Raw genomic sequence first — 57,671 nt, forward strand, 5'->3', positions numbered from 1 at the left:
ATGGCCGCCGATTCCGGCGACCAGGGCTACCGCTACGTCCGGTCCGCGTTAGCGGAACCGGACTGGCGGCGGCTCCCCGGCTGGCGCGAGGTGACCGAGGCCGAGTGGCGCAGCGCCACGTGGCAGCGGGCGCACAGCGTCAAGAACGCCGGGCAGCTGCGCACCGTCCTCGGCGGCCTGCTGACCGACCGGTTCTACGCCGACCTCGCCGCCGACCAGACCCGGTACGCGACGATGGCGATGCTGATCCCGCCGCAGATGCTGAACACGATGGTCCCGGGCGCGCCGCCGGACGACGAGTCCTTCCTGGCCGACCCGGTCCGCCGCTACCTGCTGCCGGTGGCCTCGGACCGGGACCCGGACTGGCCGAGCCACCCGCACGCCGAGCGCGACTCGCTGCACGAGGCGGACATGTGGGTGGTGGAGGGCCTGACCCGCCGGTACCCGACCAAGGCGCTGGCCGAGCTGGTGTCCACCTGCCCGCAGTACTGCGGGCACTGCACCCGTATGGACCTGGTCGGTGCCTCCACGCCGCAGGTGGCGAAGACCAAGCTGGCGCTGCGGTCGGCGGACCGCCAGGAGGCGATGCTGGACTACCTCAAGCGCACGCCGAGCGTGCGGGACGTGGTGGTCTCCGGCGGCGACGTCGCGAACGTGCCCTGGCCCCGGCTGGAGTCGTTCCTGTTCCGGCTGCTGGAGGTGGAGTCGGTGCGCGACATCCGGCTGGCCACCAAGGCGGTGGTCGGCCTGCCACAGCACTGGCTCCAACCGGAGGTGCTGGCCGGCATGGCACGGGTGGCGGGCGTCGCGGCCGCGCGGTCGGTCAACCTCGCCGTGCACACCCACGCCAACCATGCGGCGTCGGTGACGCCGCTGGTCGCGGCGGCGGCGCGGGCGCTACTCGACGCCGGTGTGCGGGACGTGCGCAATCAGGGAGTCCTGATGCGCGGGGTGAACGCGACCGGCGCGGAGCTGCTGGATCTGTGCTTCGCGTTGCAGGACGAGGCGAACATCCTGCCGTACTACTTCTACATGTGCGACATGGTCCCCAACGCGGAGCACTGGCGGGTCTCAGTGGCCTGCGCCCAGGAGCTTCAGGACTCGATCATGGGCTGGCTGCCCGGGTACGCCACGCCGAGGATTGTGTGTGACGTGCCCTTCGTCGGTAAGCGTTGGGTGCACATGGTCGGCGAGTACGACCGCGAGATGGGTGTCTCGCGGTGGGACAAGAAGTACCCCATCGACGACGACGCCGCTGAGCGAGGCGGCGTCTACTACGACCCGATCCACTCCCTCCCGGAGTCCGGCCGCCGACGATGGTCGGAAAGCTATCCCTCCGACTGAGCGGCGAATGGCTTGCCGCTCAGCATGACGCTGTGGCCGCGGAACTCCGCGACCACGGCGCCGTCGTCCCGCCGGGTGACGGTCACGTCGTAGAGCCCGGTACGACCCTGCCGGGACCGCTCCACGGCCTCGGCGGCCAGCAGGTCGCCGGGCCGGACCGCCTGCAGGAAGGTCACCTGCGCGGCCTGCGCGACGGTGACCGGGCCATAGGAGTTGCACGCGTAGGCGAACGCCGAGTCGGCAAGGAGGAACACGTAGCCGCCGTGCCCGATGCCGTGGCAGTTCACCATGTCGTCGGCGACCTGCATGGTGAGCACGGCACGGCCCGGTTCGACCTCCTCCAGAGCGATGCCGAGCGCCTTGCAGGTCAGGTCTCTGGCATGCATCGCCTCGGCGTGCGCGAGTACCACGTCGTCGTCTCCTGTCGGATGTCGCTGAGCAGTCTGAGCCGTCATATCCGCGAGTCCAGCCGCAACGTCTCGGCGTTGCGATCGACCTCGACCAGTTCCGCGGCCCATAACCGCAGCCTGAGCCCGAGCCTGATCAGGGTCCCGGCCAAGACCCGGTCCGGGACGGCCGGCCGCAGCGACTCCAACGCGCGGCTCAGCTCGGCCGCGAGCAATCCGTCGTTGAACGGCCGGTCGAGCAGGACCCTGCCTTGGTCGAAGCCGCCGCCCAGGGCGACCTCGCACAGGATCAGCGCCTGCGCGAACCGTTCGCGGCCGCGTTCCTCGGCTCCGCTGCGCACCAGCACGTCGGCGTAGCCGAGCAGGACGATCGCGTACGCCAAAGGTTCGCGGCCCGAGGACAGAGTCCGCAGCGCGCGCTCCAGAGCGGCACCGGCTTCCCTGAGCCGGGACTGCCGGGCCCGCAGCGCGCCCAGGCCGAACGCGGCGGCGCAGGCGAGCCCGCCGGAGTCGGACGCGAGCAGCTCGGTAGCCCGGGTCAGATGGATGTCGGCCTGGCCCCACTGCAACGGGTCGGCCAGCAGGGCGGTGCCGAGCTGCGCGTGCGCCTCGCCCAGCACCCGCGGATCGCCCAGGGACACGGCCGCCTCCAGCCCGACCGCGCACACCTGCGCCGGGACGGCCGGGTCGGAGGCGTAGGCCGCCGCCGCGAGCCGCCAGGCCGACTCCCCGTCGCCGGTGTCGACGACCCAGCGCGCCACCGCCGGCAGGCTCGGGGCCTCGGCCGCCAGGAACCCGGACGGGTCGTCGCCGCGGAACGGCAGCCAGTCGTCCGGGCCGGTGGAGGCGGGCCAGTCCCGCTCCGGCGCCATCAGGTTCGCGCAGGCCTCGTACGCCTGCAGGTACCAGCGGACGATCCGGCCCTGGACCACCTCCCGGTCCGGGAGCGTCGCGCCGCACTGCCGGGCGTATCGCAGGACCATGTCATGGAACCAGTAGCGGTCCGAGCCGGTCTCCACCACCAGGTTGGCCGAGATCAGCTGGTCCAGCAGCTGCCGGGCGCGCACCGCCGAAACGCCGGCCACCGCCGCCGCCAGCTGCAGGCAGGCCGACGCCCCGGGCAGCAGGCCGAGCTGGCCGAACAGCCGCATCGCGGCCGGGTCGAGGCCGGCGTGCGCCTCGGCCAGCGCGGCGCGCACGGTGCGCGCGTCGTCGGCCACCGACAGCACGTCCACGCCCTCGGCCAGCTCGTCGGCGAAGGAGACCAGCGACTGCCGCGACCGGGACGCCAGGGTCGCCCCGGCGATCCGGATCGCCAGGGGCCAGCCGCCGCACAGCCGGACCACCTCGTCCGCGCCCTCGCCGCTGAGCCGGTCCGCGCCGACGATCGCGCGCATCAGCTGGGACGCGGCGGCCGGGGCCAGCGGCTCGACGGTCAGGGTGCGCACCGCGTGCTGGATGGCCAGCGCCGTGAGCCTGGTGCGGGACGTGGCGACCAGCAGGCTTCCGGGCGTCGGCGGCACCAGCGGCAGCAGCTGGCCGACCGTCTGGACGTCGTCGGCCACGATCAGGATCCGCTTGCCGTGGGCCAGCGTCCGGTACGTCGCGGCCCGCTCCTCGGCGCTGACCGGGAGCCGGTCGGCGCCGACGCCGAGGGCCAGCAGGATGGTGCCGAGGACGGAGCCCGCGGAGGGGATCTCAGTGGAGTCAGCACCCTGACCCGCGCTCTGGCTCGCACCGCCGAGGCGGATGAAGATCTGCCCGTCCGGGAAGCGGCGCGCGACGCTGTGCGCCCAGCGCACGACCAGCGCGGTCTTGCCCAAGCCGCCGGCGCCGGACACCACCAGGATCTGGGGCTCGTCGTCGGGTCCGGGCAGCGCGGCGGTGAGCGTCGCCAGATCGGCTTCGCGGCCGAAGAAGTGCCCGGCGCCGGCGGGCATCTGCGCGGGGTGGTGTTCCTGGACCGGTTCCGGGGTCTTCGGCGTCTCGGGGATCGCCGGATGCTCGGGGATCGCCGAGTATTCGGGTACCACCGGGTTCTCCGATGCCCGGGGACGGGGGACGAAGGCTGCCAGGAGTTCGGCGTCGCTCGCGGTGGTGGAGGGTTGTTCTGCGCGCTCTTCGCTGTGGCCGCGCTCGCCGCGTCCGCCTCGCAGTATCCGCATATGCAGCTCGCGCAGCTCCAGGCACGGATCCGCGCCGAGCTCGTCGGCCAGCCGCTCCCGGACGACCTGATAGGCGCGGATGGCGTCGGCCTGCCGGTTGCACCGGTACAGCGCGGTCATGAACTGGATGACCAGCCGCTCGCGCAGCGGATCGGCCGACACCGCGGCGGCCAGGTCGCCGACCACCTCGGCGTGCCGGCCCAGCCCGAGCTCGGCCTCGAAGTACTGCTCCAGCAAGCCGATCCGCAGCTCGGACAGCCGCACCCGGTCCGCGGCGGTGCCGGGCGCCCAGACCCCGTCCAGCGGCGCGCCCCGCCACAGATCCAGCGCCTGCCGCAGCCAGCGCGCGCCGTCCGCCCCGTTCTCGGCCCGCCGCGCGCGCCGTGCGTACTCCTCGCACATGCCAAGGTCGCTCGCCTCCCTGGGGAGATCGAGCAGATACCCGGGGTGCCGCGTGACGAGCGCGCCGCCGAGTTTGCGGCGCACCGTCGACACCAGCCCCTGCACCCGCGACCGCGGTCCGACCGGCGGCCGCCCACCCCACAGACCGTCGATGATCCGGTCCGTGGACAGCACCGTCCCGCAGGACAGCGCCAGGATGGCGACCAGGTCCCGCTCAAGTGGCGCGAGCGGCACACAGTCGCCACCGGCCCAAGCCTCCACCGGCCCGAGCAGGCGTATCTCCAACAAAGCAGCACCTTCCCGAGAACGCCGAGGCCCGGGATCGGAAAACGGCGAAGACGGTGAAGGCGACGATGATCAGCCCCACACCGCACCCACTGGTTTCGACCCGAGCGTCCGCGCGCCGACGCCGAACGAGTTCCCGCCCGCCGGACCCCTCCGACGCCTCGTTGTCGGGATGCTACAGCTGTTCGATGCACCTGGGCAGTCTGTGCGCGAAGCCCGCGTCACAGTACACTGACGCAGGTCAGAGTGCCCCCTCGGCGTGACCGCCCGGTGACGGGAGGTGGTCGGCGATCAGGGCTCTGGCTCGCCTGCCCCGGCCCAGTCCGAGGGTTGTCCGCGCCTCGGGCCGAGTTGACGCGCGCCGCGGCCGTACACAACGCTGCTCCTGTGAACGACCGCATCGTCGTCCCCTTCGCCGGACCCGGTTCCGGAACCGGGGGTCTGACCTGGGGACAGCGGCAGATCTGGGACGCGATGGTGGCTACCGACACCTCGCAGAGCCTGCGCGCCGTCGTGCCCCTGGACGGCGCCAAGACCGTCGACGATCTGGCCGGCGAGCTCCGCTTCTTCCTCAGCCGCTACCCGTCGATGCGCAGCAGGCTGGTGTTCGACGAGCAGGGTCGGCCGACGCAGGTGGTCGCAGAGTCCGGACAGGCCGAGCTGTTCGTGCTCGACGTGCCGGACGCCGACGATCCGGCGCGCGCCGCCGAGGAGTTGGCCGACCGCTGGGAGGGCACGAAGTTCGACTACGAGAACGAATGGCCCATGCGGCTCGCGGCGGTCCGGCACGGCGGTGCGGTGACGCACGTCGTGGTGGTCCTGAACCACCTGGCCGCCGACGCCGGCGGCGTCGCGGTGATGATGGAGGACCTCAGCGCCTGGGACCCGGCCACCGACGAGCAGGCGAATCCGCCGGCCGGGGTCCCGCCGACGGACCTCGCCGACTGGCAGGACGGGCCGGGCGGACAGCGGCAGAGTGACAGCGCCCTGCGGTACTGGGAGCGGCTGCTGCGCGCGGCCGAGCCCGAGCGCTTCGGCCCGGCGGTCCCCGACGAAGGCCCCCGCTTCCGCCAACTGACCTTCCGCTCCCCCGCGCTGCTCGCGGCGGCCCGCACGGTCGCGGCCCGCACCGGCGGCGGCACCGCGCCGGTCCTGCTCGCCGCCTACGCCGTGGCGCTGGCCCGGACGACCGGCGTGCACCCGGTGCTCAGCCAGACCATCGTCAGCAACCGCTTCCGCCCCGGCCTGGCCGCCGCGGTCCACCCGGTCAGCCAGAACGGCCTGCTCCAACTCGACGTCGCCGAGGTGCCGTTCGACGTCGCCGTCGAACGCGCCGCCCGCGCATCGGTCCTGGGTTCGAAGCACGCCTACTACGACCCGGTCCAGTGGGAGGCGCTGAAGGAGCGCGTCGACCGGGAGCGCGGCGTCGTCGTCGACATCGGATGCGTGCTCAACGACCGGCGCCTCGGCTCGGAGCCCGCTCCGGACGCCATCGAGTCCTCGCCGGGGCCGAGCACCCTGGTCTGGGGCGAGCCGCTGCCGCTGTTCAACGAGCGGCTGATGGTGACCATCGAGGACGCACCGGACGCGATCGAACTCCTGGTCGAGGTCGACACGCACGCGATGCCCGCGCCGATGGTGGAGGCTTTCGTGCTCGCGCTGGAGTCCGTCGTCCTGGACGCGGCGCGAGTCGGCAGCGAGCAGCGTCCTACCGACGCGCAGCCTGCGGGCATTCGAGACGGAAGGCCGCGCCTGGTACGTACTGAGCCCACAACGACGGTGTGACGGCCTCGCCGACCGTCCCACATCCAGATCTGAGCCGTCGCCCGACCGAGACCGGGTGGTGCGGATCGGTGATGTCCCAGAGGCCGACGGTGCTGTCCGCGCCGCCGCCGCGCCGTGCTGCTGGCCGCACCGGCCCTCGCGGTCCTCGCCACCGCCGGAACCGTCGCCGCCCGGCGGCAGGCACGCGTGGCGCCTGGCGTCCGGGCGGCTCTCTGAGGAGTCAGCAATAACTGGCGCCTGGCGCCGATCAATGCGATTGATCGCCGCCCGACGCCCGACACCGATCAGGCCCCCGCACCTCACGAGCAGGTGATCTGCGCCCCTCCCCAGTCCCCGTGGTCGTGCGCGTTGCCGTCGCCGCCGTCGCCGACCACCAGGTCGAGGACCTGCGCGCCGGTCACGTCGACGGACAGGCTCGTGGCCGCCTGGTGTCCGTGGATCACCGGGGTGGTGGTCCGGGTCGCGCCGTCGGCCAGCACGCTGAAGGTGACGGTGCCGGCGCCGGCGGTCTCGTCGTCCACGCCCACCGAGGCGGTGAAGGTGGTGCAGTGGCCGCCGAGGTAGACCTTCACGTCGCTGACCGCGTTGGTGCCCAGGCCCTTGGCGGAGGTCGCGCCGTTGATGGTGATGGTGTGCCCGTCCCCCGCCGCCTGCTCGCCGTTGCTCATGTCGCGCTCGACCGGTCCCCAGCCGTTGGTGGCGCCGATGAACGACAGGTCGCTGATGTAGTCCCGGCCTGTCGGGGGCGGCACGTAGTAGCCGATGATGCGTTCGTCCTTCGCCGTGCCGGCCTTGCCCCTCTGCGTGTAGCCGACCGTCGCGGTGAGCGCGGAGGCTGAAGGTTGGCTGCCTGCCGACGGCGTCACGGTCCAGGTGAACGTCGCCGACTGCCCCGGTTTCAGGGAACTGATCGAAGCCGGGCTCGGCGTACTGGCCGTCCAGCCGGCCGGAAGGTTCAGCGCCGGGGTGAGGCCGGTCGCGCGGGACCGTCCGGCCGGGACCGAGACCGTCGCGGTGGCGGTGAAGGCGGTCGCGGGCTGAGCGGTGTCGGGGACCTTGAGGCTCGCGGTCACGCCGGGCGCCTCGGGCATCGCGTACGTCGCCTTGTTGTAACGCGGGCTGTCGACCGGGTCGACCTTCAGCGAGGACGCGTAGCTGCCGTAGTCGGTGAGCGAGATCTTGCCGAGCCCGCCGGTGCTGCCGTCGAGGTTCCACACCGCGACCGCGATCGTGTTGTTCCCGTCGGTCTTCAGGATCCCGTTGGGAATCGGGAAGCTGTGCTGCGGACCGAGATAGTTGACGTAGTTGCCGACCATCCAGCCGTTGACGTACAGCTCCGCGCGGTACTGCCGCGACGGATCGTCGGCGATGGTGAGACCGATCGACGTGTCCTGCCCCTTCGGCAGATCGAGGTTCACGTTCGTCCGGTACCAGGCGACCCCCGGCGTGGTGTCCTTCGCGGGCAGGTTCACCGGCTTCCACGAGGCGTCGTCGAAACCGGGCAGCTGCCAGCCGGCACGCTCGCCGTACAGGCCGCCGGCCGACAGCGGACCGCGCACGGGGTCGATCTCCTGCTCGCCACCGCGGACGCCCTGCAGCCGCCACGTCACCGACGTCAGCGCGGAGCCGATGAGCGAGGCACCGGTCAGGCCGCGCGCGGAGGTGTTGTTGTTGCTGGAGTTGTAGTCCTCCTCGTGCCCCATGTTCACGGTGAGCACCGAGACGATGTTGTCCCCGCTCTGCTTCAACGACCCGGCGGGGAAGGTGAAGTCGCCGCTGCCATTGGTGGAACTGCCGAGGAAGGTCCCGTTGAGCCAGACCGAGAAGGCCTGCGCGCCGCCTCCCGAATCAGAGACCAGATGGATGCCGGTGGCCGCCGCGGAGTAGCTGAACCTGCCGCGGTACCAGGTGCTGCCGGTGTGGAACCCGTAGTCGTCGGCGTACAGAACCGGCAGCGAGCCGATGCCGGTGACGCTGTTGGTGGTGGTCTTGTCCGCGACCTGCCACGTCGAGTCGTCGAAGCCGGGCTGGGCCTCCGGAGACTCGGCCTGGACCTTCCAGTCGGTGAGCGCGGGCAGGGTGACCGCCGCCGCCGTGGCTATTGTGCCGACAAGGCTGCCGGTGGACGAGGCCTCGGCGTGGACGTCATGCCCGTTCCAGACCACCGATCGGGCCGAGCTGAACACCTCAATGTCGGGGTCGGTGCCGTTGTCGCCGGTCAGGCTGAGGACGCGGCCGCCGTCGAGGCTGGTCGCGGTGCGCAGCAGATGCGTGCCGCGCACGAGGACCGGCCCAGCGGCGGTGGTCTGCGTCCAGAAGGTCTCGGCGGTCGGCTTGTCGGCGAGCAGGAGCAGCAACGGCCGCGAGCCGCCGCCGCTGACGGTCACCCGGGTCAGGCCGTCGTGCTTGTAGTTCAGCCGCAGGTCGCCGCTGGCGGCGTCCCACGTCACCTTGACCGCGCCGCCGCTGCTCTGGACGTTCGGCTGGCTGGTGTACCGCAGCACCGTCTCGCCGTCAGTGCCCTGATCTCCGTAGAGCACGGCGACATCACGGCCGCCGATGGTCTGCGAACTCATCAGCTGCGAGGTCGAGTACTGCAACCGCGAGTCGCCGAGCTTGGTGTCCGCGAGCAGCAGATCCGACTCGCGGCCGTTGAGGGTGATCGCGGTGCCGGGCTCCTGGGGGACGCTCGGGTACGTCGGACTGGTCGCCGCCGGCGGCAGGTCGATGGCGTCCACGGAGACGAAGTTGTCGGTCGAGCCGGAGGCGTGGCTGCCGTCCACGACGATCTTGAGCGTGTGCGGCCCCGCGCTCAGGCCGGTGGCCTGGTAGAGCACGGCCTGGCTCTGGCCTCCGGAGCAGTCGACGGTGGCCTGCTTGACGCCGTCGAGGTAGACGTCGACGTAGCCGTGGTTGTTGGTCTTCGAGCCGATCCAGCGGATCGCGGTACCGGTGAACGGAACCGTGAGCGAGTCGCCAGCGGTGTTGGAGAACGACTCAGTGTTCTTGTAGTCGCTGCCGGTGTAGCTCTGGTTGGCGACGTGCGACCAGGAGCCGGTGTACTGCAGGGCCGGATCGGCGTCGTCGTATGTGTACTGGCCGGCCAGGCGCGCGTTGAAGTCGATGGCGATGTGCGTGTTGTCCAGCGCGGTCGAGGTCGAGTCCGAGTGCCGCAGCACGTGGAACTGGGCACCGGTGTCGGGGTTGCGCCGCGCGGTGTCGACGATCGCGCTGTCGCTCGGCGCGGCGGTCTCGATGCGGTCGGTCTTGGTCAGGTCCGGCGTCGAGGCGAGCATGTCGCCGATCAGCTTGTCCTCGTAGTACTTCGGGTCGAGCTGCCGGGTCTCCCGGATCGCCGCGCCGTAGTCGTAGGAGGTGTAGTTCTCGGGCTCGCCGAGCCAGCCCCAGTTGGTGCCGCCGTAGGTCATGTAAAAGCTCTGCGCGGTGGCGCCGTTGGCGATGTTGTTCTTGTAGAAGACGTCAGCGAACTGATCGTTGATCAGCTGGGCGCACTTGTCGTAGCCCGGGCCGCCCCAGGGGTCGAAGGCGCCGCCCTGGAACTCCGGGGAGTACAGCGGCTTGCCGGCCGGGTGGTCGTAGCTGATGTCCGGGACGCCGTTCCACGAGCTCGGGTTCGAGCAGTCGAAGCCCTGCGGGTAGGAGTCGGGGCCGTCGACGTCCAAGGCGCCGGTGCCGCTGGTGAACGTGCCGTTGTTGTTGCCGGTCAGCGGCACGGTGATGCCGTCGGCGCGCGCCTTGTCCTCAAGGTGCTGCATGTAGGCGTGGCCGGTCGTCGAGCCGTTGTAGTACTCGTTCTCGACCTGGTAGGCGATGACGGTGCCGGTGCCGTTGGTGAGCTGGTGCCGGGCCAGGATCGCGTCGATCTGGGTGAGCCACTGGTCGGCGTAGGACAGGAACGCCGGGTCGTCGGTGCGGTTGTGCACGTTCTTCGTACCCAGCCACGCCGGCAGCCCGCCGCCGTCGACCTCGGCGTTGATGTAGGGCGCGGGCCGCGCGATCACGTACAGCCCGGCCTGCTGCGCCATGTCCAGCAGCTCGTCGACGTTCCGCACACCGGTGAAGTCGTACACCCCCGGCGCCGGCGAGTGGTATCCCCAGTCGAAGTACAGGGAGGTGGCGTTGAAGCCGGCGGCCTTCATCTTCTGGAAAATGTCCAGCCAGAGGCTGGGGCTGGGGAGGCGGAAGTAGTGGAACTCGCCCGACCACAGGGCGGTGCGGGTGCCGTCGACGAGGAAGGAGTAGCCGTCGTAGGTGACCGTGTGGGGGGTCTCGGCGGGCGGTGTGGCCGGCGGGGACGCTGTGGTCGCTGCGGTCGTCGCCTGCGCGAGATCAGCGTTCTGTGTCGGCGTGGCGTGCGCACCACCGACGGACCCGAATATCAGGGCCATGACAGTGCCGGCTGCTGCCAGCGTCCGGCCTGTGCGCCGAAGGCGCGACGGACTGTTCACCCGAAGTCTCATGCGTCATTCCCGCCCAAGAAGCGTGTCGCGCGGTTGTGAAGAAAGTTGATGAGTTATGTGATCGAGCGTTCCCTTGTGTTGGGTATGTATAGTGCGCCGCAGAGCCGCTGTCCAGAGCATGACGCCGATGTTTCAGGGCGCTCATGGGGATAATTCGGGCACATGCCAACTGACTACTCGCCGACCTGTCACTCGTCGTCGGCCAGCAGATGCTTGAACCGCGCGTACTCCCGGCGGGCGGCACCGCGGAAGCCGCCTTCGACGGTGAGGTAGGTGACGGCGTGCAACTTGTCCGGGGTGAGGCCGTAGGCGCGGGCCAGACCGCCGGTCGGGTCCGCCAGAACGTCCACTGCACGTTCGCCGATCCGGCCAGAACTGGCGGTGTTCGGATGGACGCCGAGAACCAGCAGGTCTGGCAGCTCTGCAACTTCGTTCACGACCCGCTCGGGCAGTGCGTGCACCGGTTGGTCGGCGCAGTCGATCAGGACCACGGCGCGGCTGCTTCGCGCGAGTTCGGCGAGCGTGGTCGGTGCGCCGTCCTCGCGGACTAGGCGGACGGTGTCGAACGCCAGCGGCGGTACTGACCAGTCGACCGGCACGCCCTGGTCGTATTCGACATGCGCCGCTTCGGCCAGTCCTACGGTCGCCGCCGGATGGACGGTCCAGCGGCCTTGCGGCCAGCCGTATTCGTACTCGCCTTCCTGCAGCAGGCTGCCCCGCTCGTCGAAGAAGCGGAAGAGACCGTGCGCGGCACCGTCGACGTAGGCGCCTTCCCGTTCGAGATGGCCCTGCTGGTCTATGGAGGAGTCGTGCCACCGGGTCGCGGGACCCCAGTCGGGCCGAGGCTCCGGCAACCCGAGGTCACCCTCGATCGACGACCACTGACTCGCCCCCTTTTCACGCCACTCATCGATCAGCTGTGCCCGCTGTGCTGGATCGGCCGCGCCTGCGGTGAATTTGCGCAACGGCGCCACGAATTCGATCAGCCACTCGGCCACCGAACCCCACTCGGTCTCCTGATACGAACCACCCTCGCTGTAGCCCCAGACCGCCAGTCCGGGCCGCCAATCACTGGGAGCCAGCGCATACCCGTTGACCCCGTTGGTCCACCGACCCGCGGCGAAGATGCGGTAGACCTGACCGCCGCGCACGCAGTTGAACCGCCGCTCGGGCGGCAGGATCGCGATGCCGTCCCGTGTGAGCAAACGTGGCCCACACGCGCCGAGCACCGGCGCGAGATCCGGGTCGTCGTCGACCGAAGGGGCGGATATCAGCGCCGGAAACAGCGCCTCGGTCAGGCCCTCCTGCTCCAGATGCGCCAACGTCTCCCGCACAACTCCGGCCGCGTCCTCAACCGAGTACACCGCCCTACGCGAACCCGGCGCCGACACAATCCGGTTCGCCTCATGCAACGAGAACACAGCCATCACCCACCCGATCACCAGAGAAGCGGCATCATCGGAGCGACAAGCTACCGGCCTGTGCCCACGGCGTTCGTTCGGCGCGGGTCCGTCAGGAGCATGCATGGCAACGCATCAGGACCCACCGATCGACCCGACCGACCCGATCGCGCTCGCCCAGGAAGCTGTCCGGCTGGATGCGGAGTATCAAGTCAACGGTCGGACCGAGATCGCCGAGCAGGCGGCCGAATACTTCCGTGCGTCGATTGCCGCAATGCCCCACGACTTCGCGGAGCGCGCCCTGGTACAGACCCTTGCTGGGATCTGCATCAATCAACTGTTCGATCGCACCGGCCAGGTCCAGCTACTCGACGAGGCGGAACATCTCGGCCGCGACGCCTTGGCACGTGCGCTCCCAGGAGACCCCTGCTACGCATCGGTATTGACGCTGCTGGGGAATGTGTCGTTGACACGCTATGACTCCACCGGCCGAATGAAAGCGCTCGATGAAGCGCTAGCGATGCACCGACGCTCTGAAAGTATCGCCACTAAGGATCCTGTGGATCGTGCGGCGCGATTGACCAATCTCGGGAACGTGCTGCAGCTGCTGTTCAAACGCACCGGGGAGTTGTCGGTGCTGCACGAAGCGATCGAAGCGAGCCGGAACGCCGTTGCCGTCGTACCGGCGGACCATCCGGATCGGGCGCGGTGGCAGACCAATCTCGTGAATGTGCTCCGGAACCTCTTTGAGCGGACTGGGGACATGACAGTGTTGCGGGAGGCGGTCGAAGCTGGCCGGGCGGCGGTGGCGGCCACACCCGAGGACCACCCGGAACGCGGTATCCGGCTGAGCACCCTGGCAACCGCGCTGCATCGGTTGGGCGAGTCCACGGGAGATGTGGAGCTGCTGACTGAGTCATTGGATCTGGGCCGAGCCGGCCTTGCGGCTATCCCCGCGGACCATCCTCGCCGCACCTCGATGCTCAGCGACTTCGGCGCGATGGCGCGCCTGCTCTACAAGTACACGGGGCAGACCGAGCTACTCGCCGAAGCGGTGGACGCCGGCCGGGCCGCCGTGGCCGCGACGCCCATCGGCGACACGCTGCGGCCCGACCATCTCAGCAATCTGAGCATCGCGTTGCGAGAGGCCTTCGAACGCACCGGGGACCGGGAATTACTCACCGAGGCGGTCAAGGCGGGCCACGACTCGGTCGCGGCGACGCCTGCGGGCCATCCCGCGCTCGTTGTTCGGGCCACGAATCTCGTGACCGCCCTGCAACGCCAGTTCGAGACCACGGGGCGCTCGGACGCGATACTGGAAGCGGTCGCGCAGGCACGGGCAGCGGTGGAGGCGATGCCCGAAGAGATGGCCAACCGTGGCGCCGTACTGGTCACACTGGGCAATATATTGCGGACGGCATATCAGAGCACTGGCCTGGAGACCGCGCTGGGCGAGGCAGGCCGCGTACTGGTCAAAGCACTAGAGGCAACGCCGGAAGGGCACCCTGACCGCGCCGGAAGACTCAACGACCTCGCCTATGCGACCATGCTGTTGGCCGAACACACTGGCATTCGGGAAGGATTCGCGCTCGCGTACTCCTATCTCGAACAAGCAGAAGCTCTCGTTCCTCCCGACCATCCCAGTCGTCTGCTCATCCTGAGCAACCGCGCGGCGATGGCACTGGCCATCTTCAAGTTCGACAAGCGCCCAGAAATCGGAGAAACCGCTGTCGCGGCGCTGCGGGCCGTGGCTCTCAACACACCGGAAAACGACCCGTTTCGTGCCGTCCGGCTATGCAATCTCGGACTCGCCTTGCAGACCCTCGCGGCAGAGCGCGACACGAACGCAGATCTCCTTGAGGAGGCGCGAAACCGTTTCCGAGAGGCTACGCACCTTGCCTCCGCCTCCACACTTGTGCGGATCCAAGCCGGACGCGAGCAAGCCCGCTTGGACCTCGCTGCGGGCGCGTTCGAGGCCGCGTTGGAGGCGATTGAGCGTGTGGTGGAGTTGATCGACCAACTCGCACCGGCCAGTCTGGTCCGCTCGGACCGGGAATCCCGCATGGCACTTCTCGACGGGTTGCCCGCGCAGGCTGCCGCCATCGCGCTCGCTGCCGGACGGGCCGAGCGGGCGGTGGAACTGCTCGAACGCGCCCGCGGGGTACTGGTCGCCGAGGCTCTGGCCCTGCGCGGCGGCGAGTCGGCCCGGCTGCGTGCCGCGCACCCCGAACTGGCACAGAGCCTTGATTCGGCGCGCGGGACACTGGCCGCCCTCGATCAGGGTCCCGAATCCGCGTCGGTCACGGAGATACAGGTACTCGCGACTGCGGCTGCCAAGCAGCACCTAGCTCAGCAGCGCGATGAGACTCGCGCGAAGATCGAGGACGTCCTCAGCCGAATTCGAGCCCTGCCGACCTTCGAAGACTTCCTGCGGCCCGGCCTGACCGAACTGGCCACGTGCGCTCAGGCGGGCCCGGTCGTCCTCGTGGTCTGCACTCCCGAACGTTGTGACGCGCTGATTATCACCGGAGACGGGACGGAGATCATCCGGCACGTTCCACTGCCTGACATGCACCACGCCGCAGTGGTCGAGCACAGCGTGGTGCTCTGGAACGCCAGGCAGAGGGCGGTCAGTCGGGATCTGAGCCCCGCGCAGCGCGCTGACCCAGAGCAGGAGATCATGCAGGTGCTGGCCTGGCAGTGGGACGCGATCGCCGAGCCGGTGCTGACCGCGCTCGGCTTTCGAGCCACCCCTGACCGCGGCGAGCACGAAACGGCGGATGACCACGCCGAGTGGCCGAGGATCTGGTGGTGCCCGGTCGGTGTGACCGCGGAACTGCCGTTGCACGCCGCGGGCCACCATGACGACCCCGCCGACCGTCCCGGGGGCCGACGTACCGTCCTCGACCGCGTCGTCTCCTCGTACACTCCGACGCTGCTCGCGCTGCGCGCCGCGGCGACCGCTGATGCTTCCGCCGACCCGACCGGCCAAACCGGCGGCGCCCCCGTCGCCACGCCCCTGATCATCGCTGTTCCGGACACCCCCGGAGCCCCGCTGCCGGGAGCCGAGCGCGAAGCCAGTGCTCTCATATCCCTGCTCCCCGATGCGCACGTGCTGTCCAGCCCCACACGCGCCGAAGCCCTCGACGCGTTGCCGAAGTACCGGATCGCGCACTTCGCGTGTCACGGCGATGCCGACCGCAAGCGTCCCAGACAGAGCCGGCTGCTCCTGGCCGACCACGAGACCGCTCCCCTGACCGTGGCCGACCTGGTCCAGCTCGAATTCAGTGCGGACCTCGCCTATCTGTCCGCCTGCAACACCAGCGTCACCGCACCCCAACTCGCCGACGAGGCGCTGCACCTGACCGGCGCGTTCCACCTCCTCGGCTACCGCCACGTCATCGGCAGCCTCTGGCCGGTCGACGACCTCATTGCCGCCGACCTGGCCGTCGATGTCTACACCCGGCTTGCGGAAGAAGGCACCACGCTGAACACGAAGCGCGCGGCTGAAGCCCTGCACCACGCGGTCCGCACCGTGCGTGCCAAGCATCCGACCAGCCCGAGCCTGTGGGCGCCCTACACCCACACCGGCCCCTGAGCCGAAGAGGCGGCCCCATCACCCCAGCCCAGACACCTGACCAGCCGTCAGCGCCGTCGGAAAGACCTGCACGTCGTCCAGGCTCCCCGGCCAGAAGTCCACCTGTTGCGCGCCGAACTTCGCGCGCCCGATAGCCAGGCCGCCGGTGGCCATGTCTGCCGGTGCGACGGTTGTCGTGCCGGCGAGGGTGCCGTTGACGTAGATGGACATGGTGTTCGCCGTCGCGTCGCGGACGCCGACGAGGTGGTACCACGTGCCCGTCGTCGGGGATGTGCCGTTGGGGCCGCTGTTGGCGACTGCGCGGGCGTTCGCGTTGCTGAACGCGAAGCGGTCGTCGGCGGCGTCGTATTGGAGGAAGAACACGCTGTTCACCGTGCCGTCCTCGCTGACGGCGGTGGCGAAGGCGCCCTTCTTGGTCAGGTTGACCCAGGCCGCGACGGTGTAGCTGCCGGTGCTGTTGAGTAGCGGTCCCTGCGTCTGCGCGTACTGGTCGGTGCCGTTCAGTTGCAGGCCGCCGCCGTTCGGGCCGGAGGTGGTCCAGGTGCCGCCGTTCGGGAGGGTCGCGTCGTCGCCGTTGCCGGACGTGTCTTTGGCGACGCTTCCGGATCCGTCGGCGAGCGGCCAGTGGCCGGCCTTGCTGACGACGTTCTGGCCGCAGTCGCCAGCGGTGCTGCCGGCCGCGATCACCTTGGCGTTGGCGGCCGCGAGCTGGGACACGTCCATCTTCGGTTCGCGGCGGTCGTAGGTCCACAGGCCGTTGACTTCGCCCTCCACGTCGGTCAGCTGGGTGTAGACGCTGCCGGACAGCTGGCACTGCGCCTCCACGCGGACCGCGTCGGCCGTCTGCACGAACTTCTGGGTCAGCTGGGTGCTGTCGGCGGCGCCCGCGTAGTTGATGAAGCCCTGGTCCCAGTCGTGGGCCGGGATCGCGAGGCCCCAGCCACCGTGCTCGCCGTCGATGGCGGCGCGGTTGTCTGCGGTGTCGGGCTGCGGGTCGGCCGGGCCGGTGTAGGTGTGCCAGTCGATGACGTCGCCGGCGCCGGTGTCGGTGTTCACGCTGCCGCAGCAGTTGAAGCCCGACTCGGCGTCCACGAGCCGGCTCGGGTCGTCGGCGTGCACCTGCGCGGCGGCGAGCTTGACCTCGCCGACCGCGGTGGACACCGTGTTCCGGTCCAGGCCCCAGCCCTCGTTGTAGGGCTCGAACGAGATGATCGACGTCTCCCCGCGCAGGTCCTGAACCATCTGGTGCAGCTGGGACCGGAACGCGGTGTCGTCCGCCGGGGTCGGGGTGTAGCCGGCGCTCATCGACGGCATGTCCTGGAGCACGAGCATCCCGGTGGTGTCGGCGTCGTAGTACCACCGCGCCGGCTCGACCTTGATGTGCTTGCGGATGGCGTTGAAGCCCATCGCCTTGGTCTCGGTGACGTCCCACTTCAGGGCGGCGTCGGTCGGCGCGGTGTAGATGCCGTCCGGCCAGAACCCCTGGTCGAGGGTCGCGTCGACGAAGGTCGGCGTGCCGTTCAGCAGGATCTTGCTGACCCCGTTCACCGTCCCGGTGCTCACCGTGCGCTCGCCGAAGTACGAACCGACCCGGTCCCACGACCACCCGTCGGTGAGCGTCACCGTCGCGCGGTACAGGAACGGATCGGACGGGGACCACAGCCGCGGATTGGCCAACGGGATGGTGAACGGCGTGTTCGCCGTCCCGGTGCCCTCGGCCACGACCCGCCGGCCGTCAGTGATGGTCACGTGGACCCGGCCGCCGGCCGACGTGCCGCTGACGGCGTCCACGGTGACCGAGGCGTTCGCCGTACTCGGCGCGCTCGGCAGGTTCGGGGTGAACACGACCTGGTCGAGCCGCTTCGCCGAGGTCGGCTCCAGCCACACGGTCTGCCAGATGCCGCTCGACGCGGTATAGAAGATCCCTGACGGATTGAGCTGCTGCTTGCCCTGGGGCTGGTTGGGGGCGTCTGTGTTGGTGACACCCACAGTGATCTGCTGCGGCCCGAAGCCCTTGAGCGCCGCGGTGATGTCGGCGCTGAAGGGCAGGTAGCCGCCGGTGTGCGTGGCCACCTGGACGTTGTTCACCCAGACCGTCGTCTGGTAGTTGACGGCGCCGAAGTTGAGCACGACCCGCTGACCGTCGGTGCGCCACGAGGCCGGGACGGTGAACGTACGGCGGTAGAAGGAGTAGTCGTAGTGCTGCTGGACGCCGGACAGCTCCGACTCCATCGGATAGGGCACGACGATCGAACCGGTCAGGTGCACGTTGCTCGCCGGCGGCTTCTGGACGTCGGTGGCGCCGGTGCTCTCAGACAGCCCCTCGAAACCCCACTTGCCGTTGAGCGACTGCCACCGCTCCCGCGTCATCTGCGGGCGGGGGTAGTCCGGCAGCGGATTGTTCGGGTTGACCTGCGAGGCCCACGGTGTGGTCATGTTCGCCGTCGAGGTGTTCGCCAGACCGCTGTAGAACAGCGGGACAACCGAGCCGTCGGCGTAGTCGGCACCGCCGGTGCCGTCATAGCCGACCGTGAGGTCGGTCCAAGTCTTGTAGAGCGGGCCGCCGAGGACGACCACGAGCGTCGCGGGATCGGCCGGGTCCAGCGCTGCCGAGGAGATGGGGAACCCGGCGACGCTCAGGTGGCTGGTCGCCGTCGTCGGCCAGGCGGCCAGCGGCTTGCTGAACGTCATCCGGACCCGCGTGCCGTCGGTCGAGAGCGAGGCGTCGGTCAGGGTCGGGACGTAACCCGGCGGCAATGTGAAGGCCGAGGCCGGGACCGGTGTCATCGACTGGCCGGGCGGAGCCCAGGACAGCTGCGCGGACGCGCCGCCGAAGTCCTGGAAGTACTGCGCCTGCAAGGTGTGCTCGCCCGCGGTGAGGTTCACGGTCGCGGTGATCGGGACGTTCCAGTCGTCGACCCAGTGGTTGATCACGGAGCTGCCGTCGATCGTCATCCGGAAGCCGTTGTCGCCGTACCACTGGAAGGTGTAGCTGCCGGTCGTCGGCACGTGGATGACGCCGCTCCACTGGATCCCGGCGTCAGTGGGCCCGCCGGCGAACTGTTGCAGGCGCGGCAGAAGGTTCGAGAAGTCGATGTCGGGGTCGACGATGGTGTTCTTCACCGGCCCCAGAGTCCAGTCGCTGCCTCCGGGCGTGCCTGTGGCGGGGCCGTACTGGGCTTCGAGGCCCGGGTACTCCGTCGACGTGCCTGCGCTCGTCGCGGCGGAAGCCGGCAGACACAGGCCGAAGACGACGGCGAGGGCCATGAACACGGCCGACAGACGCAGTGTTCGAGGGGATGGCGTACGGGGTGGCCGATGGCTGTGGACGGGCATCAGGCTTTTCCTTCCCGAAACGATCGGGCGGCGACGCTGTCGTGATCTGTTCGCTATTACAACGTTGTACAGGACGTCAGCGAACAACTTCGAACACAAGCCGTCAAGAACTCTTTACTCAGTCTTGACTCAGCCTGCTGCGACAGCACGCCGCCCGGTCCGTGTCTCAGCTCCCGTATCAAGCCCCGGTCCCGCAAGAACGCGTCGCAGGCCCGCTCCCGTACATGTACTCCAGGAAATCGCTGGGGTCGTTGCTGGACGCGGTCCAGTCGTGGCCGCCGGTGCCGATGGAGGACGCCGCGATGGTGGTGACGGACTTCCGGGTGATGCCGTCGGCGGTCGGGATCGTCGGCGGCAGTGGTGCGGCTTGAGCTTGGGCGACCGGGTTGACGCCTGCGGCAGCCGGTGCCGCGGCGACGATGAGCGCCCGCAGGCGGCTGATGTGGTGGAATACGGTCACGGCGGTGTGCCCCTTCCGACATCGGCCGGAAGAATGGAAACTGCGATCGGCCGGTTGCCCCGAGCCCCACTCGGGACAACCGGCCGTCGGCTGGAAGCAGGCGCTGAGCAGAATGCGCTCAGCAGTAGGCGTTGTTACGCAGCTGGTACCAGGTGTTGGTGCCGACCTTGCCGTCCTGCGAAATCCCCGAGCAGCCCTGGTACCGGATCACGGCGATCCGGCTGCCGCGATCCGCGATCCGCTCGGCTATTGGAAACTCCCGTCGGGGACGGCGAGGAGGGCACGCGCGATCGATATCTCGTCAGCCTGCAGGACGCGCTGATCGCGACCGTAGGGGAACCCCTGATGCCGCCGAGTGCAGCACCGGTTCAGGCCAGCCACTCGAACCACCTGTCTGATCGCCTGTCGCGTCGGGTACTCTGTGCGCGTCAAATTTCAAAGGACCACGGGGGAATCACATGGCACGCACCCGTCGCATCACCTCCATAGCGCTGTCGACGTTGGCTGCGGCCACCGGCATGGGCCTGGTCCCGACGGCAGCGCACGCGGCGGGCAACTCCGGGACGATCCACGTCGACAACACCCCCGGACAGAACTGCACCGACACCGGCGCCGGCGCCGGCAGCCAGACGACGCCGTTCTGCACCATCGAGGCGGCGGTGGCGACCGCCGGACCGGGCGCCACGGTGCTCGTGGGCGGCGACACCGTCGGCGGCTACACCCCGACCGCGCCGATCACGCCGCCGTCGGGGACACCGGGCGCGCCGATCACCATCAAGGCCACGTCGCACAGCATCGCGATCCACACACCGTTCGGCAGCCACAACGCGATCGACCTGAACGGCGTGCACGACGTGGTCTTCCAGGGCTTCGCCCTGACCGACGGACTGACCGCCGAGAACTCCAGCCGGATCACGCTCGCCGACGACCAGTTCGGTGCGTGGGTCCAGCTGACGGCGACCACTGATTCGGTCATCACCAGGAACGTGATGTGGCCGGGACTCACCCTGTCCGCCGGCTCCGCCGACGCGACCGTCACCGACGACATCGTGACCGGTCCGGGCGGCGGTCCGGTGCTGAGCGTCTGGGACTCCCCGCGGGCCAGGATCGTCAACGACACGGTCCCGTCCGGACAACTCGAAGTGCGCGGGACCTCGACCGACGCGGTCGTGGAGAACAACATCATCGGCGAGAGCACCACCATCGCCGAGAGCGCGGCGACCGGTCTCGTCGAGGACTACAACATGTCCCCGGGGATATCCGGCACCACGTCGGTCACCCCGGGACCGCACGACCTGGCCACCAGCCCGAACCTCGGCGGGACCGGGCTCTACCCGTTCTACGTCGAGCCCATGGCCGGCTCGCCGGTGATCGACTCGGCCGACCCGAACGCGCCGGGCATTCCGGCCACTGACTTCTACGGCAACGGGCCCGTCGCGTACCCGGGCGTGTCCGGCACGAGTTCCCGGGACCGCGGCGCGATCGAGTCCAACGGGATCGGCGGCGTCGGCCTGACCGCGTCCACCGTCACCGACCACTCGGCTTACCGGACCCGGACCTTCACCGCCACGCAGAGCGGCGACCTCTGGGGAACCGGCCTGAAGTACGCCTTCGACTTCGGCGACGGCCACACGTCCGGGGTGCAGGACAGCCCGTCCGCGGCACACACCTTCGCCGCCGACGGCGACTACACCGTCACCGTCACGGTCACCGACAGTCAGGGACAGAGTCGTACCACCACGTCGGGCGTCGTGGTGGTACCCCGCTCCCGTCCCGACATCGTGATCGCTTCGCGCCCGCAGACGGGTTCCGTCGGCTTCTGGATCGAGGCACAATCTCCCGCCGGACTGAGCGACTATCCGCCGGCCGGGTCGTACTCCGTCGACTGGGGCGACGGCAGCCCGGCTTCGACGGCCGTCCCCGGAAACCACGTCGTCGGCGCGGCCCACACCTACGCCGCGGGCACCACCGACCCCAAGCCGACCATGACGCTGGTCGACCCCGGCGGCTGGGCCTGGCAGTGGGCGTACGACGGCGCCAGCGGCGTCCAGAACCCGCCGGTCGCTTCGCCGCCCTCCCCGGGCGGCTGGGAACCCACGGGCAACGGCTCGACCGGTGGGGGCACCGGCGGCGGCCCGGGCGGCGGTACGGGAGGCGGCAACGGCGGTTCGCCCGGCGGCCCGGCGGCCGCTCCGGTCGTCCAGCGCCTCGGCGGCGCGGACCGTTACGACACCGGCCGCCGCGTCTCGCAGGCGCAGTGGGGTGCCGGCAAGGCCGCAGCCGTCGTCCTGGCCCGCGGCGACCAGGCACCGGACGCCCTGGCCGGCGTCCCGCTGGCCGCGACCAAGAACGGGCCGCTGCTCCTGACCGACCCGAAGGCTCTGGACCCGGCGACCCGGGCCGAGATCGACCGCGTCCTCGGCGGCCCGGGGACGAAGAAGACCATTTACATCCTCGGCGGCGACAGTGCCGTGTCCCCGCAGATCGAGGCCCAGCTCCGCAAGGCCGGCTACACGGTCACCCGGCTCGCCGGCGCCGACCGCTACAGCACCGCCCTGACGGTGGCGGCCCAGTTCGGTGCGACCTCCTCGGCGATCGTCGCCACCGGCAAGGACTTCCCGGACGCCTTGGCCGCCGGCCCGCTCGGCGCACTGCGCGACGCGCCGATCGTCCTGTCCGGCGGCCCGGCCCTGGACGCGTCCACGGCCGCGTTCCTGAAGAGCCGGCAGACGCTGTACGCCGTCGGCGGCGCCGCGGTCAACGCGGTGGCGACGCTGGACACCCACGGCAAGACCGTGACCCGCCTGGCCGGAAGTGACCGCTTCGCCACAGCCGCCGCGGTCGCGGGCGCGGTGACCACCGCCCTGGGCCATGCCCCGACCGGGGCCGGCGTCGCCTACGCCTTCAACTTCCCCGACGCCCTCACCGGCGGGGCCTTCGCCGCCACCGCGCACCAGCCGCTGCTGCTCACCGACAAGGCGAGAGCGGATGCCGGCCTGCTGGCCGAGCTCCACGGCTTCGGGCCGACGCTGACCGGTGTGGAGATCTTCGGCGGCACCTCCGTGATCGCCCAGTCGGCGGAGGACCAGGTCGCCGCGCAGATCCACGGCGTCGAACGCTGATCAGAACCTCCGAGTGAACGGCGCAGGCTTGCGCATCCGCACCAGAAGCAGCAGCGGAACCAGGACGTAGGGAAGGTTGAAGGCCAGGAACTTGGCCGGATTCCCGGTGCGCGTCGCGGACTCGCCGAAGAACTCCACGCCGAAGACGACGATGCCGGTCAGGGTGACGATCATCGTGGCGTAGATCACCGACGGCAGTTGGATCCAGTTGCGGCCGGTGGTCAGGGCTACGACGAGCAGGATGTAGAACGGCATGTAGACGAAGGCCGAGAGTCCGGTCACGATGCGCATCCAGTCCGGCGGGTGCATGAACAGCGGGTCGGCGTCGTGGGCGTACCAGTAGTTGGAGCGGACGAAGAAGTTGCCGCCGGGGTGCGAGAAGTCGACTCCGACGGTGGGCAGCAGGTCGCTGATGCAGGACGTCACCACGAACGCCGAGAACACGACCGCGAAGAAGACGTCGATCTTGCGCTCCCGGAGGGGGAGGTTCACCGCGTCGGCCATACCTGATCGTAAGACCGGGCGGTACTGCCCTTCCAGGCTGCGGCACCTTACAGTCAGCCCATGGACGCGATCAGGATCTGCTTGTACGTATACGCGGGAGTTTGCTTCGCGACATGGCTGATGTCGGTCCTCACGAGGGAGTACTCGTGGGTCGACCGCATCTGGTCACTCGTTCCGCTCGCCTACACCGGAATCTTCGCCGGCGCGGCAGGCTTCCACGACGCGCGCCTGAACGTCATGTTCGCCCTGGTCACGCTGTGGGGCGCGCGCCTCACCTTCAACTTCGCGCGCAAGGGCGGCTACGCGCGTGGCGGCGAGGACTACCGCTGGGCGGTGCTCCGCGGCCGGATGGCGCCGTGGCAGTTCCAGCTCTTCAACATCTTCTTCATCACGCTGTACCAGAACGCGATCCTGCTGCTGATCACGCTCCCCGCCGACACCGCTCTGAAGCACCGGACGTCATTCAACGTCGCGGACGGCATTCTGACCGTGGTGTTCGCCGCGTTCCTCGTCGGCGAGACGGTGGCGGACCAGCAGCAGTGGCGGTTCCAGCAAGCGAAGCGCGCCGACCTCGACGCCGGCCGCGAGCCGGCGGCACGCTTCGTCACGACCGGCCTGTTCCGCTTCTCGCGCCACCCCAACTTCTTCTTCGAGCAGGCCCAGTGGTGGGTGATCGCCGGATTCGGCGTGGCGGCGGCGCACGCGGTGCCGTGGACGGTCGTCGGCGCGATCCTGCTGACCGCGCTGTTCATCGGCTCGACCCGCTTCACCGAGAGCATCAGCCTCTCGCGGTACCCGGAGTACGCGGACTACCAGCGGCGCACGTCGGCGGTCGTGCCGTGGCGGCCGCGCTGAACCGGATCAGGGCCGTGGCACGCGGCCGGGTGGGCAGGGGTGTACGGACTCGGACGGATTTCGGGACTCAGGGGCCGAGTCCGTGAAGGATCGTCGGAGGCGCGGCATCTACCTGAAGGAGTCCGATGCGTGCGGCCCGACTGGCCGAGATCCGGCAGGAGAAAGAAGAACCCCTTATGTCCGCAGGCCTCGATCGGTATGCCGAATTCCTCGAAAAGCGATATCGCGACGATTTCCGTAAGTCCGACGAGTATTCCATCGCCGAAGTCACCCCGGAGCTGAGGGCACGTATCGCGAGCGGCCAGTTCCGCCGCATCGTCTTCTCGGGAACGGGCTGCTCCGCCCTCGTGTCCGAGGCGATCGGATCGTTCCTCGACGCCTCGGGGGCCGAGGTGGAAGTGCTTGTCTTCAACGACTACGACTTCCCTTATCAGGTCCCTCGCTCTGTGGCGGACGACGAGGGGACTTTGTTCATTATCAGCTCCTCCAGCGAGGATTCGGAGGAGACGGTCAGGGCCTTCAGCGCCCTGGCCGGCCGGTACCACCGCACGCTGCTGCTGACCTCGGGCGGGCAACTGGCCGAGCTGGGCCGGCAGGCCGGTGTCTCGGTGGCGCGGTGGGAGCTGAGCGAACCGGACCGGGAGTATCCGCTCTTCCACGTCGGCCAGTACTTCGCGATCCTGCTGGACATGTTCCCCCGGCTGGGGCTGATCTGCCGGGACCATCAAGCCGAAGTCGCCGCTCTGACGGATGACCTGGCCACGGACTTCACCTCGGCCTGGGAACAGGCGGCCCTGGAAACCGCGCTCCGCTCGCGGGACACGAACATCATCATGCTGGCTTCCTCGACGTGGTACCTGAGTCTGCTGAAGCTCGCGAAGATGCACTTCACCGAGATGGGCATGGCCCCGGGGAGCCGCAGCTTCTTCCAGGAGTTCCGCTACAGCGAGGTGGCGACGTTGTCCGGCCCGGATCGGCGACACAGTGTCCTGCTGTTCCGCGACTCCGACGACGACGCGTACACGCGGAACAAGATGGACGACCTGGTCGGGCTGCTGACTCGCGACATCCCGCAGAACCGGAACCTGACGGTCACCGAGATCACGCTCGACCAACCGACGTTCCTGCGGAAGTACTTCACGGCGCTGGAGTTCGTCCAGCACACGGCGCTGCATCTGGGCAGGTTCCACGACACCCGGCCGCGCGGCTTGATCTCCGAGTCAGCCTGACGTCCGTGTCTGAAGCCATGCCTGAAGTCGTGTCTGAAGTCCGTGCCGGCACACGGCCGTCAGTGCGCGGTCACCGTCACACTGTTCAGCACCACATTGATCTTCGGACGACCGTCGCCGGCGCCGTTGGAGTCGTCCTCGCCGCCGGCGGCGACCTTCGTCACGACGTCCAGGCCGGAGGTGATTGTGCCGAAGGGGGTGTAGTTCGGAAGCAGTGTGGTGTCTTTGTAGACGAGGAAGAACTGGCTGCCGTTGGTGCCCGGGCCGGAGTTGGCCATCGCCACGGTGCCGGCCGGGTAGGTCGCGCCGGCCAGGTTCTCGTCCTGGAACTGGTAGCCGGGGCCGCCGCTGCCGGTGCCGGTCGGGTCGCCGCACTGGAGGACGTAGATCTGCTGCGTCGTCAAGCGGTGGCACTGGCTGCCGTTGTAGAACTTCTGGGCGGCCAGGAAGTTGAAGGAGTTGACCGTATGCGGTGCCTTGGCCGCGTTGAGCGCGATGACGATGTCGCCCTCGCTCGTGTTCAGGGTCATGGTGTACGACTTCTTCGCGTCGATGGTCATCGGCGGCTCGGTGGGCCAGCTCTTGGACCCGCCCGACGCGGCGGGGGCCGACGTCGAGGCGCTGTCCGGGGCGGAGGCGGTATCCGAGCCGGTGTCCGAGGCCGAAGCCGAGGTCGACGCCGTGCCGGAAGCAGGGCTCCCGGTGGACGTCGAGGACCCGGCAGCAGCGGCACCGGCAGCGGAGCCGATCGTGCCGGAGGAGGCACAGCCCGACAGCAGGAACCCGGCCACCGCGGCGAACGCGCCGATCCCAGCTATGTGGCGTCGAGGAGTCTTCACGCGGGCAGGCTACTCCACGGTTTCACGCGCTCACCCGACGAGCCCCGAAACGTGCCGCCGCAGCCGGTCCGCGTGATCGGCGAGATCGGCGTCCACCCGCGGGGGCGGCGCGCCCGCGTCGGCGTCCACGCGGCAGTGCAGGAAGGTGGGACTGCTGACGTCCGCGTGGCGCGCGAGCGCCGTACACAGCGCGTGCTCGTCGTCGGCGCGGAGCGCTTCATCGAAACCGGAACCGCGGGCCCACGCGCCGAAGTCCACGCCGGCGGACGGGGTCGGCTGGCCGCCGGTGGAGTCGTAGACGCCGTCGTCGAGCAGGACGTGCAGCAGCGGAAGGTCCCGGATCGGTCCGGCGATCAGCAGCCCGACGGGATTCATCATGAGGCTGCCGTCGCCGTCCACCACCACCGCGGGTTTCCCGGTCTGGAGCGCGATGCCGACGGCGATCGACGGCGCCAGGCCCATCGAGCCCACCATGTAGAAGTGGTTCGGGCTGTCGCGCAGGTGCCTGGCGATGCGGCAGGTGTAGCCGGTGGTGAAGACGATCGGCGCTTCGGGGAAGGCTTCGATGACGGCCGCGACCGCCGTGGTCTTGTTCACGCCGCCCACCCGAAGGCGTCGGGGGCCACGGTCAGGACCGCGGACCGGTGCTTCGCGGTGGTCAGCTCCGCCAGCTCGGAGATCTGCGCGCGGGCCGGAACCGACGGTTCGAACATCCTGGACTCCAGCCCGAGGACGTCGAGCACCGGCTGGGTGAGCCGGCCCATGGCGGCGTTCTCCGGAGTCATGTCAGGATGCTGACCTCGAAGGCTGACCACGAACAGCACCCGGATCCCGTAGGGCACGACGAGCGAGGCCAGGGCGTTCACCGACTGGCCGAGCCCGGAGTTCTGCATGAGGACCACGGGGCGCGCGCCGGCCAGTTCCGCGCCGGCCGCCAGCCCCACCGCGTTGTCCTCGCGGGGCACCGTGATCAGGCCCGCGCGGCGGGAGAGTTCGGAGTACAGCGGGGCCAGGACGCCGCAGGGGGTGCCGAAGAAGGGCGAGTAGCCCGCGTCGATCATGGCATCGGCGAGATCGGCGGCGAGACCCGTGCCGGGAGCGGTGGCGAGCTCCACCGGATCCGCCGTCGGGATGGGCGTGGTCTGATCGGCCATCAGTCGTCCTTCTTCTCGGTGAGTCGCGTGCCGCGGCGGGCGGCGTTCCGTCCGCGCCCGGCGTCGCGCCGCATGCGGGCCCGTTCCGCGGCCCGGTCCTGCGCCCCGGTGTCCGAACCGTTGTCCAGGAAGGCCGCGTACGACCTGATCGTCGGGAGATGGAAGAGGTCCACGACCCGGACCTCGCGGTCGAGGAGGGCGCCGAGCCGGGACCGCACCGCGACGATGGCCAGCGAATCCCCTCCGGCCTCGAAGAAGTTCTCAGTCAGTCCGACGTCCGAGCGGCCCAGCACCTCGCGCCAGACGGTCGCGACCAGGCCTTCGGTCGCGGTCGCCGGGAGCTGCTCGGCTCCGGTGCGCGGCCGGGCGTCCGGCCGGGCCGGTTCGGAGCCGATGATCCGGGGCGGGTCGGACGAGCCCGCGGTGAGGACGTCCGCATCCGGGAGCGGCGCGGCGGCGAGGGCGGCGTACGGGTCGTCCGTGAACGCGGCGAGCAGATGCTGGTATCCGGAGATCAGCCTGCTGATGCGGTCGGCGTCGTACAGGTCGGGGTTGTAGACGAAGGTCAGCGTGCAGCCGTCGTCCTCGTCGACGAGGTAGACGGTGAGGTCGAACAACGAGCCCGGCAGCGACGGCACGACCGGCTCGCTGCGGGTCCCGGCCAGCTCCAGCCGGGGCTGGGAGAAGTTGAAGACGTTGAACAGCACCTGGATCAGCGGCCCGCGCGCCGGGTCCCGGGGCAGTCGCAGATCCCTGACGAGCTCGTCGAGGGTCGCGCCCGGGTGGGCCAGAGCGGCCTGGAGTTCGCCGCGGCATTCCCGGACCGCCGCGGCGAAGTCCGCGTCGGCGTCCAGGCGCATCCGGAGCGGGACGATGTCCACGAAGAAGCCGATCAGGTCCTCGAACGCGGCGTGCCGGCGGTCCGAGACCGGAGTGCCGATCACCAGGTCGCGGCGGTCCGCCACCCGGGACATGAGCTCGGCGAACGCGGTCAGCAGGATGGTCGCCGGGGTGGTGCCCAGGCGGGCCGACAGCGCGCGGACCCCGCGGTGCACGCCGATCGGCAGCCTGGCCGAGACCCGGGCGCCGCGCCAGGTCTGCTCCGCCGGACGCGGCCGGTCGCGCGGCAGGTCCAGGTGGGACGGCGCGCCGGCCAGGTGCTCGTGCCACCACGCGAGATCAGCGGCGCCACGGCCGCGCTCGCGCCACGCGACGTAGTCGGCGAAGCTCGCGCGCAGCACCGGCGGCTCGGCTCCGGCGTAGATCCGGCCCAGGTCCCGGTACAGGAGGTCCTGGGACCAGCCGTCGAAGACCGCGTGGTGCACGGTCATCAGCAGGTAGTGGTCGTCGTCGGCGACCCGCAGCAGCCGGGCCCGCCACAACGGTCCGGTCGCCAGGTCGAAGCGGGTCCGGGCCTCGCTGGTCAGGGCACTGTCGATGCGCGCGCGCTGCTCAGACTCGGGCAGTCCGGCCAAGTCCTGCACCGGCACCCGCACGTCCGCGGGCGGATCGACGCTCACCGAAGGCTGTCCCTGGAGCACCGGGAAGCGCCAGCGCAGGGGCTCGTGGCGTTCGGTCACGGCCCGCAGCGCGCGGCCCAGCGCGGGGACGTCGAGCGGACCGCGGATCCGCTCGGACATGGTGATGTTGTAGGCGGCGCTGTCCGGGGCGAACTGGTCGATGAACCAGACCCGGCGCTGCCCCGCCGACAACGCCGGCGGATGACCGGTGCTGATCTGCTCGACCACCGCGCCCGGTGCTTCGGCCACGACGGTCGCGAGGCCCGCCGGGGTCCGGGCGTCGAAGACCGCTTCGACGGCCACCTCCCGGCCGAGCTCCTCGCGGATCGCCGCCACCAGCCGCATGGCGGTGAGCGAGTGGCCGCCGGCGTCGAAGAAGTCGTCGTCGGGGGCCGCGCGGGGCACGTCAAGGGCGCGGCACCACAGGTCGCGGATGATGTCGAGCAGCTCCGGCTCGCCGAGGTCGAGCTCGGTGACGGTCTCGACGACGGGGATTGTTTCGGTGATCGTCTCAGCCTCGCCCCGCTCCAGCGCCGCGATCCGCGCGGTGTCCACCTTGCCCGAAGCCGTCGCCGGCAGCCGGTCCAGCACCACCACCCGCGACGGCACGAACGCCGTCGGCAGCCGGTCGGCGCACCAGGCCCGCACGTCGGCAGCCGACAGCGCGTCGGCCGGCGCGATCGCGGCGAGCAGCTCATACCCGCCTGCCGCCGGAACGGCGAAGGCCGCCGCCTGAATCACCGCCGGATGCGCCCGCAGCACCGTCTCGACCTCGCCCGGCTCGACCCGCTGACCGCGGATCTTGATCTGCCGGTCGATCCGGCCCAGGTGCGTCAGCGTGCCGTCAGGGTCCTGAACCACCCGATCGCCGGTCCGGTAGAGCCGGGCGCCGGGCCGGGAGCCGAACGGATCGGGGACGAACCGGTCGGCGGTCGCCCCGGCGGCGCCCAGATAGCCGCGCGCCAGCCCCGGACCGCCGATCAGCAGCTCGCCGGGCGTTCCGGGCGGGACGGGGTCCAGCGCCTCGTCGACGACGTGGACCCGGTGGCCGGCCAGCGGACGGCCGATCGGCAGCGGACCCGGGTGGTCGCCGGCCCCCTCGAACGCCGTGACCTGGACCGTCGTCTCGGTGGGGCCGTAGCAGTTGAAGAACCTGCGGCCGCCGGCGCTCCAGCGGCCCAGCTGTTCCGGCGGCGGCGCCTCATCCCCGGTCATCAGGGTCCTGAATTCCGGGTAGTCGGCCGGGTCGAGCAGCGGCAACAGCATCGGCGGCAGCGACCCGAAGGTGACGCGGTGGCCGATCAGGAAGCGCCGCAGGCGCGCGGGGTCGGTGCGGTCCGGTTCGGCCGCGAGCTGGACCGCGGCGCCGACCCCGAGTGGGACCCACAGATCGAGCACCGACACGTCGAACCCGAAGGAGGCGTAGGCCAGCGTCCGGTCGTGCTCGGTGAGCCCGAAGTCCTCGACCGTCGCAGCGACGAGCGCCGCCACGGCGCGCTGGGTGACCACGACGCCCTTGGGCTCGCCGGTGGATCCGGACGTGTGGATGACGTACGCGGCGTGGTCCGGTCCGGCCGGTCCCGGCGCGATGTCCTCGATCGCTACCGACAACGGCTGGATGCCGGTCAGGTCCAGCCTCCGGGCGCCGATGCCGCCACTGCCGCCGATGCCCTCGGATCCCGGCGCGTCGTCCAGCGCCAGAGCACCCGCCGAATCGACCAGAACGGCCGCCGGGGCGGCGCGCCGAGACAGCCTGAGCAGGCGCTCCGGCGGCTGCGCGGGATCCAGCGGCACGTACGCCGCACCGGCCAGCATCACCCCGAGCATCGCCGCGACCGTCCCCGGCCGGCGGTCGGCGCAGACGACCACCCGGTCCTCCGGGCCGACGCCGACGGCCGCGAGCGCCGCCGCCACACCCGCCGCGGTGCGGACGAGGTCGCCGTACGAAATCCGTAGATCGCCTTGGCTCACCGCGGCCGCGGCCGGTCTGCGCAACGCCGCGGCGAGCACCAGCGCGGGCACCGTGGCGGACTGCCCCCCGGCTCCGGATCGCGCGATCATCTCGGTGAAAACGGCATGCGTCATCGCTTCACTGTCCAACGGACCAGCCAACCCCGTGTCCTCTCTCGGCTGTCGTTGCGCCCTTCCTATCAGGCCGGGACCCGGCGGGAAAGGGGGGTTGCCCGGCTGCGTACCCACGAGTATTCTCGGCGCCGTTCGAGCTCTGAGTTCGAACACTATTGCGATTTGTGGTGTCCGCATGACATATCCGGACACCTCGCACACGGGGCAGGGGCATGAGTGACAAGGGTTTTGTCGTCGTGCTCGGAAGCGGTTCCTTGGCCAGAGCTACGGTGTACGCCTTGGCGACCGCGAACGGGGCACCATTCGAAGTACGCGTCGTGGCGCGCGACAACGCCGCGATCGCAGAGATCTGCGAGGTCGCGGCCGCCCGGGCCGCGCTCGCCGGGTCACCTGCGACTTTCCGGCCGGTACCGGTGCCGGAGTTCACCGAGTCAGTGCTTTACGACACCTTTCGGGAGCTGCGCCCGGACGGGGTCTTCCTGTGTGCGTCCCGGCAGTCGCCGTGGGAGCGGACCACGGATCCGTCGCCGTGGACCGAGTTCGTCCAGCACGCCGGCTACGGCGTCACCGTGCCGTTGCAGGCGCAGTTCGCGCTGGCCGTCGGCCGGGCGGCCGATCGGCCGGGCGTTCGCGGCCGGGACGGCCGGGCCCCGTGGTTCGTGAACGCCTGCCTGCCCGACATCGTCAATCCACTGATAGCGGCGCTGGACGTCCCGGTGCTCTGCGGCATCGGCAACGTCGCGATCCTCGCGGCGTTCCTGCAGGCCGCCGTCGGAGCCCCGGACCAGACGGCGCTGAAGCTCCTGGCCCACCACTACCACCTGCACGCGCCGCACGATCCGGCCGAGGAGGCGCCGGCCTGGCAGGACGAGACCGCGCTGCCGGACGTCGGCACGCTCCTGGCCGCCGGCCGCCGCGTGGAGCGCCGCGAGCTCAACCAGGTCACCGGGCTCGGGGCCGCGACACTGATCGCCGACCTGCTGACCGGCGCCGAACGCGCGACGCACCTGCCGGGGCCGGCCGGGCTGCCCGGCGGCTATCCGGTCCTGGTCCGGGACGGCGAGGTGAGTCTGCGCCTGCCCGCCGGGCTGGACCGCGAGACCGCGATCGCCGCCAACCACCGGGCCTCGATATCGGACGGCGCCGCACTTGATGGAAAGCACCTAAGTTTCTCCCCCGCTGCGTCGGCCGCTCTGCGGCCGCTCGCGCCGGAGCTCGCCGACGGTTTCGGAGTCGACCGGCTCGACACCGCCTGCGAGCAGCTGGCCGGGCTGCGGGCCCGCCTGCGCACGTGACGAGATCCGCACCGGCGCGAGGCACACAACAGCAGTTCTCAGCAGTCCACATCACGCGCGAAACGACACGATCGAATCCGCACTTCGAGGAGCCCTGATGGTCGCCACCCCACGGGCCGGTTCACCGAACCGCTCCCAGCACGCCAACTTGCTGCTGGACTATCCCGACCTGCTGCCGCCGGCGATAGCCGCCTGCACCGACGACCCGGAGCCCCGGGTGGGGAGCGGTCCGTTCAGCCCCGGCTTCCACCTGCCGGAGGCCGGCGACGACGTCCGCGAGTTCTTCAGCGCCGCCACCGCGCGCTGGCAGGAGCTGGGCCACTACCAGGACCACCGCGTCACGCTGCTGGACCTGACCGGGAATCCGGGCACCCAGACCACCAAGACCTTCGCCTCCCTGCTGATCGTCGCCCGGGCCGTGGAGTACATCCGCCGCAGCGGCGAGTCGGTGATGATCTTCTCGCCGACCTCGGCGAACAAGGGCACGGCGCTGCGCGACGCGGTGCTGCGCGCGCTCGACGCCGGACTGGCCGAGCCCGAGCAGCTCCGCGTCGCCACCGTCGCGCCCCGCGGCTGTCTGCCCAAGCTGCGCGGCAGCCGGCTCTCGACCGATCCCGAGCTGCGGGCGCTCAATCCGGTGCTGGTGTATCCGGGCGCCGAGCCCGAAGGGGTCAAGGCGATCGGGCGCGAGTTCGCCGACCGCGACGCCGACCGCCTGTTCGCCGAGCAGGGCTGCCGGCTGTGGTTCTCGCTGGAGTTGGCCAACTACCTGGTCGCCGACACCGCCCGCGCCTTCTTCGAGCAGGCCGTCGACCCGATCCGCGCCGACGGCCCGCAGCGGCTGCACGCGCACGCCGTCTCCAGCGCCTTCGGCCTGCTCGGCTACCACAAGGGCCTGGACGTCCTGGAGTCGGTCGGCCGGTTCGACCCCGCGCTGCGCCCGGCCAGCCTGCTGGTCCAGCACCTGGGGACGCCGGACATGGTCCTGAACCTGCGCCACGGGGACTTCGACCGCGCGAGCCTGCCCGCCTACACCATGGACGGCGGCCTGTACCGACAGGACAGCGACCTCCGGTTCCCGCAGACCACGTTCGACCCGGACGAGGTCCTGGACCCGACCTTCTACACCCACTCCCCCGCGACCTCGCCGGCGATGAACGCCATCATCAAGGGGCACGGCGGCGACGGGATCGTGGTCTCGCTGCACGAGTGCCTGGAGCGGTATCCGTTCGTGCGCCAGTGGCTGGCCCCGACCGGGCGGCCGCTGCCCGCCGACCCGCGGACCCTGCGCGAGTGGTCGCTGACCATGGCGCTCACCGGTGTACTGAACGCCGTCGACCGCGACCTGGTCGACCCCGGCCGCGACCTGGTGGTGCACGGCTCCGGGAGCTACACCACCGCCGACTACGAGCCGCTGGCCGCCGACGCGGTGACCGAGGTGCGCGACGCCGGCGACATCGCGGCGGCGCTGCTGGGCAGCCGATGACGTCCGAACTGCGGGGGGCAGTCGAGGACGAGGCGAGCCTGAAGCTGGACCTGCCAGGCGATGTCACGGTCGGCGAGGCGATTCCGAGGCCGCGCAACAGTGTCCGGACAGCAGGCCTGGTCCTGGATCCGGCGAGCGCCCATCGCGAATCGCCGGACTTCGTGCCCTTCGAAGCCTGCGACGAGACCATCGCGCAGCGCTTCGCCCGCCAGGTCGCGCTCGGCCCGGACCGCCCCGCGGTCCTCGGCGACGACCGCGGACTCAGCTACGCCGAGCTGGCCGCCGAGGCCGGCGGGATCGCCGCGCTCATCGCAGGGCACGGACGCCCCGGCGACCGCGTGGGTCTGCTGATCGAGCACGGCCCGGCGATGATCGCCGCGGTCCTGGGCTCGCTCGGCGCGGGCCGCTGCTACGTGCCGCTGGACCCGGAGTTCCCCGCCGACCGCCTGGCGTACATGGTCGAGCGCTGCGAGATCTCGCTGGTCGTCGCCGACGGGGCCAACGCCGCCAAGGCCGCGGAACTCGGGCAGCCGGTGGTGCTGACCGAGCAGGCCCGGCCCGCGCCCTACCGGCCCGTGGACGCCGATCCGCGCGATCCGGCCTACGTGCTGTTCACTTCCGGTTCGACCGGGCAGCCGAAGGGCGTGGTGCAGAACCACCGCAACGTCCTGCACGGCGTGCGCAACCACATCACCAACCTGCGCATCGCCCCCTCCGACCGCGTCAGCCTCCTGACGTCGTTCGGCTTCGACATGGCCGTCACCGACCTGTTCTCGGCGATCCTGTCCGGCGCCGCGGTGGTCCCGGTCGGCGTCCACCGGCACGGGCTCGCGCGGCTGGCGGCGGCGATCGCCGAGCGCGAGGTGAGCGTCTACCACTCCACACCGACCGTCTTCCGCTACCTGACGGCGGAGCTCGGCGCGGGCCGGCGCCTGCCCTCGGTGCGGGCCGTGGTCCTCGGCGGCGAGGCCGTGACCGCGTTGGACCTGGCCGCGGTGCGCCGCTGCTTCGCCCGGGACTGCGTTCTGGTCAACGGCTACGGCGCGACGGAGGCCAGCTTCGCGGTCCAGAACCATGTGCCACCCGGCGTCCCCGCCGCTGAAGCGGTCCACCACGAAGTGGTGCCGATCGGCAGGAGCCTGCCGGGCTACGAGATAGTGCTGCTGGACGAGCAGGACCGGCCCGCCGAGGCCGGGCAGATCGTGATCCGGAGCCGGTATCTCGCGCTCGGCTACTGGCGGGAGCCGGAGCTGACCGCTGAGAAGTTCGCTGATGAGAGTAGCGGCGGCGAGGGCTTGCGGCTCTACCGCACCGGCGACCTGGCGCGGCGCCTGCCGGACGGACGGATCGTCTATGCCGGGCGCGGCGACCGACAGGTCAAGGTGCGCGGGCATCGGGTGGAGCTCGGCGAGGTCGAGGCACACCTGGCCGCGCTGACCGGGGTGGTCCGGGCGGTCGCGGTGTCCCGGACCGACGCGGCCGGGGCGGTGGAGGTCATCGGCTACGTGCAGGCGACCCGCGGGGGGACCGACCTGGAACCGGCCACCCTGCGGACCGAACTCGCCGAACGGGTGCCCGCCTACCTCGTGCCCGCACGCTTCGTCGTCCTCGAAGAGTTCCCCCTCACCTCGACCGGCAAGGTGGACGTGGCCGCACTGCCCCGGCCGGCGCACCCCGGCACCGGTCCGGCCCCGACGACTCCCACCGAGCGGATCGTCGCGCAGGTGTGGTGCGCCGTCCTCGGCCTGGAAGGCGTCGGGACCACCGACAACTTCTTCGACCTCGGCGGCAACTCGCTGCACCTGGCCCGGGTCCGGCAGCGGCTGGACCGCGACCACGGTCTGTCCGTCCCCACGATCAGCCTGTTCGAGTACCCGTCCGTGGGCACGCTGGCCGCGCATCTGGACGCCGGCGAGGTCCCCGACACCGACGACACCGCCCGGATCGCCGACCGCCTCGCCCGGCGGCGCACCGCCCGGACCCGGTCGGCCGACACCCGCCGCACCGAGGCGGCGGGATGAGCGCCGTGACCGGCGAGGAGATCGCCGTGATCGGGCTGGCCTGCCGGCTCCCGGGGGCGCCGGACGTATCAGCGTTCTGGCAGAACCTGGTCGCCGGTGTCGACTCAGTCCACGATTACACCCGCGAAGAGCTGCTGGAGCTGGGCGTCGGCCCGGGCCTGCTGGACGATCCCGCGCACGTGCCGGCCGGCGGCCGGCTGCCGGGCGTGGAGGACTTCGACGCCGAGTTCTTCGGCTTCGGCCCGGGCGAGGCCGCGCTCACCGACCCGCAGCACCGGCTGTTCCTGGAGGCCGGCTGGACCGCGCTGGAGGACGCCGGATACGACCCGGGCACGTACCCGGGGCCGGTCGGCGTGTTCGGCTCGGCGTCGGTGAACCGGTACTTCCAGTTCCACCTGTTCGGGAACCCGGCGGTGTCCCGGGCCGACCGGGACGACTGGGAGGGCCGGCTGCTGGAGCATCAGGCCGCTGACTACCTGCCGGCGCAGACCGCCTACCGGCTCGGGCTGTCCGGACCGGCGTTGGCCGTGCAGTCGGCGTGCTCGGGATCGCTGACCGCGGTGTGCCTCGCGGCGCAGAGCCTGGGCGACTTCCGGTGCGATCTGGCCCTGGCCGGCGGGGTGAGCGTGACCTGGCCCAGGTACCGGCACACCGTCGGCGGGCTGGTCGCGCGAGACGGGCGCTGCCGCTCCTACGACGCCTCGGGCACCGGAGCCGTCTACGGCAGCGGCGTCGGCGTCGTGGTCCTGAAGCGGCTGGCCGACGCCGAGGCCGACGGCGACCACGTGCACGCGGTCCTGCGCGGCTGGGCGCTGTCCAACGACGGCGCGCAGCGGGCCGGATTCGCCGCACCCGGGCTGTCCGGCCAGACCGCCGCGGCCGCGGAGGCGCTGGCCGTGGCCGAGGTCGGCGCGGACGAGATCGGCCTGGTCGAGGGCAACGGCGGCGGAACCGGCTGGGGCGACGCGATCGAGGTCCAGGCCCTGACCCGGGCCTGGCGGGCGGCCGGCGCCCAGGCGACGGCGGCCTGCGCGCTGGGCTCGGTGAAGACCAACGTGGGGCACCTCGACGCGGCCTCCGGCGTGGCCGGTCTGATCAAGGCGGTGCTGGCCGTCCGGGAAGGGATGATCCCGGCGAGTCTGCACTTCGACAAGCCGAACCCGGAAGCCGGTCTGGAGGACAGCCCCTTCTTCGTGCCCACCGAGACGATCGCGTGGCCGGCCGATTCAGCGAATCTGCGACTGGCCGCCGTCTGCGCGGCCGGGCTCGGCGGTTCCAACGCGCACGTGATCGTCGAACAGCCGCCCGCGCGCCCGGCGGCCGAACGTCGGCCGGGACCGTGGCCGCTGCCGCTGTCGGCGGCCTCACCGCAAGCCCTCGCCGAACAGATCGAGCGCTTGCGCACATACCTGGCCGACCATCCCGACGTCGATCTCGCCGACGTCTCCTTCACTCTGGCCATGGGACGCAGAGCCTTGCGACACCGCTTCGCAGTGGTCTGTGACGACGTCGCCGAGGCCATCGCAATGCTCGACCCGGAGTCGGCCCCGAACCCCGGGCCCGGAACCGTGGCGGAGCTGACCCGGCAGTGGATGCTCGGCACCGACGTGGACTGGCGCGGCGTGGTCTCGGGTCGCCGCATTCCGTTGCCCGGCTACCCCTTCCAGCGGGTCCGGCACTGGATCGACGCGCCCGCCGCGACCGCCGACCGTCCCGGAGTGAACGCGTGACGCCGCCGATGTGGTTCTCCGAAGCAGGCGCCCATGACACCGGCCAGGCCGCCGACCTGTTCTGCCTCCCCTACGCCGGCGGCGGCGCCTCGGTGTTCCGGCGCTGGCCGGCGTCGTTCATCCCGGACGTCAGGGTCCTGCCGGTGCAGCTCCCGGGCCGGGAGACCCGGATCGCCGAGCCGCCGGAGTTCGACGCCGCCACGGTCGCGGCGGCGATCGCGGACCGAGTGGACCGGCCGTTCGCGCTGTTCGGGCACTCCCTCGGCGGCCGGCTGGCCTTCGAGGTGGTGCGCGAGTTCCGCCGCACCGGCGCTCCGTTGCCGTCCGCGGTCTACGTCTCGGGGTGTCGTCCGCCGGATGTGCGCGTCGACGGACCGTTCGACAAGCTGTCGCGGCTCGATGACGCGGAACTGCTGGACCGGGTCGTCGAGGGCGGCGGTGTATCGGCCGAAGTACGGGCCGAACCGGAGCTGCTGGATCTGCTCCTGCCGACCCTGCGCGCCGACTTCGCGTGGCTGGACGACTACGTCTACCAGTCCGAATCCCCGCTTCCCGTCCGGATCACCGCCTTCGCCGGTCAGGCCGATCGAGCCGCCGCCCCGGACGCGATGGCCGGCTGGGCCCGCCACACCACCGCCGGGTTCGCCCTGCATCCGTTGGCCGGCGGGCACTTCTTCCTCCACGACCAGATCCCCCGGATCGCCTCGGTGATCCGCGCCGATCTGCGAACCCTGACTCACGCGGGAGGCCGCTGATGACCGGCGCCCACAGCGTCCCGCTCGGCGACACCGGATGGTCGGTGTGGCGCGAGGTCCTGCTGCGGACCACCGGGTTCCCGGCGGACGGCCTGGACCGGTTCGGCGCAACCGCCGCTGCGAAAGCCGCCGACGCCCTGCTGGCCGGCCCCGGCCCAGACGCCGACGCCGACGCCGCGCTGCGCGCCGGCCTCGACCGGGAGCTGGCGGCCGCCGCCGCGGCCGAGTCGGCGCGGATCGCCGAGATCGTCGCCGATCCGCTCTTCCGCGAGGCCCTGGCCTGGCAGAACAGCTCGATGCAGACCTGCCTGGACAGCCTGTCGTCCGGCCGCCCGATGAAACGCAGGATCCTGCGAAGGCGGGAGCGGGCCATCGCCCGGTACTGGCAGCGGTACTGCGCCAAGAACGAGACCATCGGCTTCTTCGGGCCGGTGTGCTGGGGATCGATCGGCGCGGACGAGGCCGCCGTGGTGCGGGCTGACCCCGGGCCGGCCCTGGTGCGGGACCGGAAGGTCTTCTTCGAGCACTGGGCCCTGGACGCCTACGCGCAGACCCTCGTCGCGGATCCGGAGGTCCGCGCCTTCCTGCCTCCGGCGCTGCTTTCGCACTTCACCCTGGACGGCGACACGGTGCTGCGTCCCGCGCAGCCGCCGCTGACGCTCCTGCCCGCCGAGGCCGAGCTGGTCCGGCGGTGCACCGGCGCCCCGGCCGCGACCGTCGTCGCGGGCCTGGTCGAAGACAGGGTTCTGCGACGGGCCGAGGACGGCTCGGCGATGCTCGGCCGACTCGTCGAGCGCGGCGTCCTGACCTGGGACGCCGACCTGCCGATCGGCCCCGGCGCCGAGGACGTCCTGGCCGGCCGGATCGCCGCGGTCGCCGACGAGGCGGCGCGCGCCCGGGCACTGGCCGGCTTCCAGCGGCTGCAGGACGCCCGGGACAAGGTCGCCACGGCAGCCGGGGACGCCGAGGCCGTGCGCTCGGCGCTGGAATTCCTGGCCGCCGAGTTCGTCGCCCTGACCGGCCGGGACGCCACCCGGAGCGCGGGCCAGACCTACGCCGGCCGGACGCTGTGCGTCGAGGACACCGTCCGCGACCTCGACGTGGTGGTGGGCCGGCGGCTGCTCGACGACATCGCGGCGCCGCTGGAACCGCTGCTGCTGGCCGCGCGCTGGCTCAGCGCGGAGTTGGCGCGGACGCACTCGGAGGCGTTGCGCGCGCTGTTCGACGACTTGGCCGCGGCCGAGCCGGAGAAGCCGGTGAGCCTGGCCGATCTGTGGTTCCTGGCGCAGGGGCTCTGGTACGGCAGCGGGCCGCGGCCGGTGGACGTGGTCGCCGCCGACTTCGCCCGGCGCTGGTCGGCGCTGTTCGGGCTGGATGGATCGGACCAGGCCGACATCGTCCTGTCCGCCGCCGAGGTGCGCGCCCGCGTGGCGGAACTGTTCCCGGCCGAGCACCCGGGCTGGTCCGCCGGCCGGCTGCACAGCCCGGACCTGCAGATCTGCGCGCCGGACCTGGAAGCCGTCAACCGCGGCGAATACCTGGTCGTGCTCGGCGAACTGCACGTGGCCTGGGCCACGTTCGACTGCTCCGCGCTCACGGTGTGCCATCCCCGGCCCGAGGACCTGGCCGCCGCGCTGGCCGAGGATCTCGGCGAGCACCGGATCCGGCTGCTCTACCCGGCCGACTGGCCGCGCACCACCTCGCGGCTCGTCGACAGCCTGGACGGTCCGACGGACTACCGGCTCGGCATCGCCGCCGCGCCCGGCGCCGACCGGGAGCACCTGCTCCCCGTCACCTCGGTCACCGTAGCCGACGTCGGCGGCACGTTGGTCGCGAGCGCGGCCGACGGTCGCACGTGGCCGCTGCTGGAGATCTTCTCCACTCTGTTGGCGACGCACGCCGTGGACGGGTTCAAGACCACGGCGGCCGGCAACACCCCGCGGATCACCGTGGACCGGCTCGTCGTGGCCCGGCGGACCTGGCGGACCACGGTCGGCCGAACCGGGTTGGCCGAGGCGTCCGGAGAAGCCGACCAGTACCTGGCCGCGCGCGGCTGGCGCGCGGCCCTGGGGCTGCCGGACCGGGCGTTCGTCAAGGTCGGTACCGAGGTGAAGCCCTTCTACGTCGATCTGACCAGTCCGACCGTCGTCTCCATGCTCTGCCAGACGGTCCGCCGCGCGCAGGAGGTCGCCGGGCCCGAGGTGTCTGTCACGGTCAGCGAGATGCTGCCGGACACGGACCAGGCGTGGGTCCCGGACCGGGCCGGCCGCCGCTATTTCAGTGAACTGCGTTTGCACATCACCGACCCAGAACCAGCGCCGCCCTCGGGCGCCGAGCGATCGGAGGACCGCGATGCCGGCCACCGTTGATGCCATAGACGTTGATGACACAGACGTTGATGACACAGACGTTGATGACAAAGACTTCGACGACTTCTCGGAGGGCGTCGAACCGATCGCGATCGTGGGGATGGCCGCCCGGGTCCCCGGCGCGGACAACATCGACGCCTTCTGGCGGAACCTCGTCGACGGCGTCGAGTCGATCACCTTCTTCTCCCGCGACGAACTGCTGGCGGCCGGCGTCGATCCGGACGAGCTCGACGATCCCGGCTACGTCCCGGCCGCGCCGATCTGCGACCACATGACGGACTTCGACCACGACCTGTTCGGCATGTCGCCGCGCGAGGCCGACATCGCCGACCCGCAGCACCGGATGTTCCTGGAGACGGCGCACAGCGCGCTGGAGGACAGCGGCTACGACCCGGCCCGCTACCCCGGGACGATCGGCGTCTACGCCGGAACCGGCGCGGACGCCTACATGTGGCTGAACCTGAAGGCCGACCCCCAGCTGTGGTCGGCGATCGCCGGCGGGCTGTCGATCGCGACGTCCAACCAGCCGGACTACGTCGCGACGTCGGTCTCCTACAAGCTGAACCTGCGCGGTCCGAGCATGACGGTGCACACCGCCTGCTCGACCTCGATGGTCGCGATCCACCTGGCGGCCGAGGCGCTGCGCAACGGCGAGTGCGACATGGCGCTGGCCGGCGGGGTGTGCGTGGAGCTGCCCTACATCACCGGTTACCAGGCGGTCGAGGGCTACACCTCGCCCGACGGCCACTGCCGGCCGTTCGAGGCCCGGGCCGCCGGCACGCTGTGGGGCAGCGGCGCCGGGGTGGTCCTGCTCAAGCGGCTCGACCAGGCGCTCGCCGACGGCGACCACATCAGGGCCGTGATCCGCGGCGAGGCGGTGAACAACGACGGGTCGGCGAAGGTGGGCTTCTCCGCGCCGAGCGTCGAGGGCCAGACCGAGGCGGTGGCCCAGGCGGTCGCGGTGTCCGGGGTGGACCCGCGGAGCATCGGCTACGTCGAGGCGCACGGCACCGGCACGGCGCTCGGCGACCCGATCGAGGTGGCGGCGCTGACCGCGGCCTACGGGCACGGCAGCGCCGAACGCGGCTGGTGCGCCCTGGGCTCGGTCAAGTCGAACATCGGCCACCTGAGCCAGGCCGCGGGCGTGGTCGGGGTCATCAAGGCCACGCTGGCGTTACAGCACCGGCTGATCCCGCCGACGGTCAACTTCCAGACACCGAATCCGGCGATCGACTTCGACGACACCCCGTTCCACGTGGTGTCGAACCTGACCGCATGGGACGGCGACGGCGGGCCGCGGCGGGCCGGCGTCAGCTCGTTCGGGATCGGCGGCACCAACGCGCATTTGATCCTGCAGGAGGCGCCGGCCGCCGGGGCCACCAGCACCACCGGGACCACCGAGCGCGCGGCGGACCGGCCGCCCCGGCTGCTGACCCTGTCGGCCCGCACCGCGCCGGCCCTGGCGGCGGCGGTCACCCGGCTCGCCGACCATCTGGCCGCGAACCCCGAGCTCGACCTGAACGACGTGGTCCACACCCTGCGGGTCGGCCGGGCTCGGCATCCGCAGCGGGCCGCGGTCGTCGCCGCCGACGCCGCGGACGCCGTCGCCGCCCTGCGCGACCAGTCCCGGCTGCTCACCGCGCGGGCCGAGGGCACCGCGCCGTCGGTCGCGTTCTTGTTCTCCGGCCAGGGTTCGCAGTCCGCCGGGGTCGGCGCGCGGCTGTATCGCAGCGAGCCGGTGTTCGCCGCCGCCGTCGACGAGTGCTGCGAACTGCTGCGGCCGCACCTGGACGTGGATCTGCGGGACCTGATCTGCGCCGAGGGCGAGGCGTTGGCGGCGGCGCAGGACGCGCTGCGCGAGACCCGCGTCACCCAGCCGGCGCTGTTCGTGCTCGAATACGCCCTGGCCGAGCTGTGGCGCAGCCGCGGCGTCCGGCCGGGCGCGATGATCGGCCACTCCATCGGCGAATACGTGGCGGCCACCTTGTCCGGGGTCTTCGAGCTGCCGGACGCGCTGCGGCTGGTGGCCGGGCGCGGCGCGCTGATGCAGTCGGTGCGCCCCGGCGCGATGCTCGCGGTGACCTTGGACGAGGCCGAGCTGCGCGACCTGCTCCCGCCGGAGCTGTCGCTGGCGGCCGTGAACGGGCCGCGCGCCTGCGTGGTGGCCGGCCCGACCGAGGCCGTCGAGGCGTTCGCCAAGCAGCTGGCCGCCGGGCCGGCCAAGGTCCAGACCCGGATGCTGCGGACCTCCCACGCGTTCCACTCGGCGATGATGGACCCGGTTGTCGAGAAGTTCGCCGCGCTCGTGGAATCGGTTCCGCGCCGGGCGCCGCAGACTCCGTTCCTGTCCAACGTGACCGGGGACTGGATCACCGCCGAGCAGGCCGAGGACCCCGGGTACTGGGCCGGGCACCTGCGCGGGACGGTACGGTTCGGCGACTGCGTCGCCCGGCTGCTGTCCGAGGGCACCTGGACGCTCGTCGAGTGCGGTCCGGGCCGCCAGCTCGCCGGTCTGGCCCGGATGCAGACCGACCGGACGTCCCCGCCGCTGGCGAGCCTGCCGGGCAAGCCCGAGACCGAGTTGGCGGACTTCGAGCGGACCGCCGGCGCGCTGTGGATCGCCGGTGTCCCGGTCGAGCTGCCGGAAGTCGGCCGCCGGATTCCGCTGCCGACGTATCCCTACCAGCGGGTGCGGCACTGGATCGATCCGGTGCCCGAGGCGGTCGGCGCGCACCCCGGTCCGAGCCGGTCCAAGCCGGGCAAGACGGCGCCGGTCAGCCGGTGGTTCGCGGTGCCGACCCGGCGCCAGCTGCCGCCGGACCCCCGGATCGCGGACTTCGACAGTGCCCTGGCTTTCGTGGCCGGGCCGCTCGGCGAAGCGCTGGTCGCCGAGCTGCGGCGGCGCGGCGTGGCGGTGACCGAGGTCCGGCCGGGCACCGGGTTCGACCGCGACGGCGCGGTGGTCACCGTGCGCGCCACGGAACCGGAGGACTACCGGGCCTTAGTGGCCGACGGGCTGCCGGGGCGGATCGTGCACGCGTGGGCCCTGGACGGCGAGGCGGCCGGGTCCGATCTGGCCGCCGCCGCACTGGCCCAGGACCACGGCTTCCTCAGCGTTCTGACACTGGTCCAGGCGCTCGCCGCGGACGAGCAGAGCGCCGGTGTGCACCTCGACGTGGTGTCGGCCGGAGCCGAGGACGTGCTCGGCGGCGACCTGACCCGGCCGGAGCACGCGACGCTGGCCGGCATCACGCGAGTGCTGCCGCTGGAGATGCCTGAGCGCACGGTCCGGCGGATCGACGCCGATCCGGCCGGCTCGGCTAGTGAACTGGTCGCCGAACTACGACGGCCCGCAGGAGCGGAAACCGTGGCCCTGCGCGGTGGAAGGCGCTGGGTTGTCGACTACGAACAGGTCGAGGTGCCGGACACCCCACAAAATCAGGAGCCTGAAACAGCCGAAGGCGCGCGCTGGCTGATCACCGGCGGTACCGGCGGCATCGGCATCACCCTGGCCGAGGACCTGGTCAATCGGACCCGGGCGCGGGTCGCGCTGCTGGCCCGCTCCCCGCTGCCGGATCGGGCCGCGTGGGACGACCACCTCGCCGTGTACGGGACCGGCGACCGGACCGGCCGCACCATCGCGGCCGTCCGCCGCATGGAAGCGCTCGGCGGCGAGGTCCTGGTGCTGGCCGGCGACGTCGCGGATCCGGCGGACCTGCGCCGGGTCCGGGAGCAGATCATCGAGCGCTTCGGCGGGCTGGACGGCATCGTGCACGCGGCCGGCGTGGCCGGCGGCGGCATGCTGGAGATCAAGGAGCGCGCCACCGCGCTGTCGGTGCTCGAACCCAAGATCTCCGGAACGCTCGCGCTGTTCCAGGCCTTCGGCGACCTCGACCTGGACACCGTGGCGCTGTGTTCCTCGGTGACCTCGGTGGCCGGCGGCTTCGGGCAGGTCGACTACTGCGCGGCCAACGCCTTCCTCGACGCCTACGCCCGCAGCGAGCACGGCTGGAAGGCCCGGGTCGTCTCGCTGAACTGGGGCGGCTGGCTGGAGGTCGGCATGGCGGTGGAGACACCGCAGCCGGGCGCGGCGGCGACCGCGACAGCCACCGCCGCCGGCCGGCTCGCGGGCCCGGGCGTCGCGATGGACCACCCGGTGCTGACCGAACGCGGCGCGGGCTGGGCCCGCGGCCGGGTGTCGGCGGCGACGCAGTGGGTCCTGGACGAGCACCGGATCGACGGCGTCCCGGTCCTGCCCGGCACCGGCCATCTGGAGTGCGCGCGGGCCGCGATCGGCGGGGATCCGGAACGCCCGGCCGATCGCGTGCTGGAGCTGCGCGACGTGGCCTTCGTCGAGCCCTTCGCCGTCCCGGACGGCACCCTCGCGGAGTATCGCGTGCAGTGGTCGGACGGCACGTTCCGCACGGTCAGCGTCTCCGGCGGCCGCACCCGGATGCACGTCCGGGGCGCCTACGGCTGGATCGACCCGGGCCCGGCGCCGCGCCACGACCCGGCGGCGATGGCCGAGCGGTTCACGAAGGCCGACGCGGCGGTCGCCGAGACCGAGTCCGGGCGGACCAGCATCCTGACGTTCGGCCCGCGCTGGGAGTCCCTGGCCGAGCACCGCGTCGGCGACGGCGAGGAACTGGCGCTGATCGCGGCGCCGGAGGCCGCCGCCGGCGACCTGTCCCGGTGGGACCTGCACCCGGCGCTGCTCGACGTCGCGACCTCGTTCGGCTCCTCCCGGGGCGAGGGCTCCTACCTGCCGCTCGGCTACGGCAGCCTGCTCGTGCGGGCCCCGCTGCCGGCCCGGTTCCACGCACACATGACCTACCGCGGCGACGCCGGCACCGAGGTGCTGGCCTGCGACGTCACGCTGTTCGACGAGACCGGCCGGGAACTGGCCGCGATCGGCGACTTCGTGCTGCGCCGCGTCGACCCCGGCGCGGTCGCCGCCGACCTGGCCGGCACCGCGACCGAGACCCGCGTCGTGGAGCAGGGCCCTGACACCGGCGGCGGCATCGCACCCGCCGACGGCGCGGAGGCGTTCGTCCGCGTCCTGACCACCGACCTCGGAGCCCAGGTCGTCATCCATCCCCGGCCGGTCGCGGAGATCATCGCGCGGGTGCGGCAGGAGCGGCCCGAGACCATGGCCGACGGCGTCCAGTCCTCGGCCGCGGCCGACGGCTCGGACGGCGCGGCGCGGGCCCTGGACACGGACGCGGCCGGCTACGTCGCCCCGCGCACCGAGGTGGAGCGGGCGCTGGTGGAGAGCTGGACGGAGGTGCTGGGCGTGCCCCGGGTCGGGGTCGAGGACGACTTCTTCGAACTCGGCGGCAACTCCCTGATCGCGGTCCAACTGGTCACGCGGATGCGCAAGGCCGTCGGCGTCCGGCTGCCGATGCGCAGCCTGTTCGAGACCCCGACCGTCGCCGGGCTCGCCGCCCGGGTGGAGCAGATGCGGGCGGACGAGAGCCCGGCGCCGACCACCATCCCGCGCGTCCGGCGCGCCTGAGGCCTGAAGGAGGCAACCGACATGGACGACTACACGGTCGTGGTGAACGACGAGGAGCAGTACTCGATCTGGGCGGCCGGCCGCTCGCTGCCCGCGGGGTGGCGCGAAGCCGGATTCGCCGGGCCGAAGGAAGCGTGCCTGGCCCACATCGACGAGGTCTGGACCGACATGCGGCCGCTGAGCCTGCGCGAGGCGATGGCCGCCGATGACTGAGCCGAGCACGGGATCGAGCATGGTGTCCGGCACGGGACCGAGCGCCCCGGGACACGGAGACCTCGCCGGCGCCGACCCCGAATGGGCTCCGGGCGGCGCGGCGTGGCGGACCGCCGTCATCGTCCTGCGCGAGGCCGGGATCGCCTGGATCCCGCCGTTCGCGGACGCGATCCGGGCCTGCGGCGGCCGTCCGGTGCTGCTCACCGGCGCCGTGACCGACGCCGAGCACGCCGCGCTGGCCGCGCTGGTGGACCGGATCGTGACCGTCGCAGACCCCTACGACGTCCAGGAGTCGGTCGCGGCGATCACCGCCGCGTCCGGCCCGGGCAACCCGCCGACCGGCGTCATCACCTGGTCCGACGCGGCCATCGTGACCGCCGCGCGGACGGCGGCGGCCCTGGGGGTGGCCCGCACCGACCCCAACGTGCTGGAGCTGGCCCGGAACAAGTACGCGGTGCGGCGCGCGCTGCACGAGGCCGGCCTGCCGACTCCGGGCTTCGCCCTGATCTCCGGCGCCGACCAGGCCGAGGCGGTGGCCCGCGAAGTGGGGCTGCCGGCCATCGTCAAGCCGGTCAACGGCTCCGGCAGCCACCTGGTGCGCTGCGTGCACTCAGCCGCCGAACTGGCCGCCGCCTACGAAGAGCTCGCCGCCCGGATCCCGGCCAGCTTACTGGCCGACAGCTACAAGGTCGCGCTGGGCTCCATCGATCCGGCCCGGCAGTTCCTGGTCGAGGGCCAGCTGCGGGGGCCGGAGGCCAGCGTGGACGTGGTGATCCGGGACGGCGTCGTCGAAGACTTCGGGCTGGTCGGGAAGTTCCTGATGGACGAGAAGTTCTTCGAACTCGGCCTGGTGAAGCCGCCGCTGGACGTGCCCGAGGACCGGACGGAGCCGATGGTGGCGGCCGCCTGCGCCGCCGCCAGAGCGCTCGGCCTGGACCAGACCGTCGCGCACATCGAGATCATGGACGACGAGGTGCTCGGTCCGGTCGTCGTGGAGGTGAACCCGGGCCGGCCCGGCGGCGCGCTGGTCGGCCAGATGCTCTCGCTGACCACCGGCGTGCACATGGCCGAGGAGGCGGTCTCGGCGGCCACCGGGCTGCCCCGCCCGGAGCGCGAGGATCCGCGGCTGCCGATCCCGATGGCGCTGTGCATGTTCTACCCGACGGGCTCGGGGCGGCTGACCGCGCTGGACGGCGTCGCGGAACTCGAAGCCCACCCGGACGTGCTGTCGGTGGTCACCACGGTGGCCCCCGGCGACGTCCTGAGCGACGAGTACGAGATCTTCGCGGTGAACGCGCTGGTCGCCGGCTACGCCGACCACGAGGACCTGCTGGAGGTCTACGACACGGCCCGGAACCTGCTGCGCTTCGAGTTCGAGCCGGTGGGCGAGTCCGAGCCGGTGACAGCTGGGGTGTGCGATGTCTGAGGTGTGCGATGTCTGAGGTGTGGACCGGGCCGGCGTCCTTCGGCCAGGAGCGGCTGTGGCTGGCGACCCGGCTGGGATCGGATGAGACGATCTACAACCTGTCGGCCTGGGTCCGGCTGCCGGCCGGCGCGGATCAGGAGATCGTCACCGGTGCGCTGGCAGCCACGGCCGCGCGGCACGAAACCCTGCGCACCAGCCTGCGTCTGGACGGCGAGCGCCTGCTCCAGACGGTCCACCCCGCCGTCGCGGTGAAGCTGGCGACGGTGGACCTGTCCGGCCGTGCCGACGCGTGGCAGGGGATCGCGGACACCGACGACGCCGACCTGCGGGCGCCGTTCCGGTTGGACGAGGCACCCCTGTGGCGGGCGACTCTGGCGCACACCGACGAGGGACCGGTGCTGATCTTCGCGGCCCACCACACCGTCTTCGACGCCGGGTCGGTGCACCTGCTGCAGGCCGAGATCCGCGAGCAGTGCATCGCCGCGATCGAGGGCCGGCCGGCCGTGCTGCCCGACCTGGAGATCCAGTACGCCGACTACGCGGCCTGGCAACGCGACACGATGACCGGCCCCAAGGCGCGCGCCGAGGCCGACTTCTGGCGCGGGCGTCTCAGTGGTCTGCCCCGGGTCCACAGCCTGCCGACCGACCGGCCGCGCGCCGCCGGGGCCGGCCAGCCCGGGGCGGACTGGCAGTTCAGGCTGCCGGCCGGCACCGCGGCGGCGGCCGCACGGCTGGGTTCCTCGCGCCGGGCCAGCGCGTTCATGGTCTTCTTCGCCGCCTACACCGCGTTGCTGCACCGGCTCTCCGCCGCCGACGACATCGTGGTCGGCGTCCAGGTGGCCGGGCGGGACCTGCCGGAGCTGGCGCCGCTGATCGGCATGTTCGTCAACGCCCTGGCGGTGCGGATCGACGCCTCCGGCGATCCGACGTTCGCCGAGCTCCTCGACCGGGTGCGCGAGCGGACGCTGGAGTCCTGGGAGCACCAGGACCTGCCGATCCACCACGTCTCCGAGGCCCTGGGCGTCCGCCCCGACGCCGATGTGCAGCCGCTGTACCAGATCGGGATCAACGATATCGGCGATGTCGGGCTCAACCGGTCCAACGGAGTCGCGCGCAATGAGCTCACGCTGGAGTTCTCCGAGGACGACGCCCGGCTGGAGTACCGGACCGACCTGTTCGACGCCGCGACGGCGGAGCGGATCTGCGAACAGTTCACCCGGCTGACCGCCGCCGCGCTCGCCGACCCGGACACCCGCCTGTCGCGGTTGCCGGTCGCGGACGAGGCGGAGCGCGGCCTGGTCCTTCACGAGTGGAACGACACGGCGGTCGACTGGGCCCGGACAGGGTCCGAATCCGCCGACGCGAAAACGGTGTCGGAGCTGATCCGGCGCCGGATGGCCGCGAACCCGCAGGCCCTCGCGGTCGTCGACGGGGATCTCCGCCTCACGTACGGGGAGCTGTGGGAACGCGTCGAGGACCTGGCCCGGCGGCTGCGAGCCTGCGGGGTCGGGCCGGAGCGGCCGGTCGCCGTCGCGCTGCCGCGTTCGGCGGACCTGGTGGTCGCGTTCCTGGCCACGCTGAGGGCCGGCGGGGCGTACGTGCCGCTCGATCCGGGGTATCCGCCGGCACGGCTGGCGATGATGCTCCACGACAGCGGGGCCGAGGTGCTGATCACCTCGCGCGCCCACCAGGACGCCTGCCCGCCGGGAGCCGCCCGGGTGGTGCTCATCGACGAGCCGCGGACGGCCGAGGCGGACCCGACGGCGACCGGAAGTCAGAACACTGACGAGCGCCTGGATCAGAACCCTGATCACCTCGCCTACGTGATCTACACGTCGGGATCGACCGGCCGGCCCAAGGGCGTGATGGTCGAGCATCGCAGCCTGCTGAATTACGTCCTGTGGTTCAACCGGGAGTACGGGATCGGCGCGGAGGACCGCATGCTGGTCTCCTCCTCCCCCAGTTTCGACGCCTTCGGCATCGAGCTCTACCCGGTGCTCGCCGGCGGCGGGACGCTGGTCGTCGCGCCGTCGGCCGGAATGCTGGAGCCGGCCCGGCTGCTCGCGGTGGCCGCCGAGGAGAAGGTGACCGCGCTCGCGCTGGTGCCGACCACCCTCAGGCTGCTGCTGGAGCGGCCCGAGCTGGACGGATGCAGTGCCCTGCGACAGGTCTTCTGCGGCGGAGAGCAGCTGACCGGCGATCTGGCCGCCGCGCTGTCCGCCCGGACGTCGGCGGTGCTGCACAATCTCTACGGCCCGACCGAGGCGACGATCGACGTCGCCAGCCGGCGTGCGGATCCGGAGCAGGCCGGGGCCGTCCCGATCGGGCGTCCGCTGGCCAACACGCGGCTCTACGTCCTGGCCGAGGACGGCGAACCGACGCCGATCGGCGTCCCGGGGCACCTGCACGCCGGCGGCGTCCCGCTGGCCAGGGGCTATCTGAACCGTCCGGGCCTGACCGCCGAGGCGTTCGTCCCGGATCCGTTCGGACCGCCGGGCTCCCGGCTCTACCGGACCGGGGACCTGGCGCGCTGGCGAGCTGACGGCGCCCTGGAGTATCTGGGGCGAGTGGACGGCCAGGTGAAACTCAATGGTCTGCGAATCGAGCCCGGCGAGGTCGAGGCCGTGCTGCGGGCCCGGCCCGATGTGCGCGACGCGGCTGTGCTGGTGCGGGACGGGGCCCTGGTCGCGTACGTCGCCGGCGACGCCGATCCGGCACGGCTGCGCTCGGATCTGCGCGCCGCGCTGCCGGCGCATCTCGTCCCGGCCGCTTTCGTGTCCGTGCCCGCGCTACCGATGACGCCCAACGGCAAGCTGGACACGGCCGCGCTGCCGGCTCCGGCCGCGCCGGGCGCGTCCGGCGGGACGGATCGGGAATCCGTGCCGCCGAGCACGGCCGCCGAGGAGTTGGTAGCGGAAGGCTGGACCGAAGTCCTGGGCGTGACCCGCGTCGGAGTCGATGACGACTTCTTCGATCTGGGCGGCAACTCGTTGTCCGCCGCGCGGTTCGTGGCCTGGCTTTCGGCGGCCGTGGAGGCGGACATCCCGATCCACGCGGTGTTCCAGCACCCGACCGTCGCGGACCTGGCGGCCGAGGTCGAGAAGCTGCTCGCCGCCGAGATCGACACCCTGTCCGACGCCGAGGCCGACCGCCTCCTTCATGAAACGGGCAGGTGAGACCTCGTGTCCACGACCACTCCCGCGGCCGGGCTGTCCGCCGACAAGCGGGCCCTGCTGGACCAGCGGCTGCGCCGGCGGGCGAACACCGCGATCGGCCCGCGCCCCGAAGGTGCCGCGCCGCCTTTGTCGTTCGCGCAGGAGCGCCTGTGGTTCATGGACCAGTTCGCTCCCGGAACCGCCGCGTATCACGTGACGGTCGCCGTGGACGTCGATGGCCCGCTCGATGTTGGAGTGCTGGAACGCGCGCTCGCCACGGTGATCGGGCGGCACGAGAGCCTGCGGATGCGGTTCCCGGTGGGGGACGACGGTCTGCCGACGGTGGTCGTGGACGCCGATCCGCTGGTTTCGCTGCCGGTCCACGTTGCCGACGACGACACCGACGCCGCCGATCTGGCCCGCTCGCTGGCCGGGCAGCCCTTCGACCTCGCGGCCGGACCGCTGTTGCGTGCCTTTCTGGTCCAACGCGACGCCCGCTCGCACATCCTGGTGTTGGAAGCCCATCACGCGGTGAGCGACGGCTGGTCCAGCGACCTGTTGGTCGGCGAGATCCTGGACGCCTACGCGGCGCTGAGCGCCGGCGGCACGTGGGCGCCCGAACCGCTGCCAGTGCAGTACGGCGACTACGCCACGTGGCAGCGCGCGCAGACGGCGACGCTCGCCCGCGACGTTTCCTACTGGCGAACGCAGCTGGCCGACCTGCCGGCGTTGGAGCTGCCCCTGGACCGGGCGCGGCCCGCCGCCCAGACCTTCACCGGCGGCACGTTCCGGTTCCATATCGACGGGGCCTTGACCGACCGGGTGTCCGCGCTCGGCCGAGACCACGGCGCGACCCTGTACATGACCCTGCTCGCCGGCTTCCAGGCCGTGCTGGCCCGCTACAGCGGGCAGCGGGACTTCGCCGTCGGCACCCCGGTCGCCGGACGCTCCCGGGCGGAGCTCGAAGGGCTGATCGGCATGTTCGTCAACATGCTGACCATGCGGTTCACCGCCGGGGACGACGGCGATGACGATCCCAGCGTGGCCGATCTGCTCGACCGCACCCGCCGTACCGTGCTCGACGCGCTGGCGCACCAGGACGTCCCGTTCGAGCAGATCGTCAACGAGCTCGGGGTGGCGCGCGACGTCAGCCGGCCGCCGTTGTTCCAGGCGGTGTTCGCGCTCCAGAACTTCCAGATCCGCGACCACGCGCCGGAGCGGTCCGATCTGCCGACGCTGAGCTGGATGCCGTTGGAGCTGCCCGCTTCCCGCTGGGATCTGGAACTGCACGCCGCCGAGTCCGCGAACGGCCTGTGGTGCGAGTTCATCTACAACACCGCGTTGTTCGACGCCGCGACCGTCGAACGGCTCAGCACGCACCTGATCGCCCTGTTGGCGGACGCCGTCGAGCGGCCCGGGACCCGGATCTCGGAGCTCGGTCTGCTTCCCGCCGCCGAACGGGAGCTGACCACGGCGGATTGGAACGACACGGACACGCCGTTCCCGTCGGAGGCGACACTCCACGGGCTGATATCCGCACGCTATCTCGCGAATCCCGGCGCCGTCGCGGTGTCCTTCGAGGGCGCCAACCTGACGTATCGGGAGCTGGACGAGCGGTCCGGCCGGCTGGCCGAGCGGCTGCGCGAGCTCGGCGTCGGCGCGGAGACGCTGGTCGCGGTGTGCGCCGAGCGTTCGCTGGAACTGGTCGTCGGGTTGCTGGCCGTGCTGCGGGCCGGCGGCGCGTACCTTCCGCTGGACCCGGAGTACCCGGCTCACCGGCTGGCTTTCATGACCGAGGACGCCGGGGCGTCCGTGGTGCTGACCCAGCGCCGGCTGCTCGGGCTGGTGCCTGACTCCGGCGTGCAGGTCATCGTGCTCGATGATCCGGAGCCGGATTCGGGGTCGGTACCCGCGGCCGTCGGCGCCGGTGCCGTGAGGTGGGAGACCGGGCCCGACAACGCCGCGTACGTGATCTATACCTCCGGTTCCACCGGCAAGCCCAAGGGCGTGGTCAACAGCCACCGGGGCGTGGTGAACCGGCTCGACTGGATGCAGCGCGCGTTCCCACTGGGCCCGGACGACGTGGTGCTGCAGAAGACGCCGGCCGGCTTCGACGTGTCGGTCTGGGAGTTCTTCTGGCCCCTGATCGCCGGCGCGCGCCTGGTCCTGGCCAAGCCCGGGGGCCATAAGGACGCCGGATATCTCAGGGAGCTGATCGTCGGGGCCGGCGTCACGACGGCGCACTTCGTGCCGTCGATGCTGGGCGTCTTCCTGGACCAGGACGGTGTGCAGGACTGCACGTCGCTGCGCCGAGTGGTGTGCAGCGGCGAGGAGTTGCCGCGTGCGGCGGCCTCGGAATTCCTGTCCCGGCTGCCCGGCTGCGAGCTGCACAACCTCTATGGCCCGACCGAGGCGGCGATCGACGTCAGCTCCTGGCGGTGCTCGCCGGAAGGGCTGGCCGACCGCACGAGCGTGCCGATCGGGGCCCCGATCCAGAACCTGCGGCTGTATGTATTGGACGCGCACGGCGAGCCGATGCCGATCGGGGTTCCGGGCGAGCTGCACATCGGCGGCGTCGGGGTCGCGCGCGGGTACCTGAAGCGGCCGGGGCTGACCGCGGACCGGTTCGTCCCGGATCCGTTCGGGCCGCCCGGATCCCGGCTCTATCGGACCGGCGACTCGGCGCGGTGGCGGCCGGACGGCGTCATCGAGTTCCTGGGCCGCCTGGACCACCAGGTGAAGCTGCGCGGGCTGCGCATCGAGCTCGGGGAGATCGAGGCGGCGCTGCGGGCGCAGCCCGGCGTGCGGGACGCCGCGGTGTTGGTGCGCGCGGACGTTCCGGGCGACCAGCGGCTGGTCGGGTATGTGGTCGGCGAGGCCGATCCGGCCGAGTTGCGGCGGGCGTTGAAGGAGACGCTACCGGACTACATGGTGCCCTCGGCGTTCGTCACGCTGGACGCGCTCCCGCTCAGCCCGAACGGCAAGCTCGACCGCGCGGCGCTGCCGGCCCCGGAGCGCGGGGGCACGTCGCAGGCCGCTTATGTCGAACCTCGCGAGGGGCTGGAACGCGATATCGCCTCGATCTGGTGTGCCGTCCTCGGCGTCGACCGGGTCGGTGCCGATGACGATTTCTTCGAACTCGGCGGGCATTCCCTGTCCGCGACCCAGGTCGTCGCCAAGCTGCGCAATCTACCGTCGGCGCAGCGCCAGGCCGGGGTCATGGACCTGTTCGCCGAGCGCACGGTGCGCGGGCTCGCGGCGCTGATGGCCCGGCCGCAGACCGACGACGGCCCGCGCCGGCTGCTGCACGAGCTGACCCGCCGGAACCGGGCCACGCCGGCCACCGCGACGTTCTTGTGCGTCCCGTACGGCGGCGGCAGCGCGGCGGTGTACCAGCCGCTGGCCGACGCCCTGCCGGGCGACCACGCGCTGTTCGCGCTGGCGATCCCGGGCCACGACGTCGGGCTCGACGAGGACGGGCTGGCGCTGGACGAACTGGCCGACCGGTGCGTGAAGGAGGCGCTGGAGCGTATCGCCGGGCCGGTCATCGTCTACGGCCACTGCGGTGTCGGCAGCGCGCTGGCGGTGGAGATCGCCTTGCGCCTGGCGGCGGCCGGGCGCGCGCCGGAGGCCGTCTACATCGGGGCGATGTTCCCGTTCGCCAAGCCGAAGGGGCCGCTGGGCCTGGTGGGCCGGATGGAGGGCCGGTTCGGCGCCAACCGCAACCACGCGTCCTGGCTGCGCTCGATGGGCGTCGACATGGACGACGTCGAGCCGGAGCAGGCCGATCGGATCATCCGCAACATGCGGCGGGACGGCACGGCCGCGCAGGAGTACTTCACCGCGCTGCTGGACTCGGCGGTGGAGAAGCTGGCGGCGCCGGTGATCAGCGTGGTCGGCAGTGCCGACCCGGTCACCGAGTACCACCGCGAGCGCTATCGGGAGTGGGGGTTCCTGAGCGAGACGACGGCGTTGGCGGTGCTGGACGAGGCCGGGCACTTCTTCTTGAAGTACCGGGCCGGGGAGCTCGCCTCGATCGTCACCTCGGCGCATGTCGAGGTCGCGGGGCGGGGTGGTGCTGAGAAGGCGTTCGAATCCGGCTCGGATGCGGCCGACCCGCTGCCGCCCGGCGCGGCCGGTGCCGCGGCGTCGTCGAGCCCTGCGACCGCAAGCCCGGCACCGCTGCTCGAAGTGCATCACGACACCGGAGCGGACTCCGCCGACCGCGCCGCCGCACCCAGCGTCCGCCGCTTCCTCGCGGTCGCCGCCGGCCAGCTGGTGTCCCTCACCGGATCGGCGCTGACCGGGTGGGCCATCCCGATCTACGTCTACCTCGCGACCGGGTCCATCGGCCGGATGGCGGCGCTGTCCGTCCTGGCGCTGGTCCCGAACCTGCTCGTCGGCCCCATCGCCGGCGCGGTCGTGGACCGGGCGGACCGCCGGCGGCTGATGCTCGTCTGCTCCGCGGCCTCCGCGAGCGGCGAGCTGATCCTCAGTACCCTGCTATGGAGCCACCACCTCGCCGTGTGGCACCTGTACGTGCTGGTGGTCTGGCTGTCGGTGTCGTCGGCGTTCCAGCGCCTGTCGTACCTCTCGGCGATCCCCCAGCTGGTACCCAAGCGCTTCCTGGGCCACGCCAACGGGGTCGCCCAGCTCACCAACGGCTTCGCGGCCCTGGTCGTCCCGATGCTCGCGGCCGGGCTGATGGCCGCGATCCACCTGTCCGGCATCCTGGTCATCGACATGGTCAGCTACGGGGCCGCCCTCAGCGTCCTGGCCCTGGTCCGCTTCCCGGCCACCCTCGGCGCGCACCGCCGCGAACCCCTGCTCACCGAGGTCCGGCACGGCCTGAACTACTCCTGGGGAAACAAGAAGCTGCGGTCCATGCTGCTGTTCTCGGCCGTGCTGAACATCTTCCTGGCACCGGTCTTCATCCTGGTCGTCCCCCTTGTCCTGGCCTTCGGCAGCCTCACCCAAGTCGGCGTGGTCTCCCTCCTGGAAGCCCTCGGCGCGGTAGGCGGCGCCGCCCTGATCACAGTCTGGGGCGGCCCGCGCCGCCGCCGCATGGCCGGCGCGATGCTGACCACCCTGATCCTGTCAGCGTTCTTCCTGCTCACCGGCCTGCACGCGAGCGTGCTGATCATCGGCCTGGGCGTCTTCGGCACCGCCTTCTGCCTGGAGGTGATCCAGGCGATCTACACCACGATCGTCCAGGTCAGCGTCCCCCAGCGCTACCACGGCCGCGTCTTCTCCCTGAACATGATGATCGCCTGGTCCACCCTCCCCCTCGGCTGGATCCTCGCCCCGGCGGTCGCAGACCGCTTCGAATCCCTGATGGCCCCCCACGGCACCCTGGCAGGCTCCCTCGGCACCATCCTCGGCACCGGCAAAGGCCGCGGCATAGGGCTGATGTTCGTGGCGATGGCGGTCGCGGTCCTGGTCGCCACGCTGATCGCGATGCGCCTGCGAGTGTTCGCGCACTTCGACGACGACGAGGCCGAAGCGGTCCCGGACGACTTGGTCGGGCTCCGGGAACGGGAGCGCAGGGCGGCGGAGGTGGAAGGCTCTGCTGCCGCCACGCCAGAAGCCCCTCAACTCATCGCGTAAGTGACTCCGGTCAGTTCCTCGGAGCGCTCCCACAGTCGACGCTGAAGTTCGCTGTCATGGGACAACGGCGTCGACGTGATGAGTCCCGGGTCGCCCTTGAACTCGAAGCGGCCGGTCGGTCCGTAGTACTGGCCGCCGCGCGCGGAGGGGTCGACGGCTGCGCGCAGGATCGCCAGGGCGCCACGGTCCGCGCTGTGGGTGATGGGGCGGGCGAGTCCCCACGATGCGCCTCGGAAGGCGCGGGGCATGGTGCGGTTGAGTTCGCTGCGGGCGCCGCCCGGGTGTGCGGCCAGTGCGATGGTCGGTGCACCGGCGGCCTGGAGGCGGCGGTTGAGTTCGTAGGCGAACAGCAGGTTCGCCAGCTTCGACTGCGCATATGCCTTCATCGGCCGATAGCCGCGGGTGGATTGCAGATCCTCGAAGTCGATCACGCCTCTCCGGTGCGCGGGGCTGCTGAGGACGACGACGCGCGAGCCGGGCGTCGCCGTCAGCGCGGGCAGGATCAGGCCGGTCAGGGCGAAGTGGCCGAGGTGGTTGACGGCCAGGTGCCGCTCGAAGCCGTCCTCGGTGACCTGACGCGGGAGCCACATGACTCCGGCGTTGTCGATGAGCAGGTCGATGTGCGGGAAGTCCTCCTTCAGCAGCGCGGCGGCCCGGCGGACCGAGTCGAGGGAGGCGAGGTCGAGGTGCTGGATCCGGACCTCCGCTCGCGGTGCTTCGGCGATTATCCGACCGGACGCGTGCTGGGCGCGGTCGAGGTCGCGGCAGGCCAGCACGACGGTGGCGCCGCTGCGGGCCAGCGCCGTCGCGACCTCGAAGCCGACACCGGTGTTCGCGCCGGTGACCACCGCGACACGACCGCTCTGGTCCCCGATGCGGTCGGTCGTCCACACGCCGTCGCGAGTCGAGGCATTCGTCGAGGCATTCGTCCTGGGCATGGTGCTCTACTCCGCTTCCGAGTCGTGTGAGAACGCCGAGCAGCCTGGATGTTTGCGCAGGTCCTCGGTGATGTGCTGGAGTAAGCGGGACGCATGTCCCGCTTGAAATATACGGGATGGCCGTCCCGTTTGTCGATGCCGAGGAGGTACGTCGTGGTGGAGACAGCTGGTTCCGCAGGTTCGGGCACCC

30 protein-coding genes (2 of these 30 cut by a window edge) are annotated in these 57,671 nt (G+C 71.5%); 18 read left to right on the plus strand and 12 right to left on the minus strand.

Annotated features, from left to right (window positions below; genetic code table 11):
- On the plus strand, positions 1-1,344 hold the 3' portion of the coding sequence (locus ABH935_RS12625) for a KamA family radical SAM protein (RefSeq protein WP_370378038.1). 36 nt of this gene lie to the left of the window's left edge; the window shows 1,344 of its 1,380 coding nt (coding positions 37-1,380); the start codon falls outside the window, past its left edge; it ends in the stop codon at positions 1,342-1,344.
- Here the strand turns inward: ABH935_RS12625 and paaI are convergent.
- Both paaI and ABH935_RS12635 read right to left on the minus strand, forming a co-directional pair.
- Entirely contained in the window at positions 1,329-1,730 is a 402-nt protein-coding gene (paaI, locus tag ABH935_RS12630) for a hydroxyphenylacetyl-CoA thioesterase PaaI (RefSeq protein ID WP_370378220.1), read from the minus strand. The genes ABH935_RS12625 and paaI overlap by 16 nt on opposite strands.
- 65 nt (positions 1,731-1,795) lie before the next feature.
- A complete protein-coding gene (locus tag ABH935_RS12635; protein WP_370378039.1) occupies positions 1,796-4,606 on the minus strand; it encodes a BTAD domain-containing putative transcriptional regulator in 2,811 nt (936 codons plus the stop codon).
- A gap of 384 nt (positions 4,607-4,990) precedes the next feature.
- Between ABH935_RS12635 and ABH935_RS12640 the strand changes: the two genes are divergently transcribed.
- On the plus strand, positions 4,991-6,388 hold the full coding sequence (locus tag ABH935_RS12640) for a condensation domain-containing protein (protein ID WP_370378040.1): 1,398 nt from the start codon (positions 4,991-4,993) through the stop codon (positions 6,386-6,388).
- 299 nt (positions 6,389-6,687) lie between these two features.
- Here ABH935_RS12640 and ABH935_RS12645 read toward each other — a convergent pair whose 3' ends face one another.
- Complete coding sequence (locus ABH935_RS12645) at positions 6,688-10,797, minus strand: beta-galactosidase (protein WP_370378041.1); 4,110 nt, start codon at positions 10,795-10,797, stop codon at positions 6,688-6,690.
- Between the two features lie 260 nt (positions 10,798-11,057).
- Positions 11,058-12,233, minus strand: coding sequence for a toxin-antitoxin system YwqK family antitoxin (locus ABH935_RS12650; RefSeq protein WP_370378042.1), 1,176 nt, complete (start codon positions 12,231-12,233; stop codon positions 11,058-11,060).
- 160 nt (positions 12,234-12,393) lie between these two features.
- Here ABH935_RS12650 and ABH935_RS12655 point away from each other — a divergent pair, with 160 nt between their 5' ends.
- Entirely contained in the window at positions 12,394-15,867 is a 3,474-nt protein-coding gene (locus tag ABH935_RS12655) for a CHAT domain-containing protein (RefSeq protein WP_370378043.1), read from the plus strand.
- An 18-nt stretch (positions 15,868-15,885) separates the two neighbouring features.
- On the opposite strand, the gene ABH935_RS12660 is transcribed toward ABH935_RS12655, so the two are convergent.
- Together ABH935_RS12660 and ABH935_RS12665 are read right to left on the minus strand one after the other, a co-directional pair.
- Complete coding sequence (locus ABH935_RS12660; RefSeq protein WP_370378044.1) at positions 15,886-19,134, minus strand: LamG-like jellyroll fold domain-containing protein; 3,249 nt, start codon at positions 19,132-19,134, stop codon at positions 15,886-15,888.
- Positions 19,135-19,381: 247 nt separating this feature from the next.
- On the minus strand, positions 19,382-19,663 hold the full coding sequence (locus ABH935_RS12665; RefSeq protein ID WP_370378045.1) for a hypothetical protein: 282 nt from the start codon (positions 19,661-19,663) through the stop codon (positions 19,382-19,384).
- Between the two features lie 458 nt (positions 19,664-20,121).
- Here ABH935_RS12665 and ABH935_RS12670 point away from each other — a divergent pair, with 458 nt between their 5' ends.
- Positions 20,122-22,785, plus strand: coding sequence for a cell wall-binding repeat-containing protein (locus ABH935_RS12670; RefSeq protein ID WP_370378046.1), 2,664 nt, complete (start codon positions 20,122-20,124; stop codon positions 22,783-22,785).
- Here ABH935_RS12670 and ABH935_RS12675 read toward each other — a convergent pair whose 3' ends face one another.
- The gene (locus tag ABH935_RS12675) at positions 22,786-23,289 is read right to left on the minus strand and encodes an emopamil-binding family protein (RefSeq protein ID WP_370378047.1); all 504 of its coding nucleotides are present in this window, start codon (positions 23,287-23,289) and stop codon (positions 22,786-22,788) included.
- Positions 23,290-23,349: 60 nt separating this feature from the next.
- Between ABH935_RS12675 and ABH935_RS12680 the strand changes: the two genes are divergently transcribed.
- Complete coding sequence (locus ABH935_RS12680) at positions 23,350-24,144, plus strand: DUF1295 domain-containing protein (RefSeq protein ID WP_370378048.1); 795 nt, start codon at positions 23,350-23,352, stop codon at positions 24,142-24,144.
- Positions 24,145-24,269: 125 nt separating this feature from the next.
- Positions 24,270-25,373 carry a hypothetical protein gene (locus ABH935_RS12685; RefSeq protein ID WP_370378049.1) on the plus strand — a complete coding sequence of 368 codons (1,104 nt, stop codon included), beginning with the start codon at positions 24,270-24,272 and terminating at the stop codon, positions 25,371-25,373.
- Between the two features lie 59 nt (positions 25,374-25,432).
- On the opposite strand, the gene ABH935_RS12690 is transcribed toward ABH935_RS12685, so the two are convergent.
- Genes ABH935_RS12690 through ABH935_RS12705 form a run of 4 tightly spaced genes read right to left on the minus strand, consistent with a single transcriptional unit; the run spans position 25,433 to position 30,971 of the window.
- Positions 25,433-26,212, minus strand: coding sequence for a peptidylprolyl isomerase (locus ABH935_RS12690; RefSeq protein ID WP_370378050.1), 780 nt, complete (start codon positions 26,210-26,212; stop codon positions 25,433-25,435).
- Between the two features lie 30 nt (positions 26,213-26,242).
- Entirely contained in the window at positions 26,243-26,809 is a 567-nt protein-coding gene (locus ABH935_RS12695) for a thiamine pyrophosphate-dependent enzyme (protein WP_370378051.1), read from the minus strand.
- Complete coding sequence (locus tag ABH935_RS12700; RefSeq protein ID WP_370378052.1) at positions 26,806-27,366, minus strand: thiamine pyrophosphate-binding protein; 561 nt, start codon at positions 27,364-27,366, stop codon at positions 26,806-26,808. The genes ABH935_RS12695 and ABH935_RS12700 overlap by 4 nt, the downstream gene beginning before the upstream one ends.
- Positions 27,366-30,971 carry an amino acid adenylation domain-containing protein gene (locus ABH935_RS12705; protein WP_370378053.1) on the minus strand — a complete coding sequence of 1,202 codons (3,606 nt, stop codon included), beginning with the start codon at positions 30,969-30,971 and terminating at the stop codon, positions 27,366-27,368. The genes ABH935_RS12700 and ABH935_RS12705 overlap by 1 nt, the downstream gene beginning before the upstream one ends.
- Positions 30,972-31,249: 278 nt before the next feature.
- Here ABH935_RS12705 and ABH935_RS12710 point away from each other — a divergent pair, with 278 nt between their 5' ends.
- The 11 genes from ABH935_RS12710 to ABH935_RS12760 all read left to right on the plus strand — a co-directional run bounded on the left by ABH935_RS12710 (position 31,250) and on the right by ABH935_RS12760 (position 56,543).
- Positions 31,250-32,266 carry a potassium transporter TrkA gene (locus tag ABH935_RS12710; protein WP_370378054.1) on the plus strand — a complete coding sequence of 339 codons (1,017 nt, stop codon included), beginning with the start codon at positions 31,250-31,252 and terminating at the stop codon, positions 32,264-32,266.
- A gap of 97 nt (positions 32,267-32,363) precedes the next feature.
- Positions 32,364-33,752, plus strand: coding sequence for a DUF6002 family protein (locus tag ABH935_RS12715; RefSeq protein WP_370378055.1), 1,389 nt, complete (start codon positions 32,364-32,366; stop codon positions 33,750-33,752).
- Positions 33,749-35,773: an amino acid adenylation domain-containing protein gene (locus ABH935_RS12720; protein WP_370378056.1), complete on the plus strand. Its 2,025-nt coding sequence runs from the start codon at positions 33,749-33,751 to the stop codon at positions 35,771-35,773. The genes ABH935_RS12715 and ABH935_RS12720 overlap by 4 nt, the downstream gene beginning before the upstream one ends.
- A complete protein-coding gene (locus ABH935_RS12725; protein ID WP_370378057.1) occupies positions 35,770-37,503 on the plus strand; it encodes a beta-ketoacyl synthase N-terminal-like domain-containing protein in 1,734 nt (577 codons plus the stop codon). Before ABH935_RS12720 ends, ABH935_RS12725 begins: the two co-directional genes overlap by 4 nt.
- Complete coding sequence (locus ABH935_RS12730; protein WP_370378058.1) at positions 37,500-38,258, plus strand: thioesterase II family protein; 759 nt, start codon at positions 37,500-37,502, stop codon at positions 38,256-38,258. Before ABH935_RS12725 ends, ABH935_RS12730 begins: the two co-directional genes overlap by 4 nt.
- Positions 38,258-40,627, plus strand: coding sequence for a lantibiotic dehydratase (locus ABH935_RS12735; protein ID WP_370378059.1), 2,370 nt, complete (start codon positions 38,258-38,260; stop codon positions 40,625-40,627). Before ABH935_RS12730 ends, ABH935_RS12735 begins: the two co-directional genes overlap by 1 nt.
- Positions 40,611-46,142, plus strand: a complete 5,532-nt coding sequence (locus ABH935_RS12740; protein ID WP_370378060.1) for an SDR family NAD(P)-dependent oxidoreductase — start codon at positions 40,611-40,613, stop codon at positions 46,140-46,142. The genes ABH935_RS12735 and ABH935_RS12740 overlap by 17 nt, the downstream gene beginning before the upstream one ends.
- Positions 46,143-46,163: 21 nt before the next feature.
- Positions 46,164-46,355, plus strand: a complete 192-nt coding sequence (locus ABH935_RS12745; RefSeq protein ID WP_194905270.1) for an MbtH family NRPS accessory protein — start codon at positions 46,164-46,166, stop codon at positions 46,353-46,355.
- Positions 46,348-47,781 (plus strand): ATP-grasp domain-containing protein, encoded by a 1,434-nt coding sequence (locus ABH935_RS12750; RefSeq protein ID WP_370378061.1) that lies wholly within the window; start codon positions 46,348-46,350, stop codon positions 47,779-47,781. Before ABH935_RS12745 ends, ABH935_RS12750 begins: the two co-directional genes overlap by 8 nt.
- An 8-nt stretch (positions 47,782-47,789) precedes the next feature.
- The gene (locus ABH935_RS12755) at positions 47,790-50,957 is read left to right on the plus strand and encodes an amino acid adenylation domain-containing protein (RefSeq protein ID WP_370378062.1); all 3,168 of its coding nucleotides are present in this window, start codon (positions 47,790-47,792) and stop codon (positions 50,955-50,957) included.
- Positions 50,958-50,963: 6 nt separating this feature from the next.
- Positions 50,964-56,543 (plus strand): amino acid adenylation domain-containing protein, encoded by a 5,580-nt coding sequence (locus ABH935_RS12760; RefSeq protein WP_370378063.1) that lies wholly within the window; start codon positions 50,964-50,966, stop codon positions 56,541-56,543.
- Here ABH935_RS12760 and ABH935_RS12765 read toward each other — a convergent pair.
- Positions 56,528-57,481 carry an oxidoreductase gene (locus tag ABH935_RS12765; protein WP_370378064.1) on the minus strand — a complete coding sequence of 318 codons (954 nt, stop codon included), beginning with the start codon at positions 57,479-57,481 and terminating at the stop codon, positions 56,528-56,530. The genes ABH935_RS12760 and ABH935_RS12765 overlap by 16 nt on opposite strands.
- Before the next feature lie 153 nt (positions 57,482-57,634).
- Here ABH935_RS12765 and ABH935_RS12770 point away from each other — a divergent pair, with 153 nt between their 5' ends.
- Positions 57,635-57,671, plus strand: the 5' end (the start) of a protein-coding gene (locus tag ABH935_RS12770; protein ID WP_370378065.1) for a TetR/AcrR family transcriptional regulator. The gene runs 560 nt beyond the window's last position; only the first 37 of its 597 coding nucleotides appear in the window; its start codon is at positions 57,635-57,637; its stop codon lies off the right edge, out of view.

Source organism: Catenulispora sp. GAS73 (genome assembly GCF_041262085.1).
Lineage (GTDB): Bacteria > Actinomycetota > Actinomycetes > Streptomycetales > Catenulisporaceae > Catenulispora.

Excerpts from the sequence above, each read along its gene's own strand:
- paaI (WP_370378220.1), bottom strand. The coding sequence starts at position 1,730 with ATGCATGCCAGAGACCTGACCTGCAAGGCGCTCGGCATCGCTCTGGAG.
- ABH935_RS12645 (WP_370378041.1), bottom strand. The coding sequence starts at position 10,797 with ATGGCCCTGATATTCGGGTCCGTCGGTGGTGCGCACGCCACGCCGACA.
- ABH935_RS12655 (WP_370378043.1), top strand. The coding sequence starts at position 12,394 with ATGGCAACGCATCAGGACCCACCGATCGACCCGACCGACCCGATCGCG.
- ABH935_RS12660 (WP_370378044.1), bottom strand. The coding sequence starts at position 19,134 with ATGGCCCTCGCCGTCGTCTTCGGCCTGTGTCTGCCGGCTTCCGCCGCG.
- ABH935_RS12670 (WP_370378046.1), top strand. The coding sequence starts at position 20,122 with ATGGCACGCACCCGTCGCATCACCTCCATAGCGCTGTCGACGTTGGCT.
- ABH935_RS12675 (WP_370378047.1), bottom strand. The coding sequence starts at position 23,289 with ATGGCCGACGCGGTGAACCTCCCCCTCCGGGAGCGCAAGATCGACGTC.
- ABH935_RS12680 (WP_370378048.1), top strand. The coding sequence starts at position 23,350 with ATGGACGCGATCAGGATCTGCTTGTACGTATACGCGGGAGTTTGCTTC.
- ABH935_RS12685 (WP_370378049.1), top strand. The coding sequence starts at position 24,270 with ATGCGTGCGGCCCGACTGGCCGAGATCCGGCAGGAGAAAGAAGAACCC.
- ABH935_RS12700 (WP_370378052.1), bottom strand. The coding sequence starts at position 27,366 with ATGGCCGATCAGACCACGCCCATCCCGACGGCGGATCCGGTGGAGCTC.
- ABH935_RS12705 (WP_370378053.1), bottom strand. The coding sequence starts at position 30,971 with ATGACGCATGCCGTTTTCACCGAGATGATCGCGCGATCCGGAGCCGGG.
- ABH935_RS12715 (WP_370378055.1), top strand. The coding sequence starts at position 32,364 with ATGGTCGCCACCCCACGGGCCGGTTCACCGAACCGCTCCCAGCACGCC.
- ABH935_RS12720 (WP_370378056.1), top strand. The coding sequence starts at position 33,749 with ATGACGTCCGAACTGCGGGGGGCAGTCGAGGACGAGGCGAGCCTGAAG.
- ABH935_RS12725 (WP_370378057.1), top strand. The coding sequence starts at position 35,770 with ATGAGCGCCGTGACCGGCGAGGAGATCGCCGTGATCGGGCTGGCCTGC.
- ABH935_RS12735 (WP_370378059.1), top strand. The coding sequence starts at position 38,258 with ATGACCGGCGCCCACAGCGTCCCGCTCGGCGACACCGGATGGTCGGTG.
- ABH935_RS12740 (WP_370378060.1), top strand. The coding sequence starts at position 40,611 with ATGCCGGCCACCGTTGATGCCATAGACGTTGATGACACAGACGTTGAT.
- ABH935_RS12745 (WP_194905270.1), top strand. The coding sequence starts at position 46,164 with ATGGACGACTACACGGTCGTGGTGAACGACGAGGAGCAGTACTCGATC.
- ABH935_RS12750 (WP_370378061.1), top strand. The coding sequence starts at position 46,348 with ATGACTGAGCCGAGCACGGGATCGAGCATGGTGTCCGGCACGGGACCG.
- ABH935_RS12755 (WP_370378062.1), top strand. The coding sequence starts at position 47,790 with ATGTCTGAGGTGTGGACCGGGCCGGCGTCCTTCGGCCAGGAGCGGCTG.
- ABH935_RS12765 (WP_370378064.1), bottom strand. The coding sequence starts at position 57,481 with ATGCCCAGGACGAATGCCTCGACGAATGCCTCGACTCGCGACGGCGTG.